Below are 57,671 nucleotides of genomic sequence, written 5' to 3' on the forward strand. Positions count from 1 at the left end.
AGAACCATTTGGCCTACAAGAAAATGATTTACCTTTAGATTCAATTACCCGTTTAATTGAAAGGGAAATGCACAGCTCTCTGGGTGAAAAACTCTTAGAGCCGATTCAATTGGTGAAAAGTAATTTGACTTAGCTGGTTTTTCTAAAGGCTATATTTCCCCCTTAGCTTTAAAATACAGCGAATTCTTTTAATACTTTTTATTCGCCAATAAAAAAGACTTTGTTGGATAAGCAACCACCGCCATCCAACAAAGTCTTTTTAGACATAGCAATGCAAAACTAATTTGGCCACTGACCTAGTGTGACACGATCATTACCGCCATAGTCTTTAACGGTTCTGACTTGTTTAAAACCAGCACCTTTAAAAATGTTTTGTACCGCTTCAGCTTGATCATAACCATGCTCAAGCACGATCCAACCTTGAGTCGCCAACCATTTTTTACCTTGCTGAACAATATGTTCAATATCCGCCAAACCATGCTGCTCAGCAACCAAAGCTCTTTCAGGCTCAGAAGCAAGATGCGGCATATGCTCATCATCAGCATCAATATAAGGTGGATTAGAAACTATCACATCAAAAAATTGACGATTCAAAGCTTTAAACCAACTTCCTAGAAAAAACTTGACCTGCCCCAAGTCATGCTTTTCAGCATTATGTAAAGCAACTTCTAAAGTCGGTTCATAAATATCTGTGGCAATAATAGACCAATTTGGACGCTCACTTGCCAGCGATAATGCGATCGCACCTGTACCCGTACCTAAATCAACCATACGAGTATCTTCAGGCAAATCAAGATTTAAAACCGTTTCAACCAATACCTCAGTATCTGGACGAGGGACTAAAGTATCTCTGGTAACGGTTAAATCCAAAGTCCAAAATGGTTGTGAGCCAGTTACATAAGCCAAGGGTTCACCCGCAGCAATCCGCGCTAGACCCTCAACATATTGCTGTTCTTGCTCAGCAGTTAATTCTTGCGTAGATTTAAGTGACAAATCAAAAGCATCAATTTTTAAAATATGCTCAAGTAACCAAGCATTTTCTTGACGCTCATAACTTTCAGCTTCTCCACGTAAGGCCAAAGCCTGTGCAATATTCATTAACCACCATTTTGTTGTGCAAGCATCGCCAACTGATCTGCTTGATATTCGCGATGTAAGCTGTCAAGTAGCTCAGTCAAATCACCTTCCATTACTGCATCTAACTTATATAAAGTTAAATTAATACGGTGATCTGTCATACGACCTTGTGGATAGTTATATGTGCGGATACGTTCCGAACGATCCCCTGAACCTACCAAATCACGGCGCATTTCAGATGTTGCTGCATCGGCTGCAGCACGTTTCGCATTCTCTAAACGTGAAGCCAGTAACGCCATCGCTTTTGCTTTGTTTTTATGCTGTGAACGTTCATCCTGACATTCCACAACAGTACCTGTTGGAAGATGGGTAATACGTACAGCAGAATCAGTTTTGTTAATGTGCTGACCACCCGCACCAGAAGCACGGTAAGTATCAATACGTAGATCCGCAGCATTAATCTCTACTGTAGTGTCTACATCAACTTCTGGAAGAATTGCCACAGTACATGCCGAAGTATGTACACGACCTTGTGACTCAGTGGCTGGAACACGTTGTACACGATGCGCCCCGCTTTCAAACTTCAAGCGACCGTAAACACCTTCACCATTCACTAGACAGATAATCTCTTTATATCCGCCATGCTCACCTTCATTTTCAGATAAGATCTCAATACGCCAGTTTTGAGTTTCAGCGTATTTACTATACATACGGAATAAGTCACCCGAGAAAATCGCCGCTTCATCACCACCGGTACCAGCGCGGATTTCCAAATATGCCGAGTTGGCATCATTTGGGTCTTTAGGAATCATGAGAATATTCAACTCAGCTTCAAGTTGTTCAATTAAAGCTTTGTTCTCTTTGATTTCCTCAACAGCCATATCCTTAAAATCTGGATCAGTTAACATTGCTTCTGCTGTTTCAATATCTTCTTCAGCTTGCTTGTACTTTTTCCAAACATCGGTAATTTCTGATAAATCATTATGCTCACGGGACAAATTACGAAAACGCTTATTGTCTGAAATGACTTCAACATCTGCCAATAATGCTTCTAACTCTTCATGTCGATCACAAAGTTGGTCTAATCGTAAACGTAACGATTCTTTCATTTTAAATACATTCTCAAGCTAAGCCTTACCAAAAAACATCGAGCTTTATAACAGCCCATTTAAAATTGGTAAGAAAATTCTAAAATTGTGCCTAGTTTACCGATTCTGCCATTTAAATGACACATTTATATAAGCGCCATCAAGATAAGCTATAGAATTTATAACAAGATGATCCGCATGATTTTTGATTAGATGCTTTTATTCTCCATTATTCATGCTATTTGTTAACTAATATGGGTGTTTTAAAATCACTTTTAATAGAAAACATACATTCAGATACCAAACGCTATCAATTTTCAGATCCCTCTCCACATTTTTTGGAAAAATTTTTGTTACATTTGCCACATCGAATAGAGATAGAACTGTCCAGATAAGGACATGGAGCAACACATGAAATTTAATACGATCATATTTAGTACTGTATTGGCAGTAACTTCAATATTTACAGTAAGTGCTCATGCTGATAACTCAACACGTATTGCAGCAACTTCTGCTCTAGGTAGTGTCGTTGGTACTGCTGTAGGTAAACAAATCGGTGGTAACACTGGCGCAATGATTGGTTCAGCAGTGGGCGGTGCAGGTGGTGCTGCAGCATCAACCAATAGAAAAGACCGTACTGCGGCTGCAATCGGTGGTGGTTTAGGTGGTGTTGGTGGTTATACCGTAGGTAAAAATATGGGTGGTACCACAGGTGGTTATATTGGTGCTGCTGCTGGTGCGGCGGGTGGTTCGGTTCTTGGTAAAAAAGTTTCTCAAGACCGCCATGCAGATCAACGTAAGTACAATAAAAAGTACTACAAAAAACACCGTCGTCATCACTAATTTATCCGTAAATGATATCAAGCACCTTCGGGTGCTTTTTTGTTTTGTTTCATCTTAGATAAACTGTCAATCGTGTAGAACTACAAGTAATGATTCATAGCTTAATATTGATTGTACAAAATAAGGTTTTACTTAAAATTAAGTTTAATATTCACATAATATGAATAAATTAATCAGCCAAATATACAATCCACACACAAAACACAGAAATTGCTTACATTCAAATCCATAATTATTGCTAAATGTTTCGTTATTCTAGCCTCAAGTTAAAGAATTCGAAGAAGCTTCGATCAGGAGTTTAAAATGAAATTACAAGCAATCCTTGGTGCAACAGTAATTACAGCAACAATGATGACGACTGCACATGCAGGCAACTCAACCAATACAGCATTAACGTCTGCACTTGGTGGTGTGGTGGGTGCTGCGATTGGCCAACAAATGGGTGGTTCAACAGGCGCGATGATTGGTTCTGCAATCGGTGGTGGTGTTGGCGCAGGCGCTTCATCTAATAAACGTGACCGTAATGGTGCGATCATCGGTGGTGCTTTAGGTAGTGCTGGTGGTTATACCGTAGGTCGTAATGTTACGGGTACTTCAACTGGTGGCTATATTGGCGCAGGTCTTGGTGCTGCTGGTGGTTCGGCATTAGGTCAAAAAGTCAGTAATGACCGTCGTTATGATGACCGCTATGACAACCGTTATGGACGTTATAATGATCGATATGATCGTGGCGGTTACCGTAATGTTGATTATCGCTACAATGACCGTGGCTATCGTAAAGACAATGGCAATCATTATGGTCACTACAAAAACAAGAATCATTGGAATAACTGGAAAAATTAATTTCAATCCAAAATTAATATCCAATTATTTAAATCAAGCACCCGAAGGTGCTTGATTTTTTTTTGGATAACAAAATCAACATCAAAACCACCAAATATCGACAATTTTCGATATACATTTGCACACTTATATCGTATTATTTCGATATATATTATTTTCGAGTTTAAAAATGTCGTCTTTAACAGATACCGCATTAAAGAATACGAAGTTCTCTATCCTAGAACTCGCACCTGTTCGAGAAGATCAAACAGTTGCGTTTTCACTTAAGCATGCATTGCAACTTGCTCAGCATGCAGAACAGTTGGGCTTTGATCGCCTTTGGTTAGCTGAACATCATAATATGGACGGTATCGCCAGCTCCGCAACTGCTGTATTGCTGGGTTACATCTTAGCCAATACAAAAAATATTAAAGTGGGCTCGGGAGGGATTATGTTACCCAACCATGCACCTTTAGTGGTTGCTGAACAGTTTGGTACCTTGGCAACACTCTATCCAAATCGTATTGAACTCGGCTTAGGTCGTGCGCCCGGAACAGATCCAACCACCATGCGTGCATTAAGACGTGGTCGTCAAGAAACAGAAGAGCAATTTCCACAAGATGTTTTAGAAATTTTAAGCTATTTCGCTGACGCAGTGCCTCAGCAAAGAATTAAAGCAACACCTGGGCAAGGTACGCATGTGCCTGTGTGGCTTTTAGGATCGAGCCTTTTTAGCGCACAACTGGCGGCTAAATTGGGGCTTCCTTATTCATTTGCCTCACATTTTGCACCGAGAATGTTAGGCCAAGCCATTCAGCTCTATCGTGACAATTTTGAACCATCCGCCTATTTAGATAAACCGTTTGTATCTATGGGGGTTCCTACTGTGGTCGCCCAAACCGATGAGGAAGCAGAGTATCTAGCCACAAGTGTGTATCAACGTATTCTTGCATTACTGACAGGACAAAGTTTAAAACTGAAACCGCCTGTAGCAACAATGGAAGGCCGATGGTCTGCATCAGAGAAAATGTCAGTACAAAACTTCTTAGGTATGGCGCAAATTGGCTCACCAGATACGGTCAAGAACGGTTTAAAGCAACTTTTAGAAAAATATCAGGTAGATGAATTTATTTTCACTTGCGATATTTATGATACACAGAGGCGCTTAGATAACTTTAGTTTGTTGATGGATTTAAAAAAATAATACAAATCAATCATGTTTTCCTCTTTACCAAAATGAAATGACAAATTTCATTTTGGTTTTTTTTTGATTTAACTGTTCTATAGCTTAAATATCCAATTGATTTAAAATACTATTTATTATTCTTCGAAATTAAACTCTATTTGAATTAGCTCTAATAAATTGAAAAGATTTGCCATCTCATTTCAAATCAGCATAATAGAACATATAAAAATCAGTAAAATAGTAATAAGGAACAACAATGAACCAATATATCAATAAACCCACCCCTGCTTTTATTGCAGTCAGTTGGGTGGCTTTACTTGCTGGTGCAGCAGCCTACTGTGTCGGTTTATTCAATGCAGAAATTCTATTGAATGAAAAAGGCTATTATTTAATCCTGATCCTTTATGGTTTATTTTCTGCTGTTTCACTGCAAAAAGTTGTTCGGGATAAACTTGAAGGTCAGCAAGTTACAGCAATTTATTATGGACTGTGCTGGGCTTCAGTGGTGATCTGTATTGTTCTGCTCGCATTGGGTTTATGGAACGCGACGATGGCATTCAGTGAGAAAGGCTTTTATATCATGGCTTTTTTACTTAGTCTCTTCGGTGCTGTTGCTGTACAAAAGAATATTCGAGACTTGGAATATCTCAGAACGCATTCACAGCCTGAACTACCTCAGCCCCACCCTGTTCAGCAAGTTGAAGTTAAAGAACTAGAAACACCAGAAGATAAATTTTAATTGTTAAACAATCCATTGCTCCAAATGATAAGACTTGTCCTTTTATGACAAGTCTTTCTTTTTATCTCAATCACTTAGCTAAATTTTCACATTCAAAATCAAACCATTACTGCGTTGATATTTTTCATCATTCCACAATGAATATCTTTGCCAATTGATTCACAGAAATATTAAATAAAATGCAATGAAATCCTTATTTTTGATAGATTTGCTATGGCTTCAATTGACTTAGAAAAAATGTTAGATAAAGTCAAAAACACACAATGGACTTTATCCGATATTGATTGGGATGCACCAGGTCGAGAGCTGGTTACAGCCGAACAATGGCCAAAACTTAAAGACTTTATGGCAGATCTGATGTGGATTGAGCATGTAGGTGCCCGTGCATTTTCGGCAATGTCAAAAAAAGCGCCAACAGCAACTTTACGGGAGATGTACGCCATCTTCCATGCCGAAGAGCAACGCCATGCCAATGCAGAAATGGCGCTCATGAAACGTTGGGGAATGTTAGATGGTGATATCCCTAAACCAAATAAAAATTTACGTTTAATTATTGAATGGCTAGATACCTATGCCGATGAAATGCCTTTTTATATTTTAGGCGCAGTGATTCCCATGCTTGAAGTGGCTTTGGATGGCGCTTTATGTACCTTTTTATTGGATACTGTAGATGATCCTGTTTGCCACCAAGCCTTTGAACTGATTAATGGTGATGAAGCACGGCATTTAGGTGTGGGTTTCAGTGTAATGGAAGCACAAGGGATCAATAAAAGCGTCATTGAGCTTGCCCAAATGGCTGCACGAGTAGTCGACCCACGTTTGATGCTGGGTATTTTGGCTTACTTACCCTTGATCAATAAAATGCGTGACAATGTCATTAAGCTCGGACTTCCTGAAGAAAAATTATATGCAGCAATGAATAAATTTTCGAAAATTGGCGGAAGAACAGTGGAAGGACGCCGTAACCCGTGGTTTCAAATCATTCAATTTCATGGCAAAAATGTAGTAGATCGCAATAAAAAATGGTTCCATATCCCGATTGATGCCATGGTTAGCGTGACTGACAAGATTCCTGAAAAGTCTTTACCTAAAGTCCCAAGTTGGATATATCAATTAACGTCAGAACCCACTGCGACCAATTAGTATAAAAAGGAAATAATATGCTCGATAGGAAAAAGAGTCAAAATGAAGGTTTTTTTCAAAATCAGCCTGAATTTTTTAAACATTATAAAGGTAAAATTATTGCATCTGCTGAGATTAAACTCACCGATTTTACTGGTTTAAACGTGGCAATTATTGGTGCAAACCAACTTACAGTCACCCATCTTGGCCACGTTTTAAACAGTGCTGAATTTGTAAAAGTGTTTCAAATTACACCCGCTTTTATTTTACCGCAAACTGAAAAAGGGGTTCAAAAGTTAATCTCGCACCCTTTGATTATCAAAAACCGTCGTTTGTTTAATCATCGTGTTAAATCGATGTTAGCGATTCGTTATCTAGAGTCGCAAGTTCAGGAACAATGGTTAAAACGTCAGTTGATGCCGAACTCTGCGTTAAAGAGTAAAGTGTTTTTAAAATCCGACACCTACTATACAGCGCTACAACGTAAAAACTGTAAATTGATCACTTGGCCAGTCGTTAAAATTACTGAAAATGCCGTACAAAGTATGGAAGGAATTGAGCATTTAGTGGATGTGATTATTACCACTTACGAATAATAGCTTGAGAAGATTCGAGTTTAAGAGGCTTCTAGGCCTCTTAAACTTGTTAAATTCACTATTCTTTGAATTATTTGACCACACCGCTGTAACGATAACCCTGTGGAGTCTTTTGATAACGTAAATAGTTATTGGTCAGTTTTCCTGAAGCATTCACCACTAATATATCGATATTTTTTAAGTCTTTTGAGATACGGATAAAATCTTCTGCAGAACGTTCCCATTCCTGACAATCATTTTCAACACCAATTGAATCAAGTTTTTGAGTTTTGGTTTCAAAAATGGGTTGCGCGACAAATTTGCCGTTATTCAACACAAAGGAGTGAATGCGATAGCCCCTTGAACAAGTACTATTAACAAATAGACTGGTGACTAAATAAACGTCCTGATTTTTAATTTTGACTTGCGCAATTTTATCGATAAATCCCACTTGAGCTAACTCTTGGGACGCCAAACCATTGCTTGGCTTCACTTGAATTAAACTATATGGTTCTCTCATCGTTCCCCCAGCAGAAACGTCCATCGTATAAAATTTGATTTTTCGATCAGGACTGTAATGGATATCCAGCATATTTTTTTCAGTGAGTTTTGCAAACGAATATGCAAAACTCGATGAATCATTTTTTATTTTATTTTCAATTTCACTGGAAATTTTTTCATTGTACTGATCACATTCACCACGCCCTGAACAGGTTTTTTGATAGTATTTTTCAACCAAACCATTTTCAAAGTTGCTCAATGATTCAGCATTGGTTTGTTGTGCAAATATACCTTGTACACTTACAAGCATGAAAAATGAACTTACTTTTAATATCTTATTCATATAACAAATCACACTATAAAAAATAATAAACATAAAAGAAAAAGAGCCAAATCTTGATTCAGCTCAATACTGTTCTTACACTACATCACACATCAAAAATTATAAGGATGGATTATCCAATACGACGTTTAAGCCCTGTCATTTGTAAAACACGTGTTGAAATTTCTTCAATCGACATCTCTGAAACATTTAAATATTTAATCCCTTCAGAAATATAGATCCCTTCAACAGCACGTAGCTCCATCTGACACTGCGAAAAGCTCGCATAACGACTATTGGCTTTACGTTCAGAACGAATGGCAACGAGACGTTCAGCATCAATCATCAAACCAAATAGTTTATTTTTATGTTCTTTCAGTACCGCAGGTAAACGATTATCGTCTAAATCTTCTTCGGTTAATGGGTAGTTTGCAACTCGAATACCAAACTGCAAAGATAAATAAATTGAAGTTGGGGTTTTACCAGAACGCGATACGCCGATCAGGATTAAATCTGCTTTGTCATAATGGCGGGTACGTGCTCCATCATCGTTATCCAAAGCAAAATGAACAGCATCAATACGTGCTTTATACGACTCAGAATCCGTCACAGCATGGGTTTGTCCGACTAAAGTTGTAGGCGGTGTACCTAAAACGTCTGACAACTTACTAATAAGCCCTTCAAAAACATCAAGATTTACTGCATTTGCAGTATTAATAATGTCACGAACATAAGGGTCAACCAAAGTATCGAATACCAAGGGTTGTTGACCATCTTTATCCGCCCTTTTATTGATTTCTTCGACCACATTCATTGCAGCTTCTTCAGAGGTAATATAGGGAATAATATGGATATCAAACTTTACATGAGGAAATTGCGCTAATAATGAATGCCCAAGGGTTTCAGCCGTAATCGCTGTACCATCAGAAATAAAAAATACGCTCCGCTTTATTTGGTTACTTTCTGACATTAAAAATCTCCTCAAACATTTGTCTTCGCGATGTATAATCTTTATAGTAAGCCCATCTTACATGACTATCACTTAGTTGAATCAAAATGCTAAGTTTTTTGTTATAATTTCATGCCAAGATAGTGATTAATACTGCATAAGTGGAGTAACAACTTTGGAAGCACGCGTAATCGGTCTGGAAAAACTAGGTAAACACGACGTTGAGATCGTGGGTGGTAAAAACTCTTCACTTGGGGAAATGATCAGTCATTTAGCAAATGCTGGCGTATCGGTTCCAGGTGGATTTGCAACGACTGCTGATGCATATCGCGAATTCCTAGAGCAAAGTGGCCTAAATGCTAAAATCAATGCAGAACTTGCAGCATTAAATGTTGATGATGTAATCGCACTTGCAGAAACTGGTGCAAAAATCCGTCAATGGATTGTAGAAACTCCACTTACTACAGGTCTAGAGACTGAAGTTCGCGAAGCATTTGCTGCCCTTTCTAACGGTAATCCTGACATCGCTGTTGCGGTACGTTCTTCTGCAACTGCTGAAGACTTACCAGATGCTTCATTTGCGGGTCAACAAGAAACTTTCTTAAACATTCGTGGGATCGACAACGTTCTTATCGCAATTAAAGAAGTTTTTGCTTCACTTTATAATGACCGTGCCATTGCTTACCGTGTACACCAAAATTTTGCACATGATATTGTTGCGCTTTCTGCTGGTATTCAGCGTATGGTTCGCTCTGAAACGGGTGCTGCAGGTGTAATGTTTACACTTGATACAGAATCTGGTTTCCGTGAAGCAGTATTTATTACTGCTTCTTACGGTTTAGGGGAAATGGTTGTACAAGGTGCAGTAAACCCTGACGAATTCTATGTTTCTAAGCCACTTCTAAGAAATGGCAAACATGCCGTTATTCGCCGTAATCTTGGTTCTAAACACCAAAAAATGATTTATGGTGAAGAAGGTGCTGCGGGTAAATCTGTTGTCGTTGTTGATGTTGAAAAAACAGATCGTCAGCAATTTGCTTTAAATGATTTAGAGCTTCAAGAACTTGCTAAACAAGCCTTGATCATTGAAGAACATTATCAAGCGCCGATGGATATCGAATGGGCAAAAGACGGTGATGATGGTCAAATCTATATCGTTCAAGCACGCCCTGAAACTGTAAAAAGCCGTGAGAATGTCGGCACAATGGAACGTTACCTCCTTAAACAAAAAGGTACAGTTCTTTGTGAAGGTCGTTCAATTGGCCAACGTATTGGTTCTGGTAAAGTTCGTATCGTTACTTCGATTAAAGAAATGGACAAAGTACAAGAAGGTGATGTTCTTGTATCAGACATGACTGACCCAGATTGGGAACCAGTGATGAAACGTGCGGCTGCAATTGTAACTAACCGTGGTGGTCGTACCTGTCATGCGGCAATTATTGCCCGTGAACTTGGTGTTCCTGCCATCGTAGGTTGTGGTAATGCAACAGAAGTGCTTGTTGACGGTCAAGAAGTCACTGTTTCTTGTGCTGAAGGTGATACAGGCTTTATTTATGAAGGTGCGTTAGATTTCGAAATTCAACGTAACTCGATCGAATCTATGCCAAAACTTCCGTTCAAAATTATGATGAACGTAGGTAACCCTGACCGTGCATTTGACTTTGCTCAAATTCCAAACGAAGGGATCGGTCTTGCACGTTTAGAATTCATCATCAACCGTATGATTGGTGTGCATCCAAAAGCTTTGTTAAACATCGACAGCCTACCACGCGAAACACGTGCGGCAGTTCTGGCACGTACTGCAGGTTATGCATCACCGATTGAATTCTATGTTGAAAAATTGGTTGAAGGTATTTCTACCCTTGCAGCTGCATTTGCTGACAAACCAGTGATTGTTCGTATGTCTGACTTTAAGTCAAATGAATATGCGAACTTGATTGGTGGTAAGCTTTACGAGCCTGAAGAAGAAAACCCAATGCTTGGTTTCCGTGGTGCGAGCCGTTATGTATCTGATAACTTCCGTGACTGCTTCGAACTCGAATGCCGTGCATTGAAAAAAGCACGTGATGAAATGGGTTTAACCAACATTCAAATCATGATTCCTTTTGTACGTACAGTATCTGAAGCGAAACGTGTTATTGAGTTATTGGCTCAGAACGGTCTTAGACGTGGTGAAAACGGTCTTAAAGTGATCATGATGTGTGAGTTACCAACAAACGCATTACTTGCTGAACAATTCCTTGAACACTTCGATGGTTTCTCTATCGGTTCAAATGACTTAACTCAGCTAACACTTGGTTTAGACCGTGACTCTGGTATCGTTTCTCACTTGTTTGACGAACGTGATCCAGCAGTAAAAGCATTACTTTCTATGGCAATTCATGCTTGCCGTAAAGCGGGTAAATATGTAGGTATCTGTGGTCAAGGTCCTTCTGATCACCCTGATCTTGCAAAATGGTTAATGGAACAAGGTATTGAATCTGTTTCATTAAACCCAGACTCAGTTTTAGATACTTGGTTCTTCCTTGCAGAAGAAAAGATTAAACAATCTTAATCAAAGCTGTTTAAAAAGACCCTCTAGCAGGGTCTTTTTTATGTATATTTTTTAAAACTTTGATTTTAATATTCTATGAAATATCAGATTTAAGATTGCTAGTTTTTAACATAGATACAAACATTTTATATAGTTTCTGTATTAAGTTTTCACATCTGTGTTTGAATGTTAAACCAAGTTTCACAGTCACCGGTCTGCTGCTAAATAGGTTAATTTTTCTTGATATTTTAAGATTTCGTGTAAATTTAATGTTAATACATTCAAAAATCTAGTATACATAGTGGTTTAAAAAAGTAGGTGAACAAAGTTGCGGTTATGTGCATTTTCATCTACCAATTTTGTACTTTTAGATTTATTTTGAGAATTGAGTTTTATGCAAATTTACTTGGCGAGAAATAACCAACAAGCTGGTCCGTATTCAATTGAACAACTGAATCAAATGCTTGCAAGCCAGCAAGTGCTTTTAACAGATTTAGCTTGGCATCAAGGATTAACGGAATGGAAAGCGCTTGGTGAACTTACACAAGGTAAACTTGTTTATGAGCCTATTGGTTATGTCACACCAATGTCATCAAACAACGAACAAATTGATCGTCAAGAAAATCCTGCTATCACCAATATAAAAATTGAAAAAAGTACAAAAAAAATCATTAAAGCGGCACCTGTAGGTAAACGAATTTCAGCTAAACTTATCGACTTCGCCCTTTTGTTTTTACCCCAATTCATCGCTATTGCTTATTTTATGCCTGAAGATGCAATCAAAGTTGCTTCAGATGGTTTCTCAGTAGATAACCAAGTTAAAATTGCGGAAATGATCAGTCAAAGTATGCCGGCCTACCTGAATATTGCTCTGATGATCTTTGTACTTATTCTCTTAATCACTCAATGCTTTATGATTACCAAATTTGGACAATCTATTGGTAAAAAAATATTCAAACTGCAAATTGTTGATGTCAATACCAATCAATTGCCAGGGTCGCTAAGAGGATTTTTCGTTCGTTCATTCTTATTTCTTATCCTGTCTCAAGTTATGAGTGTATTACCTCTGATTGCCATCATTTTCATTGTTGATTTGTTCATGTTTTTCTCTAAAGAGAATTATGCATTACATGATCGTATTTCTAAAACCAAAGTTATTGATCTTTCTGAATAATTCAAATGGCGGTTATACCGCCATTTTTTATCGCTCGCCAAGCACAAAATAATAATTTATGTTTTTGTTTTCTTTATAATTCCGACTAAAAATATCAGGTATTTTTACATCAATATATTCAACCTCTATGTATAGCTAAGTTTGACGATATGAGGCATAATGCCCTACAACGTAGCGGTGTCAGATCATTGAGAATGTTTTCTATTTAGAAATAATAGTCATTTTCAATCATGCGGCACTTTAATCGCTATCCCATATTTATATAGGGAATGGGACTCTTCACCGAGGTTGTAAAATGAGACAAACGACTTTAGCTGTATTGTCTTTATCTGCGATCGCCGCACTCTTAACTGGGTGTGGTGGTGATATAGTACTTCTAAACTCTAAAGGTCCAGTCGCTGAAGGTCAAAGTAGCCTGATGATGACTGCGATCTACTTAATGCTATTGGTCGTAATTCCTTCGATCTTGATGGCATTGTGGTTTGGTTGGAAATATCGCGCGTCAAATAAAGATGCAGACTATAAACCTACATGGGCACACTCTACTGCGATTGAAATTGTAGTATGGGGTATCCCGTGTATTATTATTGCTATTCTTGCGTATTTAACATGGTGGGGTTCACACAAATATGACCCTTACAGACCATTAACGAATACTCAAGGTCAGATGGAAGAACATTTAAAAATTCAAGCAGTCGCTGAACAATTTAAATGGGTATTTATCTATCCTGAACAACAAATAGCTACAATTAACGAAGTTCGTTTCCCAGTCAATAAACCAATTGAATTTCAAATCACTTCTAACTTTACAATGAACTCGTTCTTCATTCCTAAGTTAGCAGGTCAGGTTTATGCAATGGCAGGTATGCAAACTAAGTTACATATGCTTGCAGAACATCCAAGTCCAGTAGATGGCTACCGTGGATTCTCAGCAAACTATAGCGGCTATGGCTTTACGCAAATGCGTTTCAGAGCTCATGCTGTTTCAGATGCTGACTTCAACACTTGGGTAGACGCTATTAAAGCAGGTAAAGGTACTTCAATTAATCCTGAAGCGATCCAAAAAACCACGCTTGATGCGACTGAATTTGCTACGCTCAAAGATGGTGATCGTTCTAAACACCAAATTGAAGCAATGCTGAACAATGCGCATACTCCAGAAGAACTTAAAGCTGCACACGAAGCTGAACGTAAAGGTCCATTCCCTACTAAGCCTCATCCTGTGACTTATTATTCTTCAGTTACGCCTGACTTGTTCAAAAGCATTATCAACACTTACATGAGCAACTACCATGGTGCAGACCATGCAGGCGCTGAACATGCAGGTGCTGAACATGCAACTGCTTCTGTAGGGGAATAAGACATGTCTTTGTTATTAGGTAAACTCAATTGGGATGCAATCCCTAAAGAGCCGATTGTACTTGTAACAATGGTCATTATGGCTCTTGGTGCAATTGCAGTTTTCGGCGGTATCACCTATTTCAAAAAATGGGGTTACCTCTGGAATGTATGGTTTAAATCTGTAGACCATAAAAAAATTGGTATTATGTATATCCTTGTGTCTGTTGTGATGCTACTTCGTGGTTTCGCAGATGCAATCATGATGCGTCTTCAACTGTTCCTTGCAAAAGGTGGCGGTGAAGGTTACTTACATCCAGACCATTACGATCAGATCTTCACCGCACATGGTGTAATCATGATCTTCTTCGTAGCAATGGGTCTTGTTGTTGGTATGATGAACATCACTGTACCACTTCAAATTGGTGCGCGTGACGTTGCATTCCCATTATTAAACTCTGTGAGCTTCTGGTTATTTGCTGGTGCTGCTGGTTTGATGATGGTTTCATTAGTATTAGGTGAGTTTGCTGCAACAGGTTGGATGGCTTATCCACCTCTTTCTGGCATTCAATATTCTCCTGGTGTTGGTGTTGACTACTATATCTGGGCACTCCAGGTTTCTGGTCTAGGTACGCTTTTAACCGGTGTTAACTTCTTTGTTACCATCATCAAAATGCGTGCGCCTGGTATGAAACTTATGGACATGCCGATCTTTACTTGGACTGCACTTTGTACAGCAGTATTGATCATTGCATCGTTCCCAGTATTGACTGCAACAATTGCAATGTTAACGCTAGACCGTTACTTCGGTTTCCACTTCTTCACCAATGAGCTTGGCGGTAGCCCAATGCTTTATGTGAACTTGATTTGGACATGGGGTCACCCAGAAGTATATATCTTAGTATTACCTGCTTTTGGTCTTTACTCTGAAATCGTTTCAACGTTCTCTCGTAAAACCTTGTTCGGTTACAAGTCTATGGTGTATGCAACGATTGCGATTACAGTACTTGCTTTCGTGGTATGGTTACACCACTTCTTTACCATGGGTGCTGGTGCCAACGTTAACGCGTTCTTCGGTATCATGACCATGATTATTGCGATTCCTACTGGTGTGAAAATCTTCTCATGGTTATTCACTATGTATAAGGGTCGTATTACCTTTACATCACCAATGTACTGGACACTTGGCTTCCTTGTGACTTTCGGTATCGGTGGTTTAACGGGTGTATTGATGGCTGTTCCACCAGCTGACTTCTTGGTACACAACTCTTTATTCTTGATCGCTCACTTCCATAACGTAATTATTGGTGGTGTTGTATTCGGTATGTTCGCAGGTATCACTTTCTACTGGCCAAAAATGTTTGGTTGGAAGTTAAATGAAACTTGGGGTAAAGCATCGTTCTGGTTCTGGTTCTTTGGTTTCTATTTTGCATTCATGCCACTTTATATCCTTGGTTTCATGGGTATGACACGTCGTTTGAATACATATGACAACCCTGAATGGGACCCATACTTAGCAATTGCTTTGTTTGGTGCTGTGCTTGTAGCAATCGGTATTGCTTGTTTCTTAATGCAAGTTATTGTTGGTTTCTTACAACGTCACGACAACATGGACAACACAGGCGATCCATGGGATGGTCGTGTACTTGAATGGTCTACTTCATCCCCTGCTCCGTTCTATAACTTTGCTGAAATTCCAAAAATCAATGGTATTGATACTTTCTGGAATGACAAAGAGAATGGTGTAGCGTATGCACGTCCTGAGAAATATGAAGATATTCATATGCCAACTGACCGTGCTGCTGGTTTTGTTATTGCCTTGTTCATTACAGCAATGGGCTTCGCTTTAATCTGGCATATCTGGTGGTTAGTCGTTGCAACTTTCCTTGGTGCTGTTATCAGCTTCATCGTAAGTTCATTCACTAAAAAAGTGGACTACTACGTACCAGCTGCTGAAGTAGAACGTATCGAAAACGAGCGTTATGCTTTACTTGAAAAACACTTGAAGAAGGACTAAGGATATGGCTGAAGTACTTCATCACGACAACCACGGACACGATGAACATCATCATCACGATGATACAGACATCACCGTCTTTGGTTTCTGGACATACTTGATGAGTGACTTGATTTTATTCGGTACACTCTTCATCGCGTTCGCTGTATTAAGCAGTCATATTCCGCCTGGTACTCCAAGTCCAAAAGAGTTATTTGGTGAGTCTTTAGGTTTCGTACTTGTTGAAACCTTTGCTCTCTTGATTTCTTCTGTGACTTTCGGTTTTGCGGTACTTGCTTCTTACAAGAAAAATGTCAACCAAGTGCTTATGTGGTTAATTATCACTTGGCTCTTTGGTGCAACATTCATCGGTATGGAACTTTATGAATTTAATCATTTAGTTCACGCTGGTCATGGTCCTAGCCACAGTGCGTTTTTGTCTGCGTTCTTTACCCTTGTAGGTACGCATGGTATCCACGTAACATCTGGTTTGGTCTGGATGATCGTGTTAATGGTTCAAATCAAGAAAAATGGTTTGACTGTTCCAAATACACGTCGTCTTGCTTGCCTAAGTTTGTTCTGGCACTTCCTTGACATCGTTTGGATCTGTGTATTCAGCGTAGTTTATTTACTGGGAGCTTTATAATGAGTCATGATCATAATGCTGCTGGTGCTTCGCACGGAAACATCAAACAATACTCTATCGGCTTCATTCTTTCTGTCGTTTTGACCATCATCCCTTTCGGGATGGTGATGAAAGGAATGACTGGTGGTGCAGTTGTTGCAACGATTGCGATCACTGCGATTGCTCAGGTTCTTGTACAATTAGTTTTCTTCTTGCACATGAATTCATCTTCTGAACAACGCTGGAATGTGATTGCATTCATCTATACGATTCTGACGATTGCAGTTCTGTTAATTGGTTCTGTATGGATCATGAACTACTTACATTCAAACATGATGCTCTAGGGTGTCATGTTGAAAAAATATCTATTCCTGACTAAGCCAGGAATTCTCTTTGGTAACTTTGTTACCACTTTGGGCGGCTTTTTCTTAGCCGCTCAAGGTTCTGTAGATTTCCTTTTACTTCTCATCACATTACTAGGTACTACACTTGTGGTTGCCTCTGGCTGTGTGGTGAATAATGTCATTGACCAAGACATTGACCAAAAAATGCAACGTACAATGAATCGTGCGCTCGTCAAAAAAACCATCAGCCCAACAGTTGCTTTAATTTTTTCTGCTGTGCTCGGTTTAATTGGCTTTGCTTTGTTGTGGTTTTTTGTCAACGCCTACGCATTTGGCTTTGCTGTACTCGGCTTTGTTGTGTATGTGATTTTTTATAGTCTTTGGAGTAAACGTACTACTATTCACCAAACTGTGATTGGAAGTATTTCTGGCGCAAGCCCTCCTGTAATTGGATATACTGCTGTTTCCAACGGATTTGATGTTGCCGCTTTGCTGATTTTTTTAGCTTATGCACTCTGGCAAATGCCACATTCTTGGGGAATTGCAATCTATCGATTTGATGATTATAAAAATGCAAATATTCCAATTTTACCTGTAGCCCGTTCAATTTTTCGCACGAAAGTTGAAAGTTTAATTTACGTTATTCTATTTGCTGCAGTTTTAAATGGATTGTATTGTTTTGGCTATACCAACATTTTCTTCCTTATTACCTTTAATGCTTTATGTGCCTATTGGGTATATTTATCAATTATTGGATTTAAAGCTGAAAATGATCAGGTCTGGGCAAAAAAATATTTTTTGTATTCCGTCATTCTAATTACAGCGCTCAGTGTGAGCTTTAGTTTTAGTTATGTCTCCCCTGCACCTCATTTGCCACTGTTTTAAAAAAAGATAGAGTTCTCTCTATCTTTTTTTTATCTGCATAAATAAAATTAAAATATTAAAATTTTTATTATAACGATAGGCACTTTATGCTTTTTAAAAATAAAACACTGCAATATGTCCTTCTTATCGGTTTACCTTTGGTAGTTTATCCAACTTCTAGCTTTGCTGGCGCTGCAGAAGAAATCGCATCACCAACTTTTGACCTAAACAACAATCAATATCGTATATTAAATCTCCCCATACTCTATCCAGCCAATGACAATAGAACCAACATGATGCTACTGCTAAGTGACAAAGGTTTAGCAAGTATCAAAGCATTTGAAGTTGATAAAATGAGTTTATGGGATACGTCTAGTGGCTTAGTCCCTTTTTACCCTACCGAATTAACTCAAGCATCTGAAAATAAAATTCCAAACAAACGTGCTTTTTATGATGCAAACGATCACGTCTATGATGAGCGCTGTATAACGCTCAAATCTGGTGCTGAAGTTTTTCTTCAACAAGTTTCAAATCACAAGAAAATATCTCAAGACGAAAAAGGCAGCTTGTTAGAACAACGAAATCAGATTAAAGATTGTCAACAAACTATTCCATTGATTCAGGTCAATGCGCAATGGACACAGTCCGCTCAACAGTATGCATCTTATTTAAATGGGATCATTTTATTTTACAAAGCTAACTATTCCTCAGTAACTAAAATATTTACAGCCTTAAGCCAAGTTGATGACCCTTGGTTAAAAGAAACAGCTCAATACATGCTCATCCGCACATCATTAAATGAGTTGTATAGCCAGTCATTAGGAACTTATGGTGATTTAGATACTCAGAAAGTTGATCAAGCACTTCTTAAAACTTTTTTTAATCGCATTACTGATTATTTTAAGCTTTACCCTAAAGGTCAATACGTAGCCAGTGCTAGAGGCTTTTTACGCCGAGGCTACTGGATTGCCAATCAACAAGATGCGCTAGTCAAAGAGATGATTTGGCATATGGACCACCCCAAATCAGATTATTACAATCTCGATATGTCCACATTGCCGGCCGAAATAGATCGCAAGGTATTTGGTTTAGAAAACTTCAACGCAAAAACACTCAACGATCCTTTCTTTTTAGCCATCTATGATCTGATGTATATGCGTCAGAGTGACTCTACGCAGTACCGGCCAATTAGCTGGTCCGAGTTAAATGCACAAAAACCTGTATTTAAGGAGCAACCAGAGTTGTTCCGTTATTTACAAGCCGTTCATTTATATTTTATTCAGAAAAAACCGCAAGATGCGTTAAATTATTTACCAAAACAAAAAACCAATTCCATTCAAAATTATTTAGAACTCAGCCAATATACGCTTAAAGGGGTCATTCTTGAAAAAAGTAGTGATAAAAATCTGGTTGAACAATATTGGGACCATTTACTCGCAATTTCTGCTAATCCTTATCAAAAAGCTTTGGCAGAAGTCGCCCTAGCGATTCACTATAAAAACACCAATAACCAAAATGCCTTTTTAGGAAATCATTCAAAAATCAAACAAGCAAGCTTACAGAAAGCATTCATTACTCAAATTGCCGATGTCAAAGCTTTAGAAAGTATCATTACTGCCAAAGACAGTTCAGCTGATAAAAAGAATCTGGCTTTATATACATTATTAGATAAAAGCTTAATGAGTCAAAACTATGCGGTATTCAATAAAGCCTATACCACATGGTTACCTCAAGATGCCTCAGAATACAAAGCATACAACAGCAAAATTAAAGCTTATAAGTCAGAACCCCACTTCGAAGTTTTTGTTTGGAATGGTCATGAAATTACACCAACGCTCAAATGCCCTAAATTAAGCACCTTAACAGCTGGCTTAGAAAAAAATCCGAAAAATTTAACTTATCGTTTATGTATAGGCGAATATATGCGTAATCAAGGCACTGCTTTAGAAAATTTTTATGGTGACTATTACTATGGTCCAAGTTTTAGCCAGCCGAAAAATGCCTTTACAGGTGAAACTTTTAGTCGTGGTGAAGTTTATAAAGAAATTATTAAATCCAATTCTAAAAGTGAATTACAAGCTTATGCGCTTTATCGCGCTGTTATGTGTTATTCGCCGAGTAGTATAAATGTCTGTGGTGGAAAAGAGGCCACAAAATCCACACGCAAACAATGGTACGCACAAATTAAACGTGACTATCCAAATACCACATGGGCAAAATCTTTAAAATATTATTGGTAGTTGATTCATGCTTAAACAGATTTTCTCGGTTCTACTGACAATCCAATGTTGTTTAGGATTAATGGCGTGTCAACCGAGTCAATCCGCAACAGTCTCAGATCAGGTCAATGCGAATGACTATGATGCCTTTTGGATTTGGGGAAATATCAAGTCTGCGCCTTATTTAAGCAAAGCTAAGGAAATCTATATTTTACAAGGTGAAGTTAGGCTGGAGAAAAATTCCAACCAATCTATCTTGATCCAACAAGGCATTTCTGTGATTAAAATTCCACATCAGAAAGTATGGTTAGTTTTTCGAAATCATCATTTAAATTGGCAAGGCACTGAAATAGAAAAAATTTTACAACGCGTCCGACAGTGGGAAAGCGCAGGCAATCACATTCAAGGTATTCAAATCGACTTTGATGCACCAACTAAAAATTTAAAAGCATATGGCTTATTTCTACAACAGCTTAGAAAGCAGTTACCACAGCATTATCAACTCAGCATCACCAGTTTGATGGATTGGGCCAATCTGCGTGATCCAGATACACTTAGGCTATTTAGAGAAAATATTGATGAAATGGTGATTCAAACCTATCAAGGCACTACGACTATTCCAAATTATCAGACTTATTTAACCAAGGCTTCAACATTGAAACTGCCTTATAAAATTGGCTTGGTACAACATGGTAAATGGGATCAGCAACTTAAATTTGATACTGATCCAAACTTTAAGGGTTTTGTGGTGTTTTTATTACCACAAAATAAATCATGAATTAATCTAATCAATAAATTCACGTTTTTATTCAATTTAACTTCTAATTGAGTGACCCAATTAACTTCCAAAAAAAACAGAATCATGCTCAAACCGAGCAAATAACGCATCCATTTTTCCCGCATATTTCATATCAAGTTGATGCCATAATTTTTTCGGAAGTGGAATAAATTCTAATGTGTCGGAACCAGCAGAAGCTTTACAGAAACGGATTTCATACTCAGGTTGTAAAATTTCATTGAGTGCCCGTAGTGTGGTATCACGATCAGCACCTTCTCCTTGATAAGGAATCAACAATGATTTTTCACCATAATGAATTGTGATGCTAAAACCTTGTTGATTATCAGCATCTTCAAGTTCAGCAGACAATTGTCCAGTTTCTAAAATATTTTCACAATAGCCAATAATTGCATCATCCTCTTCTCTCCAATCCACCACCATGACAATGTCATAACGACCATCAAAAACATCAAAGTAGAAGTCTTGTGTAGGGTTTTCAATATAAGATTCAATGGTTACAAGTTTTTCAGTACTGTAGTTTGTCATTTTAGCGATCCATATTTTTATTCATTTTCAATCTAAATAGGTACAAGATGAAATTCAATCTCGGGTCTGTAAAATTTTAGTGGTTATTCCAATAAATATTTGAATATTAAATTGTGTTTGCGCACAAACTTTCCTATAATAGGCGCTCGCAATTTTTGCGGCACAATCTATTGGCTTTTAAACTGTTGTTTAAAGTTGATGCTGATTGTGACTCCTTGCTTCAATCTTTTTAAGGTTGGGGCTGTATAAACCGTAAGGAGCTGACAATGCGTCACTACGAAATCGTAATTCTGGTACACCCAGACCAAAGCGATCAAGTTGTGGGAATGGTAGAACGCTACATTTCTCACATCAAAGATGCTGAAGGTCAAATTCACCGTCTTGAAGATTGGGGCCGTCGCCAATTGGCTTACCCAATTAACAAAATCCATAAAGCGCATTACATTTTAATGAACATTGAATGTAACCAAACTACGCTTAATGAATTAGAAGAATTGTTCCGTTATAACGATGCAATCCTTCGTAACGTGATTATCCGTCGTGAAAACGCAATCACTGAAGAATCTTTACTCGCTAAGAGTGCTGAAGAAAAACGTGCGCGTAAAGCTCAACGTGAAGAAGCACAACAAGCTCAAGATTCTGTTGAAGCATAAGGAGAACATCAATGGCACGTTTTTACCGTCGTCGCAAGTTCTGCCGCTTTACAGCTGAGAACGTTACGTACATCGACTACAAAGATATCGACACTTTAAAACAGTACATCACTGAAAACGGCAAGATTGTTCCTAGCCGTATTACAGGTACTAAAGCTCGTTACCAACGTCAATTAGCGCTTGCTATTAAACAAGCTCGCTACTTAGCGTTGATTCCTTACACTGACAATCATAAGTGAGGTTGAGCCGTGGATATTATTTTATTACAACGCATTAAAAACCTTGGTAAATTAGGCGATAAAGTTTCAGTTAAAGCTGGTTACGGCCGTAACTACCTTATCCCTCAAGGTAAAGCAGTTGCAGCGACTGAAGCGAATACTGCTGCATTTGAAGCTCGTCGTGCAGAACTTGAGAAAGGTGAAGCTGAAGTTTTAGCTGCTGCTCAAGCACGTGCTGACCAATTGAACGAAGTAAACATCGTTATCACTGCGAAAGCTGGTGATGAAGGTAAATTATTCGGTTCAATCGGTACTCGTGATATCGCTGACGCGTTAACAAATGCTGGTCTTGTTGTTGACCGTGCTGAAGTTCGTTTACCGAACGGTGCACTTCGTCATACTGGCGAATTTAACATCGCAATCCAATTGCATCATGATGTTACTGCTGAAGTTCTCGTTACTATCGTATCTGAGTAATTTCTTGCAGAAAAAAAGAGCATACTTTTGTATGCTCTTTTTTTATCTTTAAATTTTACCTCGGATCAGCTGAAATTGTTTCTAGTTGATTCATTCCCCTACTTATTGGTATTACTGTTAGATACTTTTAGTATTTTGCATTAAGATAAGTGAGTACTTCAGTACACACGTACATTACGTAAATAATGTTTTTGCACGATTTAAAAATCAAGGTTTTATATGTCTCAGGCAACTGCCACAGCTCAACAGAATCCCTTTAGCACTGATGCAAAAAACAAAGACAATGCACAGTTAAAAGAGTTTCGTACGCCTCCTCATAACTTGGCAATTGAACAAGCTGTACTGGCTGCATTGATGACGGTTGCTGAGTCTTTTGAACAAGTCAGTGATACTTTGAATGAAACTGATTTTTATGCAACACGTCACAAATATATCTTCCGTGCAATCGAAAAACTGGCACAAGAAAACTCTCCGTATGATGCAGTTTTAGTCAACGATTGGCTGATTAAGCAAAACTTGCTTGATGCAATTGGCGGTGAAGAATATTTAATGCAATTGATGTCAGATTCACCTTCAAGTTTCTATAACCTAGAAACCTATGCAGGCAAAATCAAAGAATTTTCAACCTTAAGAAGCATGATTAAAGTGGGCAATGAAATCCTGCAAAATGCTTATGATACCAAAGGTCGTGAAGTCAGTGAAATTCTAGATCTTGCTGAAACCAATATTTTCTCTATTGCAGAACAACATAATAATAATGCCAAAGCACAAGGGCCAAAAGCCATTACCTCAGTTGTTGCAGACGTATTTGACAAGTTAAATGAACTTTCTCAAATGGAAGGCAATATCACCGGTTTAACCACAGGTTTTATGGAGTTAGACAATAAAACCTCTGGTATGCAAGCTGGTGATATGATCATTGTTGCTGCACGTCCGTCGATGGGTAAAACAACTTTTGCCATGAACCTTGTGGAAAGTGTGTTATTTAACTGTGATCTTCCAGCACTGGTTTTCTCTATGGAGATGCCAGCAGACTCTATCGCCATGCGTCTCATTTCAGCATACGGTAAAGTCCATCAAGGGCATTTACGTTCAGGTAAACTTGATGGCGATGAATGGTCTAAAGTCACAGGAACCATTTTACAGCTACAAGAAAAACATCTTTATATTGATGATTCATCTGCACTGCCACCAACGGAACTTCGGGCACGTGCACGACGTATTGCCAAACAACATGGCGGCAAGCTGGGTTGTATCATGATCGATTATCTACAATTGATGAAAGTACCAGGCATGGGTGATAACCGTGTTGGTGAGATTGGTGAAATTTCACGAAGCTTAAAAGCCCTTGCCAAGGAAATGATGTGCCCTGTTATTGCACTGTCACAGCTTAACCGTTCTCTGGAAAACCGTCCAAATAAACGTCCGGTAATGTCCGACTTACGTGAATCAGGTGCAATCGAGCAGGATGCCGATTTAATTATGTTTATTTACCGTGATGAGGTTTATAACAAAGAGTCGAAAGAAGCAGGCACAGCTGAAATTATCATTGGTAAACAACGTAATGGCCCGATCGGGACTGTGCGTTTAGCCTTTGAAGGTCAATACACGCGCTTTAGTAATCTATCGCCTGAGTATTATGCGCAATATCAAGATGAAGAATAATGTTAATCAATAGAGTTAGCATCATTTAACACTGCTGTTGAGATGAGATTTTAATCTTCAAATCTTGGAACTTAAAGTCTCTCTCAACGTTTCAATATTCTTAGTCCATTCATCATAATCATCTGAATCTTGCCAAAGCTCATCCAATTCAGAGTTTTCACTGGTCAATAATAATAATGCAGTCAATGCTTTGGGAATAAGCGCATAATTGACATTGTTTTTATTCTGTTCAAGCCATTTTTCTACAGGTTCAGGATAATATTCATTTTCTTCAATCCCTTCACCAAATGATTTAGCTAAAACATCAGCCGCAGCATGCGCAATACAGCCAATATCTGCGTCGATAAACTCTTCGGTTGCCATATCAATCATTTCATCAAAAGCTTGTTCAATGACAACATGCCCATCTTGCTCTTCAAACTCATAGGCCCAATCACTTGCAGTATCATTTCCAAATGGTTCATGTGACCATGTTCCCATACACCCTCCGAAATAAATCCTTAAATTTAAATATAAAATGTACGATTTTATTTAAAAAATAAAGTGCAATATCTTTACAAATTATGTGCAAAGCGCTTAGCAAAAATTTTATCGATACAAAATCAATAAACCATTAAAAACACAAATGTTTATGTTTATTTAAAGCTGATAGGACTACAATATTTAGCGTTTTAAAGCTGCACTTTTTTAAAGTTAGACTTTTATCTCTATTTATGCGATTTAGCATTATTCAATCTTTGCCATTCCTCAGGAGTAACTAGGGTGCGTCAAGCAACAGTTTATATTGACAGTGAAGCACTGCAATATAATTTAAACCGAGTCAAACAACTTGCACCAAGCGCTAAAATTGTCAGTATGGTTAAAGCCAATGCATATGGACATGGCGTCAAGGACTGTTTAGCCGCCTTAAATGCGACTGATGCCTTTGGTGTCGCCTGCCTTGCTGAAGCCTTAGAGATTCGAACATTAGGCTATCAACAACCGATTACTCTCATCGAAGGTATTTTCAGCGCTGATGAAATGATTAGTGTTCTTGAAAACAACCTTGAAATCGTTATACATCATCAGCCACAATTGGCTTGGTTACGTGCACATAAAAAACAATATATCGACAAAGGTTTAAAAGTCTGGGTAAAACTCAATAGCGGTATGAACCGATTGGGTTTTAAGGTGGCCGAAATTATTGAAGTGATTCAATCACTCAAAGCAGAAGGCTTTACCTGTGTGCTGGCCATGCATTTTGCCAATGCCGATGCGGATCATCACCCGTTAAATGAACAACAGAAAGATCAATTCTTACAGGTAAAAGCTGCTTGTGAACCGATCTTAGCCTCCTGCTGCAATTCTGCTGCTATTTTTAAATGGCCTGAACTGAATTTTGATTTTGTACGTCCAGGTATCATGCTTTACGGCGCGTCTCCCTTTGCAGATCGAAGCGTTGCTGAACTAGACATCAAACCTGTCATGAGCTTTACCGCTGAAATCATTGCACTCAATCATATTCAAGCAGGTGAATCTGTAGGCTATGGCTCTACATTTGTCTCCAAAAATGAAATGGATATCGCCATTGTTTCAATCGGCTATGGGGATGGTTATCCGCGTGCTTTTCCTCAACAAAACTATGTCAGCATCAATGGTCAAATGACAGCGATCATTGGTCGTGTCGCAATGGATATGATCGCAATTGATGTTACTGGCTTAGATGCACCGCTAGGTACAGTCGTTGAACTGTGGGGCAAAGATCGTTTGGTTGATGATGTGGCTGCTGCCAATGGTACGATCGGTTATGAGTTACTCTGTCGTATGAGTGCTCGCCCTATCCGTAAAAAACTTTAAACACTCGTTCTCGATTCAAGATGAAAATCCAAGCCATAGCTTGGATTTTTTAAGAGTTTTCAGATTTCAGACAAATTCTTCTGGCTGTTCAATCTCATAGAGTAGTTTAAGTAATGTCGGGATATCCTGCTCATCTAAACTTAATGGGCGAAAATGGTTATAGCCCTTACTCTCGAAGTATTGTTGAATTTTGCCATTTCGTCTCACGTATTTCATAGACCACTGTGAAAAATGCCCTTGCTCAACATAGCCTGCTCTAAACAGCTTGATCTGATGATGTCTTGGATCTTTATTCAATTTTTCCAGTACATGTAAGATAACCACTTCCTCACCTTCTAGACATTGAAAAAAATGCTCATCTGCAAAATACAGAACGCCTTGAACTTGATGAAGTATATTAAAATCTCTCGCTTCACCTAAAATATCTCTTAAATCATTGAGTATTTGATGATGGGGTGAAGTTGTTTTACTTGCATAGCATAATTGAAAAGTCATGTAATTCTTCTATTTTTAACTTTCATTATTTATAAACAATTATTTGCGATCATACAAGTCTTAACATTTTATTATTCAATTGTTTATCATTTTTTATTCGGATTGCTTTACAGCACATACATAATAACCATGCTCTTTAATTTTTTTAATTTAAAACAGTGATTTAATATATATTTATCATTAAAAACACAAAGTAAATCATGATCCACCTAGACAATTGTCTCGATATAAATTTTAGAATAAAAGAAACATAGATTTGAATTTATGCGACCTCTTTATAATTTTTAATATAAAAAAAGCGAGATTAAACTCGCTTTAAAGCACATAGAGTATTATTCAAAATAATCATTGGTCGGTTTAGGTAAATCTTGTAAACCTTTCTTTAAAGTTTCAGACCATTGTTTGCTGATGTGTTGAAAATAAGGATCACTGTCGTTAATTCGCTTGCCTTTTGGTACCTCTAGGCTGTCTTTAAGATAAATCATCGCATCTAATGGCATACCAACAGATACATTTGAACGTAAAGTCGAATCAAATGAAATTAAACTACAACGTAACGCTTCATCTAAAGGCATATCATAACTTAAGGCACGATCTAAAATTGGTTTACCATATTTACTTTCACCAATTTGGAAATAAGGCGTATCACTGGTTGCAGAAATAAAATTACCTTGCGGATAAATATTATAAAGCTGCATTTCCTCTCCACTGATCTGACCACCAACCAACAAACTACAATAATAATTACTTTGCTCTTGAGTATCTTCAGTGACATCTGCAATGACTTTGCGTAGGGTTTGCCCAACCAATCCTGCAACCTCGAACATCGTATTCACACTATACAAATTGGGTTCTTGCTTAAGTGCCAAATGATTTTCTAAATGCCCAATCACCGCTTGGGTCGTTGCAAGGTTGCCAGAAGTTTGAATACAAATAAAGCGTTCGCCTTTTACCCCAAACGTATAAAGTTTTCGATATACAGAAATGTGATCGACTCCAGCATTGGTTCGGGTATCACTAATAAATACTAAACCTTGTTTGAGTCTTAAAGCACAGCAATACGTCATGAAACTACCTATACAACTAAATTTGAGATTAATCACATTCTGCAATTATTCACACTATTTACCATTGCCACCACTAACATGCAAGCACTTGAACAATAGAGTACATGGTTTCAGTGCCACCTTGCTCTCTTACTCCACGAACGGGTGCAACATCCCAATAGTCGCGTCCAATCGCCACATAGACATGTGATTCTGGGCGGAATAATTGATTACTGACATCAATAACATGCCATTTACCGTCTAAAAATATCTCTGTCCAAGCATGACTCGCCAAATGCGATTGATTATTTACATATAAGTAACCAGAAACGTAGCGAGCTGGTACCCCCAATGCTTTCGCCATCGCAATCAGGACATGACTATGATCTTGACACACCCCTTGCCGTGCTGAAAAAGACTCCATTGCGGTATGCGTTACTGTGGTACTTGCACTGATATAAGGCATATGTTGCAACAAAGCTTCTGCTAATTTTTGGAAATTTGCCCAATGCTTATGCGTTATATACTGTTCGGCAAAAGCAATCATTTCTGTATTGCACAAGGTTGCAGGAGTTGGCTGTAAAAAAACCACAGGTGATACCTGATCTTCTATACCAAATTGATTGTCTACATTAATATCGACAATCCCCTGCGCCATAATGGACATTTGTTGATAAGGCTCAATTTGTGAACTGGTCAACCAGACATTATCAAAGGCATCTTTTTTAATGTGTTTTTCACCGGGAACACTGACATGCCAACCCGTCACTTGTTGATGCAAATTAGACTGTGGTGTCATCTTGATATACTGAATACTATTTTTTGCCCATTCAGAATATTGGTAATGCGTTTGGTGATTAATCATCAGTTTCATAAGCGATCCAATTCAAATAATGAGTCAATATGGTCACTAAAATGATAATAATTCATACGGTCTGGCTGGTTTTTTAGTTCTTCCCAAACTTCAGGCAAACTACACATACCATGTTGATCTAAACGATCAATCAAATGATTCAATTGTGTCAAAGTCACTGATTTATCTTGATTCAGACGCAATTGACGATCAAATTGTTCCATTTTTTGCCCTAAACTAAAAAATAGAAACAACAATTCATCATCTTCTGCCTCTAAAACATCATTACATTCTTCACAAACATCACAAATAAAACCAGCATTTTGCTCTGCCTGTTGTAATAACTGATTTAATTCGGCAAAGGACTGTGCTGAAATCACCCCACGTAAATCATGAATATTATTTTTGGCACATAAAAAATGCTGATGAAATGATGCAGGTTGCTCATTGTCTAAAATTAATTCATTTAAAGAACTTGCATCAAATGCTGGTAAACAAAAAGCATGTGCATAGTCTAAAGCCAATTCATTGGTTTTAAATGGAAATTGACTACATAAATATTGAATACGGGTTAAATAGCGCCCTAACCAAAATATATTCTGTGCATTGGTACTGAGTAAAATCATGTTTGCTCTCCTTTGGCTGGGATTATTTGAAGGTGGGGCTAAATTGAATATTCATCAATTACCCATGTATCCTTAATTCCACCACCTTGTGATGAGTTGACCACCAGTGAACCTTGTTGCATCGCAACACGAGTCAAGCCACCTGGAACAATTTCTATGCGTTCTGGTGAGCTGAGAATAAATGGTCGTAAATCAATATGACGTTCAGCAATTCCTTGGGAAGTTAGTGTTGGTGCAACAGATAAATTTAAGGTGGGTTGAGCGATATACGCAGAGGGTGAAGCCATTAACTTCATTTTAAATAGATCAATTTCTTGTTCAGTTGCTTTAGGACCGATAAGCATCCCATAACCACCTGAACCTTGAGCCTCTTTTACCACCAATTGATCCAGATTTGCCAAAACATAATCCAAAGCTTCAGCTTCACGGCATTGGTACGTCGGTACATTGGACAAGATTGGTTTTTCATTTAAATAATAAGCAATCATTTGATCCACATAGGGATAAATCGACTTATCATCTGCAACGCCTGTACCAGGGGCATTGGCAATCACCACATTTCCACTTAAATAAGCAGACATCAGCCCTGCAACACCTAAAGTGCTATCAGGTCTAAAGCTTAATGGGTCTAAAAAACCATCATCCAAACGCCTATAAATTACATCAACCTGTTGACGTCCACGGATAGTTTTCACATAAACCTTGTCGTTTTCAACAAAAAGATCACGTGATGTCACCAATGGCACACCCATTTCCCTTGCTAAAAATGAATGTTCATAATAAGCACTGTTATAACGTCCTGGTGTTAAAACCACAATTGTTGGGCTGTCTACCTTTGAATTTTCAGCCAAAACGTCCCTCAACAATTGCGGATACAACTCAATATTGGCAACGTGTTGATTGCATAATTCAGGCATGAGTTTTTGACTCATCTTACGACTTTCAAGCATATAGGACACACCTGAAGGCGTACGTAGATTATCTTCTAAGACAAAAAATTCACCTTTGCAGTCCCTAACAATATCAATTCCACTGATTTGACTGTAAATATTTCCATTTAAGCGATGATTCATCATCACCGGTTGATAAGCTTCATGAGAAAGCACTTGTACTGCTGGGATTAAACCTTCTTTTAAAATATTTTGTTGATTATAGATATCCGCTAAAAATAGGTTTAAGGCTTGAATACGTTGTGTACAGCCTGCTGCAACCTTGTTCCACTGTTGCTTGGCAATCACACGTGGGATTAAATCAAATGGTATGGTGCGATCAATTCCCGATTTTTCACCATAAACCGCAAAAGTAATTCCTTGATATAAAAAATGCGCTTTGGCTGTTTCATTGAGTTTTTCAAGTTGATAAATGCTGTGTTGAGATAACCAATCTTCGATTTTTTCAGCAGTTTCGGGCGAAAGAACCTGATCATCCGTCATTTCATTAAAAAAAACCGAATTCATCTGTTTAAGTAAATGATGTGAGGCTTGTTGTGCATCGATATTTAGATTAATGGCCTGTTGAATATTTCCTATCTGTTGTTGATTCGTCGTTTCAGTGTTTTCCTCTGCCTCAGCAATTGGCAAAGCGAAGCGATCTGCATAATTCTCATTGCTTGAATTTGTATCTATGGTTTCTTTTAGCATACAAACCTCTTTTTATCTTCTCTAATGGCTTCTTTAATAATGCAATATCAATGCCAAAATATTATTAAATCGCCATATCCTGTATTCTTCACCTGTACAATTAAATCTTTCTGGCTCAGTTTTATTAATTCATTGTTTGCTATTGCACTCAATGTGAGTTTTGATCGAACTTGTTTCAAAATTTTTTAGCTAATATTTTCAACACCTAAGCGACTAGTCACAGGATATAACTTGCAGAATCAGTTTTAATTTTCTATTGTGTAGCTGATTTATTTCCCTTAAACATTCACGATTCCATTGATACCAAACCATGTCTGCACAAGAAAAAGAAACTTCCAATAGCCTCTATCGCCAATGGCAAATCCTGTCCCGACTCTCTACGGGGAAGTGGATGGGCACACGTGAATTACAAGAAGTTTTAGAACGTGAAGGGATCGAAATCAGTCTACGTACGATTCAGCGTGATCTAAATCAGATTGCTCAACGCTTTCCGATCGAGAGTAACAAAACCGTACCACAAGGCTGGCGTTGGCGTTCAGATGCCCCGATTCAAAGTCTGCCGCATATGACCAGCTCGCAAGCAGTCACGTTTATGATGGTTGAAGAACATTTAAAACACCTGCTTCCACCGAGTTTAATTGATGAAATGAACCCTTGGTTCGATTTGGCACGGCGTAGCCTTTCTACGCAGAACAATGTTCGACAATGGATTAACCGTGTTCGAATTGTGCCTGCTAGCCAACCAGTAATCCCACCTCTGGTGGAAAGACATGCACAGCAAGCCATTTATGAAGGACTACTACAAGATAAACAAATTGAATGTGTCTATCGTGCACGTGGTTATCAGGGTGAAGAAAAAACCTATACTCTAAATCCTTTAGGTTTGGTTCAAAAAGGTGCAATTATTTATTTGATTTGTACGCGTCATGACAAGACAGAAGTTCAGACCTTTGCATTACATCGTTTTAAATCTGCAACTGTTTTAGATTTACGTGCTTTACACCCTGTCAAATTCGATATTGATGAATATATCGATTCTGGTGCGCTGGGCTTTAGAGTCGACTTTTCTCGACCGACCGAAAATGTTGAATTAAAATTAGTCATGCACGAAGATGATGCACAATACTTCACGGAAAGCCAACTGAGTAAAGAACAAAAAGTTGAACAACTGAATGAAGAGTTGTATCAAGTCAGTGCTGTGGTTCCATTTACCTCACAATTGGTATGGTGGTTAAGAAGTTTTGGTAAAAAGATTGTCCGAATTGAGCCTGTTGAAGTGTTTAATGCGGTACATGAAATTGAATAATCTAGCAACTTCCCCCAAGCCAAGATAATCAAAATAAAAAGAGCCTTTCGGCTCTTTGATTTATTGTTTTGATTGTTATTTTTAAATTTTATTTTTTTTGCGCTGATATAAAACCCATGTCACATTTTTATATGTCCACAAGACATGGGATTTATTGGAGTATGCTAAACATCACATGTTACAGCATGCGAGTTCAGCACTATTGTAGCGGATCGATTTCATTGTCATGATGTTCACCTCTCGTTTGAATGTAAATTAACTATAACCATGATTTTGCAAACTGAAAAATAATTAAAACTGCTTTGTTTTTCATCAATTCTGTTTAAGAGTTATTTTTATAAAGTTAGATTGGATCTGTGTATTTAAAATATGCCTTTAAAAATAAATCGTAAATTGAGCCTTAACACAGATAAGTGAGATGATTTTTTAAAAGATACCTCCTAATAAGATTAAATTGGACTGTAGAGCTCATAAAATCAAAGCACCACAATTGCCCTTTGATTTACATAAATATTTAACATTAAGCTGGCACATTGGAGAGTAGTTTGGCCAATAAGGGTTCAACTAAATCTTTAGCTCTGAGCTGCGCTAACCATGACTCTGGAATTGAATCAAAACCAAAATATAATCCAGCGATTCCTCCTGCGACACAAGCCGTTGTATTTGTATCTCGACCAAATGCAATGGCTGTTTTAATGACATCTTGATATGTTGTTTGTTGTAATGCATATCTAGCCGATTTTAAACAATCAACCACATAACCACTGCCTGTTCCCTTTTCCAATTCATCAGGTCGAATATAATATTCTAGTTGTTCTAGATCGTCTGGCTTATCTTTTAAATAAGCACGTAATTTTGTCACTGCATCAGACCAAGCAGCGTCAATATCCAAACCATTTAAAATAGACCTTGCCCATAAACAATATAAAGCACAGCAAACTTTAGAACGTAAATGCGCATGTGTGACATGTGATTGCGCATAAGCATCTTCAATCAACTGTATATCTGAACCTTGATGCCAAATTGCTAGAGGTAATACCCGCATCAATGAACCATTGCCATTTGCAAGTACATCATTATTTGCAACCTGTAATAATGGCACACCAGACAGATAGTTTCTTATGGCTTCAGCAGTTTGTACTCCAACATCAAATACTTGAAAATCCACAGCCATATAACCACATTGATACCAGTTACATATGCGTTTCATAAAATCTTCTGTATCCATTTTATTTTTATAAAGTAATGAATCCAAAAGGCATAAAGCTTGTGCGCCATCATCTGACCATGTCCCTACTGGAATATGAGGATAGGTCTTTGCAAAATTATTCGGTGGGCGCATTTCAATTTGGTCATAGGCTGGTAGCTGCTCAGCTAAGAGAAATTCATAAGATACCCCTACAGCATCACCTACTAACAAACCATAGATTGCACCTTTTAATTGATCTTGTTTTGTCATGTTTTACTCTAAAACCTATTTACTTTTTATATTGTCATAATGACAATATATTTTCAATAAAAATTCCCCTTTGTCATAGACAATAAAAAACCCGCATATAGCGGGTTTCTTACAATTCAAAATCTTAAGCTGATTTTCTCGCTTGGTTATTTTTACGAATTGTAATCATCACCAATTGAACAGCAGCAGGTGTTACACCCGGAATACGGCTGGCTTGTGCCAATGTTTCAGGTAATACATTTTTCAGTTTCATGGTGATTTCACGAGAAAGCCCTGAAACGATATCATAATCAAAATCAGCTGGAATTTTGGTATCTTCCAAACGCTTCATTTGCGCAACATCTTCTTGCTGACGGTTAATATAACCTTCGTATTTCACAGCAATTTCAATCTGTTCACCGACAAATTCAGATACTTCAGAACCAGTTAATTCAGCAATTTGTGCAAAGTTGATATTTGGGCGTTTAAGTAAATCGATTGCAGAACATTCTTTAGAAAGATCAGCGCCTGTCAATTCAACGAATTTTTTCCCCATTGGATTGTTCGGTGCAGCCCAAAGATGTTGTAAACGACCTGTTTCTTTTTCGACTGCTTCCATTTTTTCACAATAAGAAGCCCAACGCTCATCATCAACCAAGCCCATTTCACGGCCAATTGCTGTTAAACGTTGATCAGCATTATCTTCACGAAGCATCAAACGATATTCTGCACGAGAGGTAAACATACGGTACGGTTCTTTGGTACCTAAGGTAATCAAATCGTCGACCAAAACGCCCATATACGCTTCATCACGTTTAGGCGTCCATTGCTCTTGATCCCATGCACGACGTGCAGCATTTAAGCCCGCCAATAAACCTTGTGCACCAGCTTCTTCATAACCTGTTGTACCGTTAATTTGACCTGCAAAATACAAGTTATTAATCGATTTGGTTTCAAGTGAGAATTTCAAAGACTGTGGATTGAAATAATCATATTCAATTGCATAGCCTGGACGAAGAATGTGTGCATTCTCCATACCACGGATTGAGCGTACCAACTCAAACTGCACATCAAATGGTAAAGATGTTGAAATACCATTTGGATAAAGCTCGTGTGTATCCAAGCCTTCTGGCTCAAGGAATACCTGATGCGAATCTTTATCTGCAAATTTATGAATTTTATCCTCAATCGATGGGCAATAACGTGGACCTACACCTTCAATCACCCCGGTATACATCGGCGAACGGTCTAAACCACCACGAATAATCTCATGAGTACGCGCATTGGTATGCGTGATATAGCAATTTACTTGCTCAGGATGCATCGAAGCATCCCCCATAAATGACATGGTTGGTGATGGGAAATCACCCGGTTGCGGAATCATCACAGAAAAATCGACAGAACGCGCATCAATACGAGGTGGTGTACCAGTTTTTAAACGACCTACTGGTAGATTTAATTCACGTAAACGAGCTGCTAACGAAATTGATGGTGGATCGCCTGCTCGTCCACCTGAAGAATTATTTAGCCCAACGTGAATCACGCCACCTAAGAATGTACCTGTTGTTAACACCACAGTTTTCGCATCAAAGCGAATACCCATTTGGGTCACTACACCTTTAACCGTATCGCCTTCAACAATTAAGTCATCTGCAGATTGTTGAAAAATATCTAAATTGGCTTGATTTTCAAGTGTATGACGAATCGCGGCTTTATAACGGATACGGTCAGCTTGTGCACGAGTTGCACGTACAGCTGCGCCTTTACGCGAGTTCAAAATACGAAATTGAATACCGCCCTTGTCTGCAGCCAATGCCATTGCACCACCTAAGGCGTCAATTTCGCGAACAAGGTGAGATTTACCAATACCACCAATGGCTGGGTTACAGCTCATCTGCCCTAAAGTCTCAATGTTATGAGTCAAAAGCAGAGTCTGTCGACCCATACGCGCCGCAGCCAGTGCCGCTTCCGTACCTGCGTGACCGCCACCGATAACAATGACATCGTAAACTTTAGGATAATGCATAGTGATAAATGAGAGATAAAAGAATGACAGGAAATTATAGCAAAATTTTACTTCTAGTTTTAGGCAGTTTTACAAATATTATTTCCCTCAATCATGCGTATGAACGATTAAACATCTCTTATACATAGGCAACATAAATTGACACTTCGTTTCATGACTGCCCTACAAATAGAATTTAACTTATCAAAAACTCACGATACGATAGACAATACACGGACAAATTATTTTTTTCGAGACTTTATATATAAGGAATATCATGATGAAAAATACCATGTCTAAAGTAATTACAGCATCTTTACTCAGTTGTGTTGCATTTAGTTTTGCCCATGCTGCTGATGAAAACACCAGCAAAGCCGAAGTGAAAAAGCAAATTCAGGTATGTGCCAAGAAAAAACAAGGTGACTGGGTCACCTACGCCAACAAAGGTGTAACTTTTAACGGTACATGTGAACCAAATGAAAATGGTAAATTACAATTTAGCTTCCCAGCACCTGCAGGTGGCAACCCAACTGCCGCTGCTGCAGCGCCTGAATCAGCCATTGAAAACCGCCCAGCTGTAGAACAATCTGCTCCAGCGAGTGCCGATGCACCAGCAACAAATGATGCATCACAAGCAGAACAACCTGCAATGGAGCAACCGAGTCAAGCCGCTCCAAGCGAAGATCCGATCCAAGCGCAATAATCTGCTTTAGGCATAAATACGTGCTTTTATAAATACCTGCTTTTATAAATAGCATGGATGAGCAAAAAGGTGTTCCATTAAAAATGGAACACCTTTTTTATTTCAAGTCTGTGCGTAGACTTGATTAATATCAGTATCCATATAGTTTTACATCTACGATGAATCAATTGTTATTCGGCCTAATGCTATATATTTAAAACACATATTTCCAAGAAGATTTCTGAGTCATAGATTTCATTTTTCAATTCGATACCTTTCGATTACACTCAAATCGAGAACGGAATATTCACATATTGAATTGATGTAAAAACAACAAAAAGGATGAAACTATGGATTCAGGGATAATTACCATAATGCTTCCCCTCGCCCTCGCCATTATTATGATTGGACTAGGTTTAGAACTTACTCCAAAAGATTTTGCGCGAGTTTCTAAACACCCTAAAGCTGTATTGATTGCGTTATTCTGTCAATTGGTACTTTTGGTCGGTATCGCTTTTATCATTTGTAAGGGGCTTGCACTCCCGCCTTTGCTTGCCGTTGGTTTAATGTTGCTTGCAGCCTCACCTGGAGGAAGTACCGCTAATCTATTTAGTTATTTATTTAAAGGTGATATTGCACTTAATATTACCTTAACTGCAATTAACTCAGTCATTGCTGCCTTTACCTTGCCTTTGATCGTAAACTTTTCGATTCAATACTTTATGAATGATGGGCAACAAATCACCATGCAGTTCAGTAAAATACTGCAAGTCTTTGCAATTATTTTAATTCCTGTATGTATCGGCATGCTCATTCGACATTATGCGCCACACTTTACTGAAAAATTAAGTAAACCTTTAAGAATTTTCTCAGTGGTGTTTTTGATTCTCATTATTATTGGGGCAATCACCAAAGAACGTGCACATATCATGGAATACCTGACTCAAGTCGGCCTAGCCACGGTGATTTTCTGTATTTGCAGTCTGGTTATTGGCTACTTTGTTCCAAGATTACTCGGTATTAATAGTGCTCAAGCACGCGCATGCGCATTTGAGATCGGCATTCATAATAGTACTTTAGCCATGACGATTGCTTTGACTGTGATCGCAAATTCTACTGTCGCAATGCCTGCCGCGGTTTACTCAATCTTTATGTATATTTTCGCTGCTATTTTTGGTGCCTTAATTTCAAGACATGCAGCAACTGAAACTGAACCTGCGATATAAAGCCATCATGTGCCTCAACTAAAATGGATGCTTAAGCATCCATTTTTTATTTCCTACTGAATATAAGCGTAACTTCCCAGTTTCGGCTACAATACTGCCTTTAAGAAAACGATTTAGGTCTTTGCCGTGAAGTGGTTACAAATTCATATTACTGTAGAACAAGCTCAAGTTGATTTTACTGAAACCTTGTTAAGTTCTTTAGGCGCAGTCAGCGTGACATTAGATGATGCTGAAAACCAAGACTTGCTTGAACCACTCCCTGGCGAAACTCCGCTATGGAATAAAGTGATTGTTACAGGAATCTACGCGCAAGAAGAAGGCGAAGACATTGATGTAACAGCACTAGAAACATTCATTCGCACCCAACTCCCAACTGAACCGATGCGTAGTGAATTTCTTGAAGACCAAGTATGGGAACGTTCTTGGATGGATTACTATGAACCAATTCAAATTGGTGAAAAGTATTGGATCGTACCTGAATGGATAGAACCACCAGAAGCGGATGCAGTCAATATCAAACTTGATCCAGGCTTAGCATTTGGTACGGGTAACCATGCATCTACTTTCCTTTGTCTACAATGGTTAGGCAAAACCGATGTTAAAGATAAAGTCGTGATTGATTATGGTTGTGGCTCAGGCATCCTCGGTGTTGCTGCACTGCTTTTAGGTGCAAAGAAAGTCTATGCAACAGATATCGATCCACAAGCTGTCTTGGCGACCAAACAAAATGCTGAGCTGAATGGCGTTCTTGAAAATCTTTATGTTGGATTACCTGAAGAGTTCAATGCAGAATTTAAAAACCAACAGGCGGATATTTTGGTTGCAAATATTCTGGCAGGCCCACTTATGTCTCTTGCTAAAGAATTCTCAACTTTGATTAAATCTGAGGGAGAGTTCGCACTTGCTGGCGTAATTGAAGAGCAAGTTACTGATGTTTCTAGTATTTATTCTGAATTTTTTGATATAGTAGAAGTCGAGAAACGTGAAGAAACCTGGTGCAGAATTTCTGGGTCGCGTAAGGCTGTTTAATCTATGAAAATATAAATATTTATGACCGAAAAACAAACCCGATGCCCAAATTGTGCTTCAGTTTATAAAGTATCAGTTACGCAACTCACTGTTGCGCAGGGTATGGTTTGTTGTCCGAAATGTTCACATAATTTTAATGCATTAATCCATCTACAAAACAGTCAACCTGCTCAACCCAAGATCGATCCTGAGACTGTCGTGCAAAGTCAGGCACAAAACCTCATTACGACGAAACGACAAATCGAAACCAATGTTTTAGATATTTTTAATCGTAAAATTGAAAACTCCAATATTGATTTAAGAACATACTTAAACAATTTGAATTATTTCAACAATGAGCCAGTCAATAACATTCCAAGCTTAAACTTATCACAAGGTTTAAATAACCATGGGCAACATTTAGTAAAACCCAAAAGTACGTTTTATTATCTGGCGTGGAGCTTGATCAATCTTGCTTTACTCAGCATTTTATTATTTCAAATCCTTTGGTTTAATCCAAACTTAACTGATCGTTATCCTTTTTTGAATACTGTCTTTACCCAAACCTGTGCCGTCTTACAGTGCGATACTGTTGATCAACGCTATAAACAAATTGTGATTAGTCATCTTAAAGTTAAAGCACTTGATAGACAGGAGACTCAATTTTCAGGTCAACTCAATAACCAATATTCTAAAAGCTTAGAATTACCCCTAATAAGAGTCACCTTAAAAGCTCAAAATAAGGTCATTGCTACACATGTGATTACACCTGAGCAATATCTGATTGAAAGTTTAGTTGGAATTAAGCGTATTCCTAAAAATAGCCCATATCCTTTTAAATTTGTTGTTACAGAGCCAAGAAAAAGTTTTGATCAGTACCAATTAGACATTATTCACCCTTAAAATTAAAAAAAATTATAAAAAAATGAAAAAAAATGTAGTTTTCTTGCTCATTTTTTCTTAGACAATGGTATCATACGCGCCACGAAAGCTTTGTCCTGCAAACTCCTCGCATTTTTTCAAAAAAAATACTGTTTTGTTATGTGCTTTATATCCAATATCGCGCAAGTAGAACATTTTTTTGTTTAAAAGAGTGTTGTAACAAATATTAATCTATTGTTACGCTTATTTTTCACTCAACTCGACGATTTGTGGCAAGCTAATTGTTCTTGTTTTAGAGCCAACCGTTTTAGGATCTAAAACGGAGCTCAGATTTTTTTTAGACCACATTTATATATTACTTTACCCAAGTAATATTTTGATTTTCGGATTAACTCGCATGAATAGCAAATCTCCTATTTTTACTGCACAATCTGACGTCGCTCTTCGTATTCACGTAGATCGCGCAGTTCGTCACTATTTTGCACAATTGCAAGGTGAGCAACCATCACAAGTGTACGACATGGTGCTAGCAGAAATGGAGAAACCTCTTTTATCTGTTGTCTTAGAATACACACGCGGGAATCAGACTCGCGCTGCTGAGATTCTCGGACTGAACCGTGGCACTTTACGCAAAAAGTTAAAAGCTCACGGTTTAATGAGTGAATAAATGATAAAATGCTCACGGCTTGCGTGGGCATTTTTTTTACCTATATTTTGCCTACCTGTTCAATCTCTAGACTTAAAAACTGTTGACGAAGATCATGACTATTAAACGCGCTTTAATCTCTGTTTCTGATAAAACCGGGATCGTTGAATTTGCCCAGAACCTTGTTGCTCTTGGGGTGGAAATTTTATCTACTGGCGGTACATATAAGTTGCTTAAAGACAACAATGTGGCTGTAGTTGAAGTTTCAGAGCACACAGGCTTCCCAGAAATGATGGATGGTCGTGTAAAAACACTGCATCCTAAAATTCATGGAGGCATTTTGGCTCGTCGTGGTCTAGACGAAGCTGTCATGGCTGAACACAACATCGATGCAATCGATCTTGTTGTCGTAAACCTTTATCCTTTTGCTGCTACTGTTGCTAAACCAGACTGCTCGCTTGCAGATGCAATTGAAAATATTGACATTGGTGGCCCAACAATGGTTCGTGCAGCTGCGAAAAACCATGCTTCTGTGGGGATCATCGTAAATGCAACTGATTATGAAACTGTAATTGCAGAACTTAAAGCGGATGGTGCTTTATCTTATGTGACTCGTTTCGATTTAGCGGTTAAAGCATTTGAACATACTGCCCAGTATGACGGCATGATTGCTTCTTACCTCGGTGCACGAGTTGGTAAAGAAGAAGGTCAAGCTGACAAATTTGCTCGTACTTTCAATACCCAGTTAAATAAAGTACAAGATCTTCGTTATGGTGAAAATCCACATCAATCCGCTGCTTTCTATGTAGAATCGACTGCAACTGAAGCATCGGTTTCAACTGCTAAGCAGTTACAAGGTAAAGAACTTTCTTATAACAATATCGCGGATACAGATGCAGCACTTGAATGTGTCAAATCATTTGCAAAACCAGCGTGTGTCATTGTTAAACATGCAAATCCATGTGGTGTTGCAGTATCGTTAGATGGTCTTAAAGCTGCATACGATCTTGCTTATGCAACTGACCCAGAATCAGCATTTGGTGGCATCATTGCATTTAACCGTGAGTTAGATGTTGCTACAGCTCAAGCAATTGTTGACCGTCAATTTGTTGAAGTGATTATTGCACCAAGTATTGCCGATGGTGTACTTGAAGTGACTGGCGCAAAGAAAAACGTCCGTGTTCTGGTATGTGGCGAACTTCCTAAAATTGATGAACGTGCTTCACAATACGATTATAAACGTGTCAATGGCGGTTTATTGGTTCAAGACCAAGACCTCGGCATGATCACCAAAGATGATCTTAAAGTAGTGACTAAGCGTGCCCCTACTGAAGCAGAAATTGATGATTTAATCTTTGCTTGGAAAGTTGCCAAATACGTTAAATCCAATGCTATTGTTTATGCTAAAGGCCGTCAAACCATTGGTGTTGGTGCTGGTCAAATGAGCCGTGTAAACTCTGCACGTATTGCCGCGATCAAAGCTGAACATGCAGGTTTAGTGGTTGAAGGTGCTGTTATGGCATCTGATGCATTCTTCCCATTCCGTGATGGTATTGATAACGCTGCAAAAGCTGGTATCAAATGTATTATCCAACCGGGTGGTTCAATGCGTGATGAAGAAACAATTGCAGCAGCAGATGAAGCTGGTATTGCAATGGTCTTCACGGGTATGCGTCATTTCCGTCACTAATTCACAATAAATCATTATTTAAAAATCCCCCTAAGTCCCTCTTTTCATAAGAGGGACTTGTCACGAACTACAGGACTCTTTAAATTCGTGATACCCCTTCCTGTATAAAGGGAGGTTGGGAGGGATTAAAAAAGGATACATAAGATGAACATATTAGTTTTGGGTAGTGGTGGTCGTGAACATGCATTGGCATGGAAAATTGCGCAAGACGATCAAGTCACTAAGGTTTTTGTTGCACCAGGAAACGCAGGTACAGCAACTGAACATAAATGTGAAAATGTTGCTTTAGATATTCTCAACAACCCTGCCATTATCGACTTTGCCAAAAACAATGCCGTCGACCTCATCATTGTTGGTCCAGAAGCTCCGCTTGTAAATGGTGTGGTGGATGCAGGACGAGCAGCTGGTCTTAAAATTTGGGGACCAACCCAATTTGCAGCACAACTTGAAGGCTCTAAAGCTTTCGCCAAACACTTTTTAAAACGTCATAACATTCCTACAGCATTTTATGATGTATTCACAGAAGTGGATGCAGCCAAAGCATTTGTAGAAAAAAATGGCGCACCCATCGTAATTAAGGCAGATGGCCTTGCTGCGGGTAAAGGCGTCATTGTTGCGATGACCAATCAAGAAGCGTTTGATGCAATTGATGACATGCTTGCAGGCAATAAATTTGGTGATGCAGGTTCGCGTGTTGTTATTGAAGAATTCCTTGAGGGTGAGGAAGCATCGTTCATTTGTATGATTGATGGTGACAACATCCTTCCTATGGCAACGTCACAAGACCATAAACGTATCTTTGAAGCTGACCAAGGTCCAAATACGGGTGGTATGGGTGCGTATTCCCCTGCCCCAGTTGTGACTGCAGCTGTTTTTGACAGAGTCATGAAAGAAGTCATGCGTCCAACTGTAGATGGTATGAAGGCTGATGGTCATACTTACACAGGTTTCTTGTATGCTGGCTTGATGATTGATGAGCAAGGGCAACCTCGTGTCATTGAGTTTAACTGCCGTTTTGGTGATCCTGAAACTCAACCGATCATGATGCGCTTAAAATCTTCTTTGGTTGATTTAGTTGAAGCCGGTATTGCTGGTAACTTACCCGCTGAAGCTGCGTGGGATGAGCGTAAAACTGTTGGTATTGTGCTTGCGTCTAAAGGCTATCCTGAAACTTCGAGCAAAGATGACGTGATTTCGGGTTTAGATACCCAAATGACAGATGCGAAAATTTTCCATGCAGGTACAGCAAACAATGCCAATGGTGATGTAGTGACTGCTGGCGGTCGTGTACTTTGCGTAACAGCGTTAGGCAACACAATTGGTGAAGCGCAAGCGAAAGCCTTGGAACTTTGCCAAAAAGTGACTTTTGATGGTGTTCAATATCGTAAAGATATTGGTTACCGTGCAATTGCTCGTGAAAATGCTTAAATCTGATTGAGTTGTAAAACCCGCCTAGGCGGGTTTTTTTTGGGTAAATTTTAGTGAGTAACGCTCTTCCAGAATAATGCATATAAGATTAATTACCTTGATTGATTTTACGCTGAATCATTAGAATCACCTACTTCCTCAACACCACCAATGACCATTTGAAGCCAATCTAATAATTGAGGAAATTCCCGATACCCATCACTGGCTAGAAAATGTCCAGCATTGGGAATAATTTCATATGGAAACTCCAATTTTTCTGCCAACAAGATACTTAAATCAGTTGGAACATATTGATCATTACTCGATATAAACATTTTCCGATTCAATATTTTATTTTTAAAAGAAAAATCCTTATTCGTTTCAGTGATATATGAATCCAATTGAGGTAGTACTGCCAATTTATTCGAAAATCCAGATACACAGACAACACCACCTATCTGTTGAAAATCAGATTCAGACAGGAAATCAAGCAGCGTAATACATCCTAAACTGTGCGCAACAAAAAATGTATGCTGATCAATTTGAGCAATATTATTTTTTAAGGTTTGCTTCCACTGTAAAAGCTTTGGATTGCTGGAGTTCGGCAATGCGATCTTTACAACTCTAGTATTTTTATCTTGTAAATTTTCCTCAAGATAATTAAACCAATGATCATCCACATTTGCACCATAACCATGAATGATATAGACATTATTTTGAGCATATGCAGTATTTAGCAATAAAAAACTGCTTAAAAGAAAGATGATTAATTTCATTTATCGATCTCTTTGAGTTAGATAAGATCTCCATGCTAAAGTATGACAGTGGTGTCAATGTCAATCACTGTTTGAATAAAATCCCCCCCATTTCACCTAGCACCCCCTAATAATGTTTATCACTGTACTGCTATAGGTACAGATCTAATTTTATTTTACTTATTCAAAAAAAATATAATAAATCCTAAAAAATTTATATATTATGAATAAGTATAAAATTTAAACATTTATCGTTTAGCATTCAACAAAAGCATTTGTTTTCTTTATTAAATTAATAAAAACATTGATATTCAAACAACGACATCACTACCCAATGTCAACACGCAGCCACTATGTATAATTTTCATTTATTGATATGATAAACAAATCTTTAGAGTCTATTTTAAACAATTAAAATTCTTTTAAAACAGACTGCTAATCCTCAAATGTAAAGAATATAGATAGCGCAATCAGACAAGTACGTCACCGCATTATTTATTTTCAAAAATGTTAAAAATTCGATTTAAATGATCGAGAATGCAAAGGACAAAATTCTACTGCATTTGCTACTTAGGACTTATTCATGAAAAAGCTGTTTGGCGTTTTACTTAGCGCGTCTGTGCTCACTCTTTCTGCTTGTGGAAAACAAGAAGCTCCAAAAAATGATGCTGCCCAAGCAGATGCAGGTAAAGAACAAGTCGTTACCATGGCTTCTACAGGTTCAGATGCAGATATTTGGCGCTATATCGCAACATTACCAGAAACAAAACAAGCTGGAATTAAACTAGAAGTTAAAAACTTTACTGACTATGTTGCAATGAATACTGCTGTGGCAAACAAAGAAGTCGATATCAATGCATTCCAATCTTATGCATATCTTGTTGCTTTCAATCAATCCAACAAAGAAAAAATTGCACCAATCTCTACAACATATTTAGAGCCAATGGGTATTTACTCTAGTAAAATTAAAAAAGTTGAAGAGTTTGCCAATGGTGCAACCATTGCTATTCCAAATGATGGCGCAAATGAATCACGCGCATTGTTACTTTTACAATCTGCTGGTCTCATCAAATTGAAAGATGGCTTTGATTTAGTTAAAGGCACGCCTGCTGATATTACTGAAAATGCGAAGAAAATTGTCATCAAACCTATTCAAATGGCGACTGCGGTACGTGCTAAAGATGAAGTTGATGCAATTGTTTTAGGTAATACTTTGGCAATGGAAGGCGGTTTAAACGTGCTTAAAGATTCGGTTTATTATGAGCCAGTTGACCAAACAACCAAAATGAATGTCAACGTACTTGCTGTTGCAGATGCACGTAAAGACGATGCCCTTTTGAAAAAAGTGGGTGAGTTATATCATGTTCCTGCTGTAGGTAAATATGTTCAAGAACACTTCGGTGGAACTAAAGTTGATGTGAATAAACCTGTAAGCTATCTTACAGAATCAAAATAGTTTTATAATGGATCAGGTCTATTGACCATTCTTTTATGAAAGGTCTGTAGGCCCTCATAAAACAGGCAAAGTGAATTTGCCTGTTTTTTCTTTTTGCTATAGTTTTTGACGATATGATTGAATTTAAAAACATTTCAAAACACTATGAGTTGAAAGGTCAAACCATACGTGCACTGGATCAGATTAATCTTGAGATTCCAGCGGGCAGTATTTTTGGCATTATCGGCTATAGTGGTGCAGGTAAAAGTACCTTAATCCGTTTGATTAACTTGCTTGAGCGTCCTAACCAAGGGCAAGTCATCATTAATCAAAAAGACTTTACGGCACTTGATGCACGTGCATTACGTCAAGAACGTGCAAATATAGGCATGATTTTTCAGCATTTCAATTTACTACAAACCAAAACTGTAGCTGACAATATTGAAATGCCGTTAAAGTTGCTAGGTGTCAGTAAAGACCAACGTGAAAAACGTTTAAATGAGTTACTTGAGTTTATTGATCTAAAGCACAAAAAAGATGCTTTTCCAGATGAACTCTCGGGAGGTCAAAAGCAACGTGTCGGTATTGCACGCGCCTTGGCCAACCACCCCAAAATTTTACTTTGTGATGAAGCAACCTCTGCGCTTGATCCACAAACCACGAAATCTGTTCTTGCTTTGCTTAAAAAGATTAATCAAGAGCAAGGGATTACCATTGTCATGGTTACGCATGAAATGGATGTAATTGAATCTGTTTGTGATTTTGTTGCGGTCATGGAACAAGGCAAAGTGATTGAAACTGGTTCTACCTTAGAAATTTTTAGTCAACCGCAACATCCGACGACGAAAAACTTTATTCAAACCGTTTTACAGCAACAGCTCCCTGTTAATATCTTAAACAATCTTGAAAATCAAAATCATAAAAGTATTTATAGTCTGCAATTTTTGGGTACTTCAGCGCAAGAGACCGTGGTACAAGCAGCAATTAAGCAATTTGATGTCAGCTTAAATATTTTATTTGCCAATATGACTGAAATTAATGGTTCAGTGATCGGTCAAATGTTTATACAACTTTTGGGAGATGCTGAAAGCATTCGCCAAACTATAGATTTCTTTGAAAAAAATGGGGTCAAGGTGGAACAGTCAGGAGTTAGACTATGAGAGAACTCATTGTACAATGGCTCACTACACTCACAGCACCATTTTGGAAAAGCTCTTTAAGCATTGACCAATTTGTTACAGCGATGCAAGAAACCATTCAAATGGTCATTTTTGCAATGCTGTTTGGTACCATTTGGGGCTTTATTCAAGCAATTACCTTACTGGTTACTCGCCCTAATGGCATTTTACCCAATCGCGCTGTTTATCAGATTTTAAATCCTATCGTCAATGCACTACGTTCCCTACCCTTCATTATCCTATTGATTGCGGTTTTCCCACTCACCAAAGCGATCGTGGGTACAACTATTGGTACTTGGGCAGCGATTGTACCGTTGACCATTTATGTTGGTCCTTATATTGGTCGTCTTGTAGAAACATCATTGCTTGAAGTAAATGAAGGGATTATTGAGTCTGCACAAGCAATGGGTGCATCGCCTTGGCAGATTATTTTTAAATTTATTATCCCTGAATCTCGTAGCTCACTCATCCTGAGCCTTACCACAGCAACCATTAGCTTGATTGGTGCAACAGCGATGGCGGGTGCTGTAGGCGCTGGCGGTATTGGTGATTTAGCAATTTCTTATGGTTATCAACGTTTCGATCAAAGTGTAGTTTATCTCACTGTAATTGTCTTATTGATCCTTGTACAAATTGTACAGAGTCTTGGAAATTGGTTATCTAAGCTTCGATAATCCTTGCTTGCCATTTCCAGTTGTTTTTCGTTCTAAAATCATACCCTCCTTGTTGAGGGTATTTTTTATTTCTTGAGTTAGCTACAGATATAAATACTTATAAATTTTATAGATCCTTTTTAATTCTACTCATTTGATCATCTGCTCTTGATCAATCCTTCAGAAGTGATTAAGTTATAGAAAACTTAAGAAATATTTGAAATGAATAATTTTACCCAAACCATCGCCCCGTTGCTCCTTATGCTACCTATTTGCAGTTTTGCTGCGCAACATTCAGAAGATTACACCACCACAGTGAAAGTTAATGGTGTCGAGCTCAACCAAGCAGTAAGTGCAACACAAATTGAAAAATTGCTTGGAAAAACCTCTCAAAAACCTATAAAAACATTTTCAGAATGTACAGGCAACTATGAATACTCAATCTCCACTGCATCAGGAAAAAATCTAACATTTGACATTTTTAGTGAAGAAAATCCACAGATTAAATCTGACGCTTTTTATAAAAGCAAAAATACTTTTCAACAACTCAGTACGACCAAAGGGCGAATTTGGCTTTCTTGGACAAATGCACAAAAGATGACAGACACCGTTTTGATTAACAACAAACCCATCACCAATCTGTATAGCATCAATCAATTTAAAAAAGACTTCCCAAACAGTGCCAAAACTGGCACCCATATTTTAATGTTAACTGCGTCGGAAGCCAAAGAATTTTTAAAAAATCCTGCTGAATTTGAAACAGGCTATCGCAGTTATGTCGATTTTAGTTTTAAAAATGGCAAACTCAGTAAATTAGAAATCAACCAAGGGATGGCCTGTTAAGTTTTATTGAGAATAGCATATTGGTCTATATGCTATTCTCTAAAAGAATAACCTACCGCAAGACTTGTTTATTCAATCAAATACAATGCCGTACAACCGAATTACATATGTTTTCACATAAATAAGCCCGTAATCAGCTTTCCAACTTGTCTATGGCCTAATTTTGCTATTAAATTTGTATCAGCATATATATGGAATTCAACGATGCAATTTAAAATTCACGTCATAGATGTAAAAAATCAATTACAAAACTATATTTGGCTGATCGAAGACAGTCACAGCCACGATGTCGTTGCAATTGACCCCACAGAAGCATCGCTGGTTGAAGATTATTGCCTTGAGCATCAACTGAATTTAAAACAAATTTTGCTTACACACTGGCATAAAGACCATATTGGTGGTGTTCCAGAATTGATTGCAGATCATAATATTCCTGTTTATGGGCCACGTGCTGAACTGAGTCACATTCCTTTTATTACCTACCCACTACAACACGATGATCAATTTGAATTTCATGGATTAAACATCGACATTATTGCTGTGCCAGGTCACACCCTAGGGCATGTCGTTTACTTTATTGATGCATTAGACAGCGTTTTCTGTGGTGATACCCTTTTTGCTATGGGGTGTGGACGTATGTTTGAAGGAACTGCTGAACAGTTTTATCACTCTCTCAATCGCCTTGCTGCTTTACCACCAAGAACCAAAGTTTACTGTACCCATGAATATACGCTTTCTAATGCACAATTTGCTTTGCATATCGAGCCAGAGAACCGAGCAATACAACAACGTGCCGAAGAAATCAAACAGCTTCGTGAACAAGGGAAAATCACCTTGCCCAGCACCATTGAACTTGAACTTGATACCAATCCCTTTTTACGTGTTGAAAGTGCTGAAGAATTTGCACGTATTCGTGCATTGAAAGATCATTTTTAAGCAATCACGATTATTGTTTTTACAATGTTAAAACTGCGCCAGCCTAAGCCTCTGTTTTTAAAAGCCTCGCAGCGGGCGGTACTGTTATTACATGCCTATACCAGTACCGTTCAAGATATGAAGACCTTAGCAAAATTTCTGCATCAACATGGCTACACTTGCTATGCGCCTAGCTACGCTGGGCATGGTTTAACGGTTGATGAGTTTCTCAATTACACGACAGCGGATTGGTGGCAAGATACATATAATGCTTATCAACTCTTAGAAAATCAGGGTTATAAGCATATTGCTGTCATTGGGGTTTCTTTAGGTGCAATTTTATCGTTAAAACTCACTGAGCACTTTCCAATTGATGCATGTATTAGCATGTCTGCGCCACAGGATCGAAGTGTAAATGATCTTTTTAAGCGACTAAAGCACTATGCTGAATATCTCCATCAATTTCAGAATAGCAATGTAGAGCTAGACTTAAAAAACTTAGAAAATAAAGCAGCAATACAACTACATGCATTTCATCAGTTTGTTGCCGCAACCATAAGCAATGTTTCTTTAATTCGCGCACCTATTTTTTTATTGTATGGCGAGTTAGATGATGCACATTATCAATCCAGTGCACAAACCATTTATAATCATGTGAATTCTACAAAAAAACAGATTAAAAGTTATCCCAATACAGGGCATCTCATGACTTTAGGCAAAGATCAGACACAACTGTTTGGCGATATTTTAGATTTCTTAGATCAACATCATCCCATACAGCCATAATAACCTATACTTCTGTTAAATTTACTTACATTTAGCCAAAGTAAAAATGAGAAAAATTCTGCTTTTTTAAAACGATATCTTTGCATCAAAATATTACAAACACAGTTTTTGGAATTAATTAATCCATTGTTTTATTTTAATATTTTTTATTAAATTCACATTTCATCCATATTGGCAGCAAAAAAATACGCATTGATACAAAAGCCTTATTTCTCAAATTGCTCAAATATTGATATAAAAAATAAGTTTCATCAAATTACCCCTTTAAAAATTTAATGATCACCCCTATTAAATTTATAGGCAGGAATTAAGGAGATCTTCTGTGAAAAAGGTTGTAAAGGCAAAGAATTTAATCGCTTTTCGTATTTGGTTAGAAAAATTAGGCTATTCAGTAAAAAATTTAGCTGATGGAAAAGGATTTACTTTCAGCTTTAAAAAAGAATATGGTTTAGTCACTTGTGATTTATCTGGTAATAACTTAGCAATGCAGCTCGGTGAAGAATTTGAAGATCACTTAAAGGCTTAGTAAGTGTCTAAATGAAGTTTCTCTTTGAAAAGACCTAAACGAAATCGTTTAGGTCTTTTTATTGATCTGGATAAAATTCTAATTCTAAGAAACCTTTAATCAAGATACAGCATAGTTAGAATAAAAATTTAGGCATAAAAAAAGCATGATTTTCATCATGCTTTTTTAAATTTGGTGGGGACGGAGAGACTCGAACTCTCACACCTTGCGGCGCTGGAACCTAAATCCAGTGCGTCTACCAATTTCGCCACGTCCCCGAATAAAAACTAACGCTGTAGTCTTTTAAATAACTTGGCAGAGGATCAAGGATTCGAACCTTGACGAACGGTTTTGGAGACCGTCATGCTACCATTACACCAATCCTCTATAACCCTTCATTTTGTTTTAGTACCACAAAATGAATTGCTTGGTGGGGACGGAGAGACTCGAACTCTCACACCTTGCGGCGCTGGAACCTAAATCCAGTGCGTCTACCAATTTCGCCACGTCCCCAATGGCTGTGTATATTATAGAGATCGTTTTATTATGACAAGCCCTTTTTTCGAAAAAGACACTCGTTTGTTTAAATAAAAAACAAATGTTGCAAATACTGCTTTTTGTTTAAACAATTTGGCTTAATACTTGTTTTATTTGATAAATATTTGAGCAACGTTGCCCTGCTTTTTTCATTAACATCGCTGTTAAAACCATTTCAAAAATTTTAAATCGCTCTGGTAACACCACATTTAACTGCTGACAATGCAAAAATGCCCAATCTTGATAGCTTTTTGCCGATAAGCGCTGTTGTGTCAACCACTCCAACCAAACAATTCCTAACGCATAAATATCGGATTGAAATGATTTTGGTTGCGCATGAAACAATTCTGGTGCCATATACCGTGGTGTTGCTGTATGTGTTGCGATATTTGTTAAATTTGCGTCTTGAGCGGTGTTTACAGCCTGTTCAAAGTCAATCAAATAACTTTTCTCATCCTTAACACGAAAGTGCTCAACTTTGATATCACCATGCAGATAACCATAGTCATGCAAATGTTCAAGCACATCTAAGCTGAGTACTAATCGCTTACCAATTTCAGCCAAGCTAAGTCGATCAGGTAGATCCTGAAAAAGCTTTGGGGCATCTTCCACCCATAAAGCTTGATCAATGACCTCTTCATCAATTTTAAATTGCTGAAATGGATCAAATATTGAAAAGTTTAACAATACAGGTTGAGTTTCAGTTTCTAATGCATTCAACTCGCTATAACAGTTCAGCTCATTGAAAAAGTGTTGTTGATAACAGCGATTTGAATTTTTGAGCTGTAATTTCAACCAAAACAATTGCTGACCCTGCTGAATTTGATAAACACGACGACCAAATTTTTGACTTTGGATTGAATTATATGCAATTGGAAGAATTCTGCTTTGGCTCATACTTCGGTCAATTGTTCTGCGGGTATATCTTTCGTCATCGGATGATTCAAAACTTCTAGACAATGTTGGATTGTTTTACCAATCCGCGCATGTGTTTCTATACTTGAAATTTTTGGCCAAGTTGCACGCTCACCTTCTCGTTGCAACAGCTTAAATAGATATGGGCGTGGGTTCTGTAACATATAGCTATAATGGCGCAGACTATACTCCCCAATAATATTGACATCACCATAGTAGCGCTGGTCAATAATACCGTAACCGTGATCGAGTAAACGACGCATAGAAGGAACTCGTCCCATACGACCTCTGGCAAAGTCCATGATCCCCATTGCAGCCATGCGTCCTTGACTACGCACTATACGTTCAGGCCAACTCAGTAAATCTCTACGGTAACGTTCTTCATCATTCTGCATAAACGGTACAATATGTGGATTAACCTGACTGGCAATGGTGTAATTCAAATTATAAAGACGTGACATGCGCTCTTGGGGAAAATCATTGCGGACACTGCCGTCTACCCAACGCGTATTTGCCAAATAAGGAGTATGTACACCATCATAACGCTTACTGATCAAACGCACAGGTGGAAATAAAACCGGTACAGCACATGATGCCAATACTGCACTCCAGACCAATAAATCTGGTGAAGTATATTTATTCATGATTCGTACATCTTCTTGGGAGACATCATAAGGTGCGACGGTGACATTGATATCTAAGCCTGATTTTTCAAACGCCTCCTGAAAAGTTACATCACCTAAATTTTCGACCAAGAACTTTTTAAGATATCGGACATCAGCAAAACCACCATTGCCTTTGATTAATTCTTTTAAGCTTCTGAAGTGAAAAGCTTCACTATAAAACTGGTCACCACTGAGCAAGTTTGGAATCTCACCCGGTTCATTTACCCCCAGCATCGCTGTCATGATTGCCCCAGCACTTGAACCAGAAAGTACTTTTGGCATTAAGTCTTGTTCCATTAATGCTTTACAAACACCGCTATGGAATAAACCTAATGTTGCTCCACCCGAAAACATCAGTGCGGGCTGACCATAGGCCTTTTCACAGTTTTCAAAAAACTTCCTTTTGCTTTCATGACACAAAGCTTGGCAACTTTCTGAAGCGATGAATGCCAAACTATTGCTCACTTCATCAATATAATCTTCAATTATTTTTTTAGTTCCAACATAGGTATGTGCAAATAGCATCGGATGCCCGATGTTGGCAACATCGTGACTAAATCCTTCTCTTAGGATATACATCAAATCTTGGGTGCGATTTTGTAGACGGTAACGGCGCAATAAATTTAACCGATGGGAAATAATTTCAGCATCAAAATATGGAGAAGTATTATCCAGCTTCCACTCCTGTGCCCCCGTTTCTTCATCCAGTTTTAACGCTATAGATTTCCACTCTTCATAGTTTTCCGCATGTTTCAGTTTTCTTTTTAGTTTTTTAATACGATAAGCCTGATGCGGATTTAAATCTTGAGTGAGTTCTAATAACATTTCTAATATTCCTTTGATTTTTAATCCGACACTTTTAAATACCTGTCGATAAACTATGCTGAAAAATAACCAGATAATCAATTACCATAAGTCATTTAATTCTTGCTTTAGATTCCAATTATCGCCTATTGAGATTAGCTCAATAAAATTACTGTGCTAATATCAACCACACATTGTAATTTCTGAAAATAGCGAACGGATATGGCAACTTTCGACTTACCTGACAATATCATCCAAAAATTATCCACTGTTCTTGATCAGTTACATCAAGTTCTTCCTGAAAAGAAACAAGATACTGACTTTGCAGCAGTGGCTTTTAGGTGGCACGATAAACAACTCAAAGCGATTTATAACCCGAAAGCAATGCATTTGGATGATCTTAAAGGGATTGAACGTCAGAAAGCTAAAATTTTACAAAATACTGAACAATTTCTACACGGTTTACCTGCCAACGATATTTTACTGACTGGCTCACGCGGTACAGGAAAATCATCCATTGTCCGCTCTTTACTTACCCAGTATGCAGAACAAGGCTTACGTTTAATTGAAATTGAACGAGATGATTTATCTGACTTGCCAGAAATTCAAAAAATTATTAAAGATCGTCCAGAAAAGTTCATTGTTTATTGTGATGACTTGGCATTTAATGCTGAAGATGAAAATTACCGTAGTTTAAAAAGCGTGTTAGATGGCTCGCTACAATCTGGCTCAAGTAATTTTGTGATTTACGCAACCAGTAACCGTCGTCATTTATTGCCTGAATTTATGCATGAAAACACGCCTGTAACTAAAGTCGATGTGCCGCAATATAAAGAGTTGCATCCACAAGAAGCCATCGAAGAAAAGATTTCATTATCAGATCGTTTCGGTTTGTGGTTGTCGTTTTATCCAATGGATCAAAATCTTTATTTAGAAATTGTGGAGCATTATTTAGCAAAAGCAGACATGCCCTTTGCTGATGATGTTCGTGCTGAAGCATTAAGATGGTGTCAAGCTCGTGGTCAACGCTCAGGGCGTGCAGCATATCAATTCTCTAAACATTGGATTGGTTCAGAACGTTTAAAGGCATTATAAGCCCGACTTTTTAGATATATACAGCCCTAACTGAATAATAGTCAGGGCTTTTATTATTATCACCTTAGTCATCCTAAACCCATTTATCACCCGATAAAATTTCACTGCTTCTTTGTCCAATTCGATAACAATAGCTTGAATGGATTACCCTGTTTCATTCAATCCATATCATTCAAATAAAGCTTCAATTATTCGTTTCTATGTAAAAAAGACCATCAACACACAACTCAAGCTGACTGCTGGTTAATCATGCAACTAAAAGCCAAAATTAAAAAATTCAGTATATTTAAATATATTTCAAATACTTAAATACAAAGCAATAATTCATCCAGAACATTTTATTTCAGCACATCACAGTTTAAGCGTGATAAAATAGCCGACAGTTTCATATAGGATAGGTCTATGCAGTTTGTTCATCTTGGTATTCATACCGAATTCTCGATTACAGAATCGATCGTACGTATACCTGATCTGATTAAAGCTGCCGCATCTGATGAAATGCCCGCTTTAGCCATTACAGACCTATCCAACCTGCATGCAGCAGTTAAGTTTTACAACAAATCGCTGGGGAAAGGGATTAAACCTATTTTCGGCAGTGTAATTCGATTAAATGATGCAAACCACAAAGCAACCTTACTGGCAATGACCAATAAAGGCTGGCGTGGTCTGACTGAAATAGTCTCTCGCGGCTTTATTGAAGGACAACAGCTGTCGATTCCATGTGTACAAAAAGATTGGGTACTTGAACAGTCTCAAGACATCATTGTACTTTTGGGCCTACATAGTGATGTCGGAGAAATGCTCTGTGCAGCTTATCCTGAAAAAGCCGAACCGCTGTTAGAACAATGGATCGAAAAATTTGGCAATCGTGTTTATTTAGCACTGACACGTACAGGTCGCCCATTAGAAGAAAGCTTCAACGAAGAAGCGGTTAAACTCGCTGCAAAATATAATATTGGTGTTGTGGCGCATAATGATGTGCATTTTGTTAGACCAGAAGATTATGAAGCACATGAAGCACGCGTTTGTATCGCAGATGGTTATGTTCTAGGCGATAGTAAACGTCCTAAGCATTACAGCCCTGAGCAATATTTTAAAACCTCTGCTGAAATGATTAAGCTATTTGCAGATATTCCAAGTGCCATAGAAAACACCTTACAAATTGCAAAGCGTTGTACCGTTTCACTCCGTTTAGGATTCCATGATCTACCAGACTATCCAATTCCGGAAGGTCATACTATCCATTCTTACTTTGAGCATCTTTCTGAAATTGGTTTAGAAGAACGTTTAGACTTCCTTTACCCTGTTGAAACACGTGATGAAGATTGGGCTGAAATCCGTAAGCCTTATGATGAACGTCTGGCCTATGAGCTTGGCATTATCAATAAAATGGATTTCCCTGGTTACTTCCTCATCGTCATGGACTTTATTCAATGGTCTAAAAACAATGGGGTTCCTGTAGGTCCCGGTCGTGGTTCAGGTGCAGGCTCACTCGTCGCTTATAGTTTAAAAATTACTGACTTAGACCCGCTGCGTTATGACCTACTCTTTGAACGTTTCTTAAACCCAGAACGTGTATCCATGCCCGACTTTGATATCGATTTCTGTATCGCTGGGCGTGATAAGGTCATTGACTATGTAGCACGCCATTATGGTCGTGATGCGGTTTCTCAGATTGCAACCTTCGGTACCATGGCTGCTAAAGGTGCGATTCGAGATGTAGCACGGGTTTTAGGTAAATCTTATGGTTTGGCAGATCGTATTTCTAAAATGATTCCGACTAAACCTTTAGGACTCACCTTAGAAGAATCTATTGAGGCTGAACCACAACTTAAAGATATTGTGACCAATCCATCCAACCCAGATTATGACGATGCTGCTGAAATCTGGGAAATGGCACTCAAGCTTGAAGGCATTACCCGTAATACAGGTAAACACGCAGGTGGTGTAGTCATCGCACCAACCAAAATCACCGATTATTCGGCAATTTTGTGTGAAGCTGATGGTACAGGTCGGGTTGCCCAATTCGATAAAGATGATGTAGAAGCTGCGGGCTTAGTAAAATTCGACTTCTTGGGCTTACGTAACCTTACTGTAATTGAAGATGCGATTCAAAATATTAATAAGCGTATTCAATCTGATAAGCCGTTAAATATTTCAAACATTCCTTTGGACGATCCTAAATCCTATGCAGTATTTGCTGACGCAAATACCACCGCGGTATTCCAGTTTGAATCCGTGGGCATGAAAAAAATGCTTAAAGAAGCACGCCCAAGTAAATTTGAAGAAATTATTGCCTTCGTATCTTTATATCGACCGGGTCCAATGGACCTTATTCCTGACTTTATCCATCGTATGCATGGTGGTGAATTTGAATACTTACATCCGCTGTTAGAAAGTGTACTCGAACCCACTTATGGGATCATGGTATATCAGGAACAGGTGATGCAAGCCGCACAGTTCTGTGCTGGCTATACACTGGGTGGTGCAGATTTACTTCGTCGTGCGATGGGTAAAAAGAAAGTCGAGGAAATGGTCAAGCAACGTGCCACCTTTATTGAAGGTGCTGCGAAAAAAGATATTGATGAAGGTACAGCCAACCATATCTTTGACTATATGGAAAAATTCGCAGGCTATGGTTTTAACAAATCACATGCCGCTGCGTATGCTTTAGTTGCCTATCAGACGGCTTGGTTAAAAGCACATTACCCTTCTGAATTTATGGCTGCGGTCATGTCTTCGGAAATGCAAAATACAGATAACATTGTATTTTTAATTGATGACTGCCGAATCAACAACTTAGTGGTATTGCCGCCATCGGTAAATATGTCGTTCTACCAATTCTATGCCAGTGATGTAAACACCATTATTTATGGCTTAGGTGCAATTAAAGGTGTCGGCGAACAAGCCATGCAATCCGTGATTGATTCACGTGAGCAAGATGGTCCTTTTAAAGATTTATTCGATTTCTGCCACCGTGTAGATTTGAAGAAAATCAATAAAAGAACATTGGAAGCATTGATTCGCGCTGGTGCACTGGACTGTTTGGGAATTGAACGTTCAAGTTTAATGGCTCAACTTCCAGAAGCCGTCCAAGCCGCTGAACAAGCACGTTCAAATCGTGAAACGGGCATTATGGACTTAT

Annotated in this window: 54 protein-coding genes and 3 tRNA genes (2 of these 57 cut by a window edge); 38 read left to right on the forward strand and 19 right to left on the reverse strand. The window is 38.2% G+C overall.

Annotated features, from left to right (window positions below; translation table 11 throughout):
- A protein-coding gene (locus AC07U8_RS12715; protein WP_004822414.1) for a bestrophin family protein crosses the window boundary here: on the forward strand, positions 1 to 133 show its end. Its footprint begins 779 nt before the window's first position; the window shows 133 of its 912 coding nt (coding positions 780–912); the start codon falls outside the window, past its left edge; it ends in the stop codon at positions 131 to 133.
- Positions 134 to 279: 146 nt separating this feature from the next.
- Here the strand turns inward: AC07U8_RS12715 and prmC are convergent, their stop codons facing one another.
- Positions 280 to 1,098: a peptide chain release factor N(5)-glutamine methyltransferase gene (gene prmC / locus AC07U8_RS12720; protein ID WP_056512654.1), complete on the reverse strand. Its 819-nt coding sequence runs from the start codon at positions 1,096 to 1,098 to the stop codon at positions 280 to 282.
- Positions 1,098 to 2,186: a peptide chain release factor 1 gene (gene prfA / locus AC07U8_RS12725; protein WP_004719378.1), complete on the reverse strand. Its 1,089-nt coding sequence runs from the start codon at positions 2,184 to 2,186 to the stop codon at positions 1,098 to 1,100. Before prfA ends, prmC begins: the two co-directional genes overlap by 1 nt.
- Positions 2,187 to 2,576: 390 nt before the next feature.
- Here prfA and AC07U8_RS12730 point away from each other — a divergent pair, with 390 nt between their 5' ends.
- From AC07U8_RS12730 to AC07U8_RS12755, 6 genes are all read left to right on the forward strand, one after another.
- Positions 2,577 to 3,008 (forward strand): YMGG-like glycine zipper-containing protein, encoded by a 432-nt coding sequence (locus tag AC07U8_RS12730; protein ID WP_004822418.1) that lies wholly within the window; start codon positions 2,577 to 2,579, stop codon positions 3,006 to 3,008.
- A gap of 303 nt (positions 3,009 to 3,311) precedes the next feature.
- Positions 3,312 to 3,851 carry a glycine zipper domain-containing protein gene (locus AC07U8_RS12735; protein WP_494737990.1) on the forward strand — a complete coding sequence of 180 codons (540 nt, stop codon included), beginning with the start codon at positions 3,312 to 3,314 and terminating at the stop codon, positions 3,849 to 3,851.
- Positions 3,852 to 4,020: 169 nt separating this feature from the next.
- Positions 4,021 to 5,034: an LLM class flavin-dependent oxidoreductase gene (locus AC07U8_RS12740; RefSeq protein ID WP_494737991.1), complete on the forward strand. Its 1,014-nt coding sequence runs from the start codon at positions 4,021 to 4,023 to the stop codon at positions 5,032 to 5,034.
- Between the two features lie 238 nt (positions 5,035 to 5,272).
- The gene (gene yiaA, locus AC07U8_RS12745) at positions 5,273 to 5,755 is read left to right on the forward strand and encodes an inner membrane protein YiaA (RefSeq protein WP_004719371.1); all 483 of its coding nucleotides are present in this window, start codon (positions 5,273 to 5,275) and stop codon (positions 5,753 to 5,755) included.
- A 213-nt stretch (positions 5,756 to 5,968) separates the two neighbouring features.
- On the forward strand, positions 5,969 to 6,898 hold the full coding sequence (locus AC07U8_RS12750; RefSeq protein ID WP_004719369.1) for a ferritin-like domain-containing protein: 930 nt from the start codon (positions 5,969 to 5,971) through the stop codon (positions 6,896 to 6,898).
- A gap of 17 nt (positions 6,899 to 6,915) precedes the next feature.
- Positions 6,916 to 7,473, forward strand: a complete 558-nt coding sequence (locus AC07U8_RS12755; RefSeq protein ID WP_004719366.1) for an NAD(P)/FAD-dependent oxidoreductase — start codon at positions 6,916 to 6,918, stop codon at positions 7,471 to 7,473.
- A gap of 70 nt (positions 7,474 to 7,543) precedes the next feature.
- Here AC07U8_RS12755 and AC07U8_RS12760 read toward each other — a convergent pair whose 3' ends face one another.
- Together AC07U8_RS12760 and ppsR are read right to left on the reverse strand one after the other, a co-directional pair.
- The gene (locus AC07U8_RS12760) at positions 7,544 to 8,296 is read right to left on the reverse strand and encodes a hypothetical protein (protein ID WP_228129018.1); all 753 of its coding nucleotides are present in this window, start codon (positions 8,294 to 8,296) and stop codon (positions 7,544 to 7,546) included.
- A 112-nt stretch (positions 8,297 to 8,408) separates the two neighbouring features.
- Positions 8,409 to 9,245: a posphoenolpyruvate synthetase regulatory kinase/phosphorylase PpsR gene (ppsR, locus tag AC07U8_RS12765; protein ID WP_004719361.1), complete on the reverse strand. Its 837-nt coding sequence runs from the start codon at positions 9,243 to 9,245 to the stop codon at positions 8,409 to 8,411.
- Positions 9,246 to 9,399: 154 nt separating this feature from the next.
- Between ppsR and ppsA the strand changes: the two genes are divergently transcribed.
- The 9 genes from ppsA (at position 9,400) to AC07U8_RS12810 (ending at position 21,095) form a co-directional block, all read left to right on the forward strand.
- Positions 9,400 to 11,778, forward strand: a complete 2,379-nt coding sequence (gene ppsA, locus AC07U8_RS12770) for a phosphoenolpyruvate synthase (protein WP_004719359.1) — start codon at positions 9,400 to 9,402, stop codon at positions 11,776 to 11,778.
- Between the two features lie 373 nt (positions 11,779 to 12,151).
- The gene (locus tag AC07U8_RS12775; RefSeq protein ID WP_056512633.1) at positions 12,152 to 12,931 is read left to right on the forward strand and encodes an RDD family protein; all 780 of its coding nucleotides are present in this window, start codon (positions 12,152 to 12,154) and stop codon (positions 12,929 to 12,931) included.
- A 295-nt stretch (positions 12,932 to 13,226) separates the two neighbouring features.
- Positions 13,227 to 14,291: a ubiquinol oxidase subunit II gene (cyoA, locus tag AC07U8_RS12780; protein ID WP_004719354.1), complete on the forward strand. Its 1,065-nt coding sequence runs from the start codon at positions 13,227 to 13,229 to the stop codon at positions 14,289 to 14,291.
- A 3-nt stretch (positions 14,292 to 14,294) separates the two neighbouring features.
- Positions 14,295 to 16,286 carry a cytochrome o ubiquinol oxidase subunit I gene (gene cyoB, locus AC07U8_RS12785; RefSeq protein WP_004719352.1) on the forward strand — a complete coding sequence of 664 codons (1,992 nt, stop codon included), beginning with the start codon at positions 14,295 to 14,297 and terminating at the stop codon, positions 16,284 to 16,286.
- Between the two features lie 4 nt (positions 16,287 to 16,290).
- Positions 16,291 to 16,911 carry a cytochrome o ubiquinol oxidase subunit III gene (gene cyoC, locus AC07U8_RS12790; RefSeq protein WP_056512630.1) on the forward strand — a complete coding sequence of 207 codons (621 nt, stop codon included), beginning with the start codon at positions 16,291 to 16,293 and terminating at the stop codon, positions 16,909 to 16,911.
- A complete protein-coding gene (cyoD, locus tag AC07U8_RS12795; protein ID WP_171066910.1) occupies positions 16,908 to 17,234 on the forward strand; it encodes a cytochrome o ubiquinol oxidase subunit IV in 327 nt (108 codons plus the stop codon). Before cyoC ends, cyoD begins: the two co-directional genes overlap by 4 nt.
- Before the next feature lie 6 nt (positions 17,235 to 17,240).
- Positions 17,241 to 18,119, forward strand: coding sequence for a heme o synthase (gene cyoE / locus AC07U8_RS12800; RefSeq protein ID WP_004719345.1), 879 nt, complete (start codon positions 17,241 to 17,243; stop codon positions 18,117 to 18,119).
- 86 nt (positions 18,120 to 18,205) lie between these two features.
- The gene (locus AC07U8_RS12805; protein WP_494737992.1) at positions 18,206 to 20,338 is read left to right on the forward strand and encodes a PA5441 family protein; all 2,133 of its coding nucleotides are present in this window, start codon (positions 18,206 to 18,208) and stop codon (positions 20,336 to 20,338) included.
- A 7-nt stretch (positions 20,339 to 20,345) separates the two neighbouring features.
- A complete protein-coding gene (locus tag AC07U8_RS12810; RefSeq protein WP_419263360.1) occupies positions 20,346 to 21,095 on the forward strand; it encodes a DUF3142 domain-containing protein in 750 nt (249 codons plus the stop codon).
- Between the two features lie 60 nt (positions 21,096 to 21,155).
- Here AC07U8_RS12810 and AC07U8_RS12815 read toward each other — a convergent pair whose 3' ends face one another.
- Entirely contained in the window at positions 21,156 to 21,641 is a 486-nt protein-coding gene (locus tag AC07U8_RS12815) for a hypothetical protein (protein ID WP_494737993.1), read from the reverse strand.
- Positions 21,642 to 21,907: 266 nt separating this feature from the next.
- Here AC07U8_RS12815 and rpsF point away from each other — a divergent pair, with 266 nt between their 5' ends.
- From rpsF to dnaB, 4 genes are all read left to right on the forward strand, one after another.
- Complete coding sequence (gene rpsF, locus AC07U8_RS12820; protein ID WP_004719337.1) at positions 21,908 to 22,294, forward strand: 30S ribosomal protein S6; 387 nt, start codon at positions 21,908 to 21,910, stop codon at positions 22,292 to 22,294.
- An 11-nt stretch (positions 22,295 to 22,305) separates the two neighbouring features.
- Entirely contained in the window at positions 22,306 to 22,533 is a 228-nt protein-coding gene (rpsR, locus tag AC07U8_RS12825) for a 30S ribosomal protein S18 (protein WP_004719336.1), read from the forward strand.
- Between the two features lie 9 nt (positions 22,534 to 22,542).
- Complete coding sequence (gene rplI, locus AC07U8_RS12830) at positions 22,543 to 22,989, forward strand: 50S ribosomal protein L9 (RefSeq protein WP_004719333.1); 447 nt, start codon at positions 22,543 to 22,545, stop codon at positions 22,987 to 22,989.
- Positions 22,990 to 23,208: 219 nt separating this feature from the next.
- Positions 23,209 to 24,654, forward strand: a complete 1,446-nt coding sequence (gene dnaB, locus AC07U8_RS12835; protein ID WP_004719332.1) for a replicative DNA helicase — start codon at positions 23,209 to 23,211, stop codon at positions 24,652 to 24,654.
- A gap of 57 nt (positions 24,655 to 24,711) precedes the next feature.
- On the opposite strand, the gene AC07U8_RS12840 is transcribed toward dnaB, so the two are convergent.
- The gene (locus AC07U8_RS12840; RefSeq protein WP_004719330.1) at positions 24,712 to 25,134 is read right to left on the reverse strand and encodes a DUF4259 domain-containing protein; all 423 of its coding nucleotides are present in this window, start codon (positions 25,132 to 25,134) and stop codon (positions 24,712 to 24,714) included.
- Between the two features lie 282 nt (positions 25,135 to 25,416).
- Here AC07U8_RS12840 and alr point away from each other — a divergent pair, with 282 nt between their 5' ends.
- Positions 25,417 to 26,490: an alanine racemase gene (gene alr, locus AC07U8_RS12845; protein WP_494737994.1), complete on the forward strand. Its 1,074-nt coding sequence runs from the start codon at positions 25,417 to 25,419 to the stop codon at positions 26,488 to 26,490.
- A 66-nt stretch (positions 26,491 to 26,556) separates the two neighbouring features.
- Here alr and AC07U8_RS12850 read toward each other — a convergent pair whose 3' ends face one another.
- The 5 genes from AC07U8_RS12850 to AC07U8_RS12870 form a co-directional block, all read right to left on the reverse strand.
- Positions 26,557 to 26,985, reverse strand: coding sequence for a BLUF domain-containing protein (locus AC07U8_RS12850; RefSeq protein ID WP_494737995.1), 429 nt, complete (start codon positions 26,983 to 26,985; stop codon positions 26,557 to 26,559).
- A gap of 332 nt (positions 26,986 to 27,317) precedes the next feature.
- Entirely contained in the window at positions 27,318 to 28,052 is a 735-nt protein-coding gene (locus AC07U8_RS12855) for a proteasome-type protease (protein WP_004822453.1), read from the reverse strand.
- A gap of 73 nt (positions 28,053 to 28,125) precedes the next feature.
- Positions 28,126 to 28,905, reverse strand: coding sequence for a transglutaminase family protein (locus tag AC07U8_RS12860; protein WP_494737996.1), 780 nt, complete (start codon positions 28,903 to 28,905; stop codon positions 28,126 to 28,128).
- A complete protein-coding gene (locus AC07U8_RS12865; protein WP_004822456.1) occupies positions 28,902 to 29,510 on the reverse strand; it encodes an alpha-E domain-containing protein in 609 nt (202 codons plus the stop codon). Before AC07U8_RS12865 ends, AC07U8_RS12860 begins: the two co-directional genes overlap by 4 nt.
- 38 nt (positions 29,511 to 29,548) lie before the next feature.
- A complete protein-coding gene (locus AC07U8_RS12870; RefSeq protein WP_494737997.1) occupies positions 29,549 to 31,150 on the reverse strand; it encodes a circularly permuted type 2 ATP-grasp protein in 1,602 nt (533 codons plus the stop codon).
- Positions 31,151 to 31,460: 310 nt separating this feature from the next.
- Between AC07U8_RS12870 and AC07U8_RS12875 the strand changes: the two genes are divergently transcribed.
- The gene (locus AC07U8_RS12875; RefSeq protein WP_004719313.1) at positions 31,461 to 32,456 is read left to right on the forward strand and encodes a helix-turn-helix transcriptional regulator; all 996 of its coding nucleotides are present in this window, start codon (positions 31,461 to 31,463) and stop codon (positions 32,454 to 32,456) included.
- Between the two features lie 520 nt (positions 32,457 to 32,976).
- Here AC07U8_RS12875 and AC07U8_RS12880 read toward each other — a convergent pair.
- Together AC07U8_RS12880 and mnmG are read right to left on the reverse strand one after the other, a co-directional pair.
- A complete protein-coding gene (locus AC07U8_RS12880; RefSeq protein WP_494737998.1) occupies positions 32,977 to 33,915 on the reverse strand; it encodes an ADP-ribosylglycohydrolase family protein in 939 nt (312 codons plus the stop codon).
- A 124-nt stretch (positions 33,916 to 34,039) separates the two neighbouring features.
- Complete coding sequence (gene mnmG / locus AC07U8_RS12885; RefSeq protein WP_494737999.1) at positions 34,040 to 35,920, reverse strand: tRNA uridine-5-carboxymethylaminomethyl(34) synthesis enzyme MnmG; 1,881 nt, start codon at positions 35,918 to 35,920, stop codon at positions 34,040 to 34,042.
- Between the two features lie 259 nt (positions 35,921 to 36,179).
- Between mnmG and AC07U8_RS12890 the strand changes: the two genes are divergently transcribed.
- From AC07U8_RS12890 to purD, 7 genes are all read left to right on the forward strand, one after another.
- Positions 36,180 to 36,602, forward strand: coding sequence for a hypothetical protein (locus AC07U8_RS12890; RefSeq protein WP_333494218.1), 423 nt, complete (start codon positions 36,180 to 36,182; stop codon positions 36,600 to 36,602).
- A gap of 329 nt (positions 36,603 to 36,931) precedes the next feature.
- Positions 36,932 to 37,807, forward strand: coding sequence for a bile acid:sodium symporter family protein (locus AC07U8_RS12895; protein WP_494738000.1), 876 nt, complete (start codon positions 36,932 to 36,934; stop codon positions 37,805 to 37,807).
- A gap of 126 nt (positions 37,808 to 37,933) precedes the next feature.
- Complete coding sequence (gene prmA / locus AC07U8_RS12900) at positions 37,934 to 38,836, forward strand: 50S ribosomal protein L11 methyltransferase (protein ID WP_004822468.1); 903 nt, start codon at positions 37,934 to 37,936, stop codon at positions 38,834 to 38,836.
- Between the two features lie 21 nt (positions 38,837 to 38,857).
- On the forward strand, positions 38,858 to 39,718 hold the full coding sequence (locus AC07U8_RS12905) for a zinc-ribbon and DUF3426 domain-containing protein (RefSeq protein WP_004822471.1): 861 nt from the start codon (positions 38,858 to 38,860) through the stop codon (positions 39,716 to 39,718).
- Positions 39,719 to 40,094: 376 nt separating this feature from the next.
- Positions 40,095 to 40,364 (forward strand): DNA-binding transcriptional regulator Fis, encoded by a 270-nt coding sequence (gene fis / locus AC07U8_RS12910; RefSeq protein ID WP_001086304.1) that lies wholly within the window; start codon positions 40,095 to 40,097, stop codon positions 40,362 to 40,364.
- Positions 40,365 to 40,458: 94 nt separating this feature from the next.
- Positions 40,459 to 42,033: a bifunctional phosphoribosylaminoimidazolecarboxamide formyltransferase/IMP cyclohydrolase gene (purH, locus tag AC07U8_RS12915; RefSeq protein ID WP_494738001.1), complete on the forward strand. Its 1,575-nt coding sequence runs from the start codon at positions 40,459 to 40,461 to the stop codon at positions 42,031 to 42,033.
- Between the two features lie 144 nt (positions 42,034 to 42,177).
- Positions 42,178 to 43,461, forward strand: coding sequence for a phosphoribosylamine--glycine ligase (gene purD, locus AC07U8_RS12920; RefSeq protein WP_494738002.1), 1,284 nt, complete (start codon positions 42,178 to 42,180; stop codon positions 43,459 to 43,461).
- Positions 43,462 to 43,568: 107 nt separating this feature from the next.
- Here purD and AC07U8_RS12925 read toward each other — a convergent pair whose 3' ends face one another.
- A complete protein-coding gene (locus tag AC07U8_RS12925) occupies positions 43,569 to 44,216 on the reverse strand; it encodes an RBBP9/YdeN family alpha/beta hydrolase (protein WP_494738003.1) in 648 nt (215 codons plus the stop codon).
- A 562-nt stretch (positions 44,217 to 44,778) separates the two neighbouring features.
- On the opposite strand from AC07U8_RS12925, the gene AC07U8_RS12930 reads away from it, so the two are divergent.
- The 7 genes from AC07U8_RS12930 to AC07U8_RS12960 all read left to right on the forward strand — a co-directional run bounded on the left by AC07U8_RS12930 (position 44,779) and on the right by AC07U8_RS12960 (position 50,531).
- Positions 44,779 to 45,651 carry a MetQ/NlpA family ABC transporter substrate-binding protein gene (locus AC07U8_RS12930; protein WP_004719302.1) on the forward strand — a complete coding sequence of 291 codons (873 nt, stop codon included), beginning with the start codon at positions 44,779 to 44,781 and terminating at the stop codon, positions 45,649 to 45,651.
- A 113-nt stretch (positions 45,652 to 45,764) separates the two neighbouring features.
- Entirely contained in the window at positions 45,765 to 46,790 is a 1,026-nt protein-coding gene (locus AC07U8_RS12935; protein WP_004719301.1) for a methionine ABC transporter ATP-binding protein, read from the forward strand.
- On the forward strand, positions 46,787 to 47,482 hold the full coding sequence (locus AC07U8_RS12940) for a methionine ABC transporter permease (protein WP_034613374.1): 696 nt from the start codon (positions 46,787 to 46,789) through the stop codon (positions 47,480 to 47,482). The genes AC07U8_RS12935 and AC07U8_RS12940 overlap by 4 nt, the downstream gene beginning before the upstream one ends.
- A gap of 201 nt (positions 47,483 to 47,683) precedes the next feature.
- Positions 47,684 to 48,304, forward strand: coding sequence for a hypothetical protein (locus AC07U8_RS12945; protein ID WP_494738004.1), 621 nt, complete (start codon positions 47,684 to 47,686; stop codon positions 48,302 to 48,304).
- A gap of 204 nt (positions 48,305 to 48,508) precedes the next feature.
- Entirely contained in the window at positions 48,509 to 49,240 is a 732-nt protein-coding gene (gene gloB, locus AC07U8_RS12950) for a hydroxyacylglutathione hydrolase (RefSeq protein WP_494738005.1), read from the forward strand.
- A 24-nt stretch (positions 49,241 to 49,264) separates the two neighbouring features.
- On the forward strand, positions 49,265 to 50,005 hold the full coding sequence (locus tag AC07U8_RS12955) for an alpha/beta hydrolase (protein WP_270384117.1): 741 nt from the start codon (positions 49,265 to 49,267) through the stop codon (positions 50,003 to 50,005).
- A 322-nt stretch (positions 50,006 to 50,327) separates the two neighbouring features.
- Positions 50,328 to 50,531 (forward strand): hypothetical protein, encoded by a 204-nt coding sequence (locus tag AC07U8_RS12960; protein ID WP_004719296.1) that lies wholly within the window; start codon positions 50,328 to 50,330, stop codon positions 50,529 to 50,531.
- 172 nt (positions 50,532 to 50,703) lie between these two features.
- On the opposite strand, the gene AC07U8_RS12965 is transcribed toward AC07U8_RS12960, so the two are convergent.
- The 5 genes from AC07U8_RS12965 to AC07U8_RS12985 form a co-directional block, all read right to left on the reverse strand.
- Positions 50,704 to 50,788, reverse strand: a tRNA-Leu gene (locus tag AC07U8_RS12965).
- A gap of 35 nt (positions 50,789 to 50,823) precedes the next feature.
- Positions 50,824 to 50,897 (reverse strand) — tRNA-Trp (locus AC07U8_RS12970).
- Positions 50,898 to 50,938: 41 nt separating this feature from the next.
- A tRNA-Leu gene (locus tag AC07U8_RS12975) sits at positions 50,939 to 51,023 on the reverse strand.
- A 108-nt stretch (positions 51,024 to 51,131) separates the two neighbouring features.
- Positions 51,132 to 51,944, reverse strand: a complete 813-nt coding sequence (locus AC07U8_RS12980) for a protein kinase domain-containing protein (RefSeq protein ID WP_270384122.1) — start codon at positions 51,942 to 51,944, stop codon at positions 51,132 to 51,134.
- Complete coding sequence (locus AC07U8_RS12985; RefSeq protein ID WP_056511973.1) at positions 51,941 to 53,452, reverse strand: DUF3336 domain-containing protein; 1,512 nt, start codon at positions 53,450 to 53,452, stop codon at positions 51,941 to 51,943. The genes AC07U8_RS12980 and AC07U8_RS12985 overlap by 4 nt, the downstream gene beginning before the upstream one ends.
- A 201-nt stretch (positions 53,453 to 53,653) precedes the next feature.
- Here AC07U8_RS12985 and AC07U8_RS12990 point away from each other — a divergent pair, with 201 nt between their 5' ends.
- Both AC07U8_RS12990 and dnaE read left to right on the forward strand, forming a co-directional pair.
- Entirely contained in the window at positions 53,654 to 54,526 is an 873-nt protein-coding gene (locus AC07U8_RS12990; protein ID WP_004822502.1) for an ATP-binding protein, read from the forward strand.
- A gap of 402 nt (positions 54,527 to 54,928) precedes the next feature.
- Positions 54,929 to 57,671 carry the 5' portion of a DNA polymerase III subunit alpha gene (gene dnaE / locus AC07U8_RS12995; RefSeq protein ID WP_004822504.1) on the forward strand. It continues 830 nt past the right edge of the window, so the window shows 2,743 of its 3,573 coding nt (coding positions 1–2,743); it begins with the start codon at positions 54,929 to 54,931; the stop codon falls past the right edge of the window.

The sequence above is a fragment of the Acinetobacter sp. GW821-FHT01E09 genome (genome assembly GCF_059422385.1).

What these genes read in the sequence shown, in the direction of transcription:
- prmC (WP_056512654.1), bottom strand. Translation starts at nt 1,098, where the DNA reads ATGAATATTGCACAGGCTTTGGCCTTACGTGGAGAAGCTGAAAGTTAT.
- prfA (WP_004719378.1), bottom strand. Translation starts at nt 2,186, where the DNA reads ATGAAAGAATCGTTACGTTTACGATTAGACCAACTTTGTGATCGACAT.
- AC07U8_RS12730 (WP_004822418.1), top strand. Translation starts at nt 2,577, where the DNA reads ATGAAATTTAATACGATCATATTTAGTACTGTATTGGCAGTAACTTCA.
- AC07U8_RS12735 (WP_494737990.1), top strand. Translation starts at nt 3,312, where the DNA reads ATGAAATTACAAGCAATCCTTGGTGCAACAGTAATTACAGCAACAATG.
- AC07U8_RS12740 (WP_494737991.1), top strand. Translation starts at nt 4,021, where the DNA reads ATGTCGTCTTTAACAGATACCGCATTAAAGAATACGAAGTTCTCTATC.
- yiaA (WP_004719371.1), top strand. Translation starts at nt 5,273, where the DNA reads ATGAACCAATATATCAATAAACCCACCCCTGCTTTTATTGCAGTCAGT.
- AC07U8_RS12750 (WP_004719369.1), top strand. Translation starts at nt 5,969, where the DNA reads ATGGCTTCAATTGACTTAGAAAAAATGTTAGATAAAGTCAAAAACACA.
- AC07U8_RS12755 (WP_004719366.1), top strand. Translation starts at nt 6,916, where the DNA reads ATGCTCGATAGGAAAAAGAGTCAAAATGAAGGTTTTTTTCAAAATCAG.
- AC07U8_RS12760 (WP_228129018.1), bottom strand. Translation starts at nt 8,296, where the DNA reads ATGAATAAGATATTAAAAGTAAGTTCATTTTTCATGCTTGTAAGTGTA.
- ppsR (WP_004719361.1), bottom strand. Translation starts at nt 9,245, where the DNA reads ATGTCAGAAAGTAACCAAATAAAGCGGAGCGTATTTTTTATTTCTGAT.
- AC07U8_RS12775 (WP_056512633.1), top strand. Translation starts at nt 12,152, where the DNA reads ATGCAAATTTACTTGGCGAGAAATAACCAACAAGCTGGTCCGTATTCA.
- cyoA (WP_004719354.1), top strand. Translation starts at nt 13,227, where the DNA reads ATGAGACAAACGACTTTAGCTGTATTGTCTTTATCTGCGATCGCCGCA.
- cyoB (WP_004719352.1), top strand. Translation starts at nt 14,295, where the DNA reads ATGTCTTTGTTATTAGGTAAACTCAATTGGGATGCAATCCCTAAAGAG.
- cyoC (WP_056512630.1), top strand. Translation starts at nt 16,291, where the DNA reads ATGGCTGAAGTACTTCATCACGACAACCACGGACACGATGAACATCAT.
- cyoE (WP_004719345.1), top strand. Translation starts at nt 17,241, where the DNA reads ATGTTGAAAAAATATCTATTCCTGACTAAGCCAGGAATTCTCTTTGGT.
- AC07U8_RS12805 (WP_494737992.1), top strand. Translation starts at nt 18,206, where the DNA reads ATGCTTTTTAAAAATAAAACACTGCAATATGTCCTTCTTATCGGTTTA.
- AC07U8_RS12810 (WP_419263360.1), top strand. Translation starts at nt 20,346, where the DNA reads ATGCTTAAACAGATTTTCTCGGTTCTACTGACAATCCAATGTTGTTTA.
- AC07U8_RS12815 (WP_494737993.1), bottom strand. Translation starts at nt 21,641, where the DNA reads ATGACAAACTACAGTACTGAAAAACTTGTAACCATTGAATCTTATATT.
- rpsF (WP_004719337.1), top strand. Translation starts at nt 21,908, where the DNA reads ATGCGTCACTACGAAATCGTAATTCTGGTACACCCAGACCAAAGCGAT.
- rpsR (WP_004719336.1), top strand. Translation starts at nt 22,306, where the DNA reads ATGGCACGTTTTTACCGTCGTCGCAAGTTCTGCCGCTTTACAGCTGAG.
- dnaB (WP_004719332.1), top strand. Translation starts at nt 23,209, where the DNA reads ATGTCTCAGGCAACTGCCACAGCTCAACAGAATCCCTTTAGCACTGAT.
- AC07U8_RS12840 (WP_004719330.1), bottom strand. Translation starts at nt 25,134, where the DNA reads ATGGGAACATGGTCACATGAACCATTTGGAAATGATACTGCAAGTGAT.
- AC07U8_RS12850 (WP_494737995.1), bottom strand. Translation starts at nt 26,985, where the DNA reads ATGACTTTTCAATTATGCTATGCAAGTAAAACAACTTCACCCCATCAT.
- AC07U8_RS12855 (WP_004822453.1), bottom strand. Translation starts at nt 28,052, where the DNA reads ATGACGTATTGCTGTGCTTTAAGACTCAAACAAGGTTTAGTATTTATT.
- AC07U8_RS12860 (WP_494737996.1), bottom strand. Translation starts at nt 28,905, where the DNA reads ATGAAACTGATGATTAATCACCAAACGCATTACCAATATTCTGAATGG.
- AC07U8_RS12865 (WP_004822456.1), bottom strand. Translation starts at nt 29,510, where the DNA reads ATGATTTTACTCAGTACCAATGCACAGAATATATTTTGGTTAGGGCGC.
- AC07U8_RS12870 (WP_494737997.1), bottom strand. Translation starts at nt 31,150, where the DNA reads ATGCTAAAAGAAACCATAGATACAAATTCAAGCAATGAGAATTATGCA.
- AC07U8_RS12875 (WP_004719313.1), top strand. Translation starts at nt 31,461, where the DNA reads ATGTCTGCACAAGAAAAAGAAACTTCCAATAGCCTCTATCGCCAATGG.
- AC07U8_RS12880 (WP_494737998.1), bottom strand. Translation starts at nt 33,915, where the DNA reads ATGACAAAACAAGATCAATTAAAAGGTGCAATCTATGGTTTGTTAGTA.
- mnmG (WP_494737999.1), bottom strand. Translation starts at nt 35,920, where the DNA reads ATGCATTATCCTAAAGTTTACGATGTCATTGTTATCGGTGGCGGTCAC.
- AC07U8_RS12890 (WP_333494218.1), top strand. Translation starts at nt 36,180, where the DNA reads ATGAAAAATACCATGTCTAAAGTAATTACAGCATCTTTACTCAGTTGT.
- AC07U8_RS12895 (WP_494738000.1), top strand. Translation starts at nt 36,932, where the DNA reads ATGGATTCAGGGATAATTACCATAATGCTTCCCCTCGCCCTCGCCATT.
- AC07U8_RS12905 (WP_004822471.1), top strand. Translation starts at nt 38,858, where the DNA reads ATGACCGAAAAACAAACCCGATGCCCAAATTGTGCTTCAGTTTATAAA.
- fis (WP_001086304.1), top strand. Translation starts at nt 40,095, where the DNA reads ATGAATAGCAAATCTCCTATTTTTACTGCACAATCTGACGTCGCTCTT.
- purH (WP_494738001.1), top strand. Translation starts at nt 40,459, where the DNA reads ATGACTATTAAACGCGCTTTAATCTCTGTTTCTGATAAAACCGGGATC.
- purD (WP_494738002.1), top strand. Translation starts at nt 42,178, where the DNA reads ATGAACATATTAGTTTTGGGTAGTGGTGGTCGTGAACATGCATTGGCA.
- AC07U8_RS12925 (WP_494738003.1), bottom strand. Translation starts at nt 44,216, where the DNA reads ATGAAATTAATCATCTTTCTTTTAAGCAGTTTTTTATTGCTAAATACT.
- AC07U8_RS12930 (WP_004719302.1), top strand. Translation starts at nt 44,779, where the DNA reads ATGAAAAAGCTGTTTGGCGTTTTACTTAGCGCGTCTGTGCTCACTCTT.
- AC07U8_RS12935 (WP_004719301.1), top strand. Translation starts at nt 45,765, where the DNA reads ATGATTGAATTTAAAAACATTTCAAAACACTATGAGTTGAAAGGTCAA.
- AC07U8_RS12940 (WP_034613374.1), top strand. Translation starts at nt 46,787, where the DNA reads ATGAGAGAACTCATTGTACAATGGCTCACTACACTCACAGCACCATTT.
- AC07U8_RS12945 (WP_494738004.1), top strand. Translation starts at nt 47,684, where the DNA reads ATGAATAATTTTACCCAAACCATCGCCCCGTTGCTCCTTATGCTACCT.
- gloB (WP_494738005.1), top strand. Translation starts at nt 48,509, where the DNA reads ATGCAATTTAAAATTCACGTCATAGATGTAAAAAATCAATTACAAAAC.
- AC07U8_RS12955 (WP_270384117.1), top strand. Translation starts at nt 49,265, where the DNA reads ATGTTAAAACTGCGCCAGCCTAAGCCTCTGTTTTTAAAAGCCTCGCAG.
- AC07U8_RS12980 (WP_270384122.1), bottom strand. Translation starts at nt 51,944, where the DNA reads ATGAGCCAAAGCAGAATTCTTCCAATTGCATATAATTCAATCCAAAGT.
- AC07U8_RS12985 (WP_056511973.1), bottom strand. Translation starts at nt 53,452, where the DNA reads ATGTTATTAGAACTCACTCAAGATTTAAATCCGCATCAGGCTTATCGT.
- AC07U8_RS12990 (WP_004822502.1), top strand. Translation starts at nt 53,654, where the DNA reads ATGGCAACTTTCGACTTACCTGACAATATCATCCAAAAATTATCCACT.